Source organism: Paraburkholderia sp. SG-MS1 (genome assembly GCF_012275575.1).
In the GTDB taxonomy this organism is placed as follows: Bacteria; Pseudomonadota; Gammaproteobacteria; order Burkholderiales; family Burkholderiaceae; genus Paraburkholderia.
Map to the genome: position 1 here is coordinate 137,907 of NZ_NPIH01000274.1, position 57,671 is coordinate 195,577.

Below are 57,671 nucleotides of genomic sequence, written 5' to 3' on the forward strand. Positions count from 1 at the left end.
GTCGCATCTGAGTGCCGGAGTTCGCGCGTGAGATGTCAGGTTAGTCGAGCGCCCAGACCCCTATGCGTTCAACGCGCGAATTTGAGCGCGCCATCCGCCGGGCGCCTCAACCCAGCCGCCCATCCCCCGCGCGATCCATGCTATCTTTTTTAATTGCCTGTTCCCCGTCACACCCACCTCGAATTGTCTCCCCTGCCGCCCTCGGGTGGCCTTTGATCAGCCGTTTGTCAGTCAACTCACCATGTCCGACCTCTCCACTCCGCTCCCACGCGTGCCGCGCCGTTTCGATATCAATCCGAAACCGCTTGGCGCGGCACTCGTTCTTATCGCGCTCGGCGCGATCTATCTGGCGCAAACCGTCAGTGGCCGCCAGGCCGCGCTCTACATTGTCGGTGCCCTGCTGGGGATGTCGCTTTATCACGCTGCGTTCGGCTTCACGTCGGCCTGGCGGGTCTTCATCGCCGATGGCCGCGGCGCCGGGTTGCGCGCCCAGATGCTGATGCTCGCCCTCGGCGTGCTGCTGTTTTTCCCGGCGCTCGCCGCCGGCACGCTGTTCGGCCATGCGGTGGTCGGGCTCGTCGCCCCGGCCGGCACGTCCGTCGTGGTCGGCGCGTTCATGTTCGGCATCGGCATGCAGTTGGGCGGCGGCTGCGCGTCCGGCACGTTGTATACGGTGGGCGGCGGCAGCACCCGCATGCTCGTCACGCTGGCAGCGTTCATCGTCGGCTCGGTCGTCGCAACCGCGCATATGCCGTTCTGGACCGCGCTGCCGTCGCTCAAACCGCTTTCGATGGTGACGACGTTCGGCGCAGGCTGGGCCATCGTGCTGAACCTGATCGTTTTCGCGGCCATCGCGTCGCTCACCGTGCTGGTCGAGCGGCGCCGCCATGGCCGGTTGGTCAATGAAACGACCCACCAACCTCACGCGTCGCCGTGGCTGCATGGCCCGTGGCCGCTATTCGTCGGCGCGATCGCGCTGGTTCTGCTCAACTTCGCCACCCTTGCGCTGTCGGGTCGTCCGTGGGGCGTGACATCGGCGTTCGCGCTGTGGGGCGGAAAAATTTTCGCGGCATTCGGCATCGAGGTGGCCAACTGGCCGTATTGGGCCACTCACGCGAATGCGGGCTCGCTGGCCGCCCCGGTTACACATGACGTCACGTCGGTAATGGACTTCGGCATCGTCCTTGGCGCGATGACGGCTGCGGCGCTCGCCGGCCGTTACGCGCCGGTCTGGAAAGTACCGGCGCGCTCGCTGTTCGCGGCGGTGGTCGGCGGCCTGATGCTGGGCTACGGCGCCCGTCTGGCCTATGGTTGTAACATCGGCGCATATTTCAGCGGCATCGTGTCAGGCAGCCTGCACGGCTGGCTCTGGCTGGTCGCCGCGTTCGCGGGCAACGTCCTCGGCACACGGCTGCGGCCGGCGTTCGGTCTCGAAGTGGAAAGGGTTCGTCGAACCGGCTGCTAGACGTTACAAAGAACGTTACAAATACGGCTCCGCTTGTAACCGGGGCCGTACCATCAAGTTACATCTTCGATGTGTCCCCTAAACAGCACCAAAGCTAGGTATTTATTACGCGCCTTTTGGTCTCGCTTCTCCCCTGCGCTTTTATTCAAGCAGAATTGCCGGCGCTGCCCGGCTTTCGGCTCCCTCCTTGACTAATCTGTCTAAATCCTTGTTTGACAAAGATATTCCGCGTTTAGAGGGGAATCTCAGGTCGTCAAAAATCTGCGGCGCATCAACTGTTACAACAGCGCGAAAGAATTACCGAAAATTGGCGTATCTTTTTGAGATATTTTTTTGAGAAGGGATTGATTTCCTGTTTTACCCTTCATACAATTCGTCCCAAGCCGTTACGAAATGTAACGCTATGTATCAAAAAGTCGCCATCTGTATCAGGTGGTGACAGTAGCCGGAGGTCTGCGTTTCCGGCGAGGCATAAATGACATAACGGCCAAAAAAACAAGGCCGACATAGTAATTCGGGGCTTCGGAAACAGAGAAAATGGACCGTAGCAGCGAGACGCTGGATTCAATCCGCGAGATTAACTTGTCTTACATCATGCTTGCGCAACGCATGTTGCGCGAGGACAAACCAGTCGGGATGTTCCGCCTGGGGCTGTCGTCGGAACTGGCCGATTTGCTGGCGGGGCTCTCGCTCGCGCAGATCGTCAAGCTGGCTTCTTCCGATCAGCTTCTGTGCTTCTTCCGCTTCAACGACCACTCGATGTTGTCGGCGTTGACGCAAACGACAAAGCACGCAGCAGTTGCACCGACTCACGCGGCGATCCTGCTTGCAGGCCAGCCCGCCGAGCAGTTTGCATAATCGAGGTGACTGCGATGCTCAAGCGTAGCCTGACGGAAGACGCACAAGAAGTATTCCGCGCGATCGCGCTGATCGAACTCGGCGCCCGCATGCAAGTCCTCGAAAGCGAATTGACGCTCTCGCGCGACCGCATGATCCGCCTGTATCGCGAGGTCAAGGGCGTATCGCCGCCCAAGGGCATGCTGCCGTTCTCGGCGGACTGGTATATGACGTGGCTCGCGAACATTCACGCGTCGCTGTTTTACAACACATACCTGTTCCTGAAGAACGAAGCACGTTGCTCACATCTGGATGCGCTGACCAAAGGGTATCGGCTGTATCTGGAACATTGCCAGCACAGCGAGACCGAACCTGTGCTCGACCTGACGCGCGCATGGACGCTGGTGCGTTTCTTCGACGCCGAGATCCTGCAATTGACCAGGTGCTGCCGTTGCACGGGCAAGTTCGTCGCGCACAAGCACGATCTGCAGCACAACGTGGTGTGCGGCGCCTGCCAGCCGCCGTCGCGCGCCGGCAAGACGAAGAAAGCCGCAGCCGCTCGCCAGGAAGCGCTCGAAGCGGCACAGGTCGCGCAAGCCGCCTGACTCGAAGTGACTCGACGAGGGCTGGTCCGGCCCGACTCGAACCGAAGCCTTGAAAAAATCCGCACACTGTGCGGATTTTTTTCGCCATCCCCCATCAGGCCGCCCATCGACGCCTGTCACGCTGGTGAATCAACCAGCCAATCCCACCGTCTGCACGACAAGCCAAAGGTTCGCCGCACTGATCGCGCCGAACAGCAACCACGCGAGAAGCCGGGTCGGCAGCCGGTTGGCGAACTCGCCCATCAACGCGCGGTCGTTGGTCATGCGAATCAGCGGATAGAGCGCGAACGGCAATTGCAGGCTCAGCACGACCTGGCTTGCAACGAGCAATTGGCCGACCGCGCCGTTGCCCAGCATCTGCACGCCAATCAACGCAGGAATCAATGCCAGCGCACGGGTGATGAAGCGCCGCTGCCAGCACGGAATCTTCAGCTTCAGGAAGCCTTCCATGATGACCTGCCCCGCCACCGTGCCGGTGAACGTGGAGCTTTGCCCAGACGCGAGCAGCGTAATGGCGAACAGCACCGCCGCGAAACCGGTGCCGACGATCGGCGCGAGCAGCCGGTAAGCATCTTCGATCTGCGTCACCTGGGTGTGGCCGGTTGCATGAAACGCCGCGGCGGCAAGAATCAGGATCGCCATATTGATCAGCAACGCGAGCAGCAGCGACGCGATGGTGTCGATTCGCGACATGCTGATTGCCGAACGGATGCCGGCCGAATCGCGCTTCACCGCACGCGTCTGCACGATCGACGAATGCAGATAGAGGTTGTGCGGCATCACCGTCGCGCCGAGAATGCCGATCGCCAGATACATCGGCTCGCGCGAATTGAGCGCCTGCCACGACGGAATCAGCCCTTGCGCAACCGACGGCCAATGCGGCTGCACCAGCGCGAGTTCGATGATGTAGCCGACGCCGATCGTTGCGATCAGGCCGAGCATGATCGCTTCGAGATCGCGGAAGTTCTTGCCCTTCAGGCCGAGCACGATCAGCGTATCGAACGCGGTCAGCAGCACGCCGGTAGTCAGCGAGCAGTTGAAGAGCAAATGGAACGCGAGGGCGCCGCCGAGCACTTCGGCGAGATCGCAGGCCACGATCGACAGTTCCGCGAGCAGCCACTGCACCCGCACGACTCTGGGCGAATAACGCGCGGCGGACAATTGCGCGAGGTCGCGCCCGGTGGCGATGCCTAAACGCATGCTCAGACATTGCAGCGCCATCGCCGCGAGGCTCGACAGAAGCACGACGAACAGCAGACTGTAGCCATAACGCGAGCCGGCTTCGATCGCGGTGGCCCAGTTGCCCGGGTCCATATAGCCGATCGAAACCAGCAAACCGGGGCCTGCGAATTGCAGGATTTTCTTCCAGAAGGGCGCGCCTTGCGAGACGGCAACCGAGCCTTGCACCTCGGATGGGCAAAACGGCGCCGTAGCGGTGGTCGGTAGTTTGAACAGCAAGCCGGGGATCTCTTGAAGGGAATCAACCGCGGCGCCTTGTGAGAGGCCGCCGCGAACCGCCTCAAGTGTACAAAGAAACCTCTGGCAATGTCCCGCTCAGTGCATAGCGGCCAACGTCGCGCACGCGATAGTCGATCGGATCGTGCAATGTATGCACGCGGGCGTTGCGCCAGAAACGGTCGAGCGCAAGCGGCGCATGCGTCGCGCGCGCGCCACAGGCGTCAAACAGCTTTTCGCTGACGTCGAGCGCGGCGCGATGCGCGACGATCTTCGCCTCCGACGTGGCAAGCGCGACTTGCGCACGTGTTTCGGCGGACAACGACGGGCCTTGCCGCCAGGCCTCGTCGAGTGCGTCAGCGGCGCGCGCGGCCAGCGCCTCGGCGCTCACCGCCTGCAGGCGCATCTCGCCGAAGCGCTGGATCAGATAAGGATCGTCGGTGGCTTTGTCGACGCCGGAGTTGATCCACGGCCTGCCGTGCTGGGTGACGTACGCGCGGGCTTCGTCGAGCGCGCCCTGTGCGATGCCCACGAACAGATTGGTCAACACCTGCTGCGAAATCAGCGTGCGCAAACTCGCGTACGGCGTGTCGGCGCGCTCGAGCACTTCTTGCGGCTCGACTCGCACCTGCGCGAACGACACGCTGCCGCTGTCGGTCTGCCGCTGGCCGATCGGATTCCAGTCTTCGTGGACGGTGATGCCCTCACGCCCGGTCGGCACGACGGCGAACACCGGCTTGCCGGTGGCCGGATCGTGCGCGGAAACCGTCATCACCTGCGAGCCCCGCGTGCCGGAGCAGAAACCTTTCTGTCCGTCGAGTCGATAGCCGCCGTCGCCAGTGGCCGTTGCAACTAGCCGCGTGTCGAGAGGATTCACCGCATTGCCCCACCACCAGCGATGTTCGACGGTGCCGTTCAGATAGCGGGCGCGTTGTTCCGCGTTGCCCCATACGTTGACGCTCACCACCTGCAAGCAGGTAAAGCCCAGCAGATGCGCGAGCGCACTGTCGACCCGCGCGATCTGGCGGATCGTCTCGTAGATGTCGGGCCAGCGCGCGCCGCGGCCGCCGAATTCACACGGCACTGCGAGCGTCAGCAGACCCGCGTCGGCAATCCATTGTTTTTCCTGCGCGGCGTGACCGCCTTCGCGATCGCGCTGCGCCGCGCTCGCACGCAGCGCGTCGAGCAGACCGGCGAGATCGCGCACCACGGGCGCGGCGGATGCCTGACGCGTTTGCAACGCGTCGGCATGACGAGGTTCGTTCATGCAATGTCCACGTGAAAAAAGTTGGGTAAGCGGCAACAGTCGCGTCTCGCGCACTTCGAATTCGCCCCGCGGGCACAGGAGGGATCGCGCGGCGCCTGCTGCTCCAGCCAGCATCATAGGCGCAGACGCCGGCGCGCAATAGCCGGCATGAACGCGCCTATGCGCCCAATAAATTATGGAGTACGACCACTACGTTCGTTGCGCGAGCCGCCGCACGAAACGATCGCCGACGAACTGCACCGCTGTCACGATCACGATCAGCAACACGATCACCGTGACCATCACGGTCGTGTCGAAGCGCTGATAGCCGTAACGGATCGCGAGATCGCCGAGGCCACCCGCGCCGACCGCGCCCGCCATCGCCGAAGAGCCGATCATCGCCACGACGGTAATCGTGAAGCCGCCGAGAATGCCCGGCAATGCCTCGGGCAGCAGCACGTGCCAGACGATGTGCCGGCGTTGCGCGCCCATCGCCTGCGCGGCTTCGATCAACCCACGGTCCACATCACGCAGACTCACTTCTGCGACGCGGGCAAAGAACGGAATCGCCGCGATGCTGAGCGGCACGATCGCCGCCCAAACGCCGATCGTCGTGCCGATCAGCGCACGTGTGAGCGGCAACAGCGCCACCAGCAGAATGATGAACGGTGTGGAGCGGAACGCGTTGACGAGCGCACCAAGCACACTATTGACCGCGCGTTTTTCGCAGATGCCGCCGCGCGTCGTGCCGACCAGCACCAGCGCGAGCGGAATGCCTACCAGCGCGGCGATGAACGCGGACACGCCAACCATGACGATGGTGTCGCGAATCGCATCGGCGAGTTCGGAGAGCCAGAGATCAGACATAGCCGAGCACCTCGACATGGTTGGCGTGGCGGCGCGCCCGTTCGAGCAGCGCCGCGATCTGTGCTTGCGCGGGTTTCTCCGGGTCGGCCCGCACTTGCGCCGACACCACCAGACGCCCTTGCGCATGGCCCTGAATCCGGTCGATGCCGCCGTGCACGAAGTTCACTTGCCCGCCTTCGACACTCAATGCCGCTGCAAGTGCTCCAAGATCCGGCTCCTGTGTGTCGGCGCCGGTGAAGCGCACGTCCAGCAGAATCCGCGCATCCTCCCGCGCGAGATTGCGCACGGGCTTGACCCGCTCGGCCAGGTCCGCGGGCAAGTCGTGCACCAGTGTACGGAGTAATGCACGCGTCGCGTCATGCTGCGGATCGCCGAATATTCGCCATACCGGACCGTGTTCGACGACCTCTCCACGCTCGATCACCGCGACGGTATCGCACACTTCGCGAATCACTTCCATCTCATGCGTGATCAGAACGATAGTCAGATTCAGCCGCCGATTGATGTCGCGCAGCAACGCGAGAATGGCCTGAGTGGTTTCGGGGTCGAGTGCGGACGTGGCTTCGTCGCAGAGCAGGATCTCAGGATCGGTGACCAGCGCACGGGCAATGCCGACCCGCTGCTTCTGACCGCCGGACAGGCTCGTCGGATAAGCGTCACGTTTGGCGGACAAACCGACCAGTTCGAGGAGCGCATCGACCTTTTTGTCGATCACCGCTTTCGGCACGCCGGCGATTTTCAGCGGCAACGCGATGTTTCCCCGCACCGTCTTTGCGGAGAGCAGATTGAAGTGCTGAAACACCATGCCGATGCGCCGGCGCAAAGTCACCAGGCCGCGCTCGTCGAGTTCGCCGACGCTCACGCCGTTCACGCGCACCGCGCCGGAGCTCGGTTTTTCCAGACCGTTGACGAGCCGCAGCAGCGTCGACTTACCTGCGCCACTGCGGCCAATCATGCCGAACACCTCGCCGCGCGTCACATTCAACGAGACGTTCGCGAGCGCCGCGGTCGGTTCGCCGCGCGCGCCGGCGAACACTTTGCCCACGTCGTCGAATACCACGGCGGCCTGCGTCGCCGCCGCGTTCGGCTCCGGCGTCATTGCGAGGGACGGCGTGTTTTCAATGAATTGCGCCACGTCGAAAAGATTCGCCATTGCTTCGCTCCTCTCACGCTTCCACGGTGGCTGTCACAGAGGCTTGCGCGCGCCGCCTGTGCTGCGCACCGGCATGCACCGCGGGCAGCCGCGCACGGCCGCCGCCGAAGAGCTTCTCGCGCAGCGTCGGCGCGGGATCGTAATCCTCCTTGTACACGCCGCGATTCTGCAACTCCGGCACCACCAGATTCACGAAGTCTTCGAACGATTCGGGCATCACCGTGCGCGTCAGATTAAAACCATCGACGCCGGCTTCGTCGATCCATGACACCAGTTCGTCCGCGATCTGCTGGGGCGAGCCGACCACCGGCTTCGCGCGGCCTCCGAGCGTCATCTGTTCGAGCACCTTGCGCTTGGTCCACACGCCAGTCACGCTCTTTTTCGAAATCGCTTCAATAGCCGATTGCATCGACTCGGTCTTCACATAGGAGATCGGCTCGTCCAGTTCGTATTGCGAGAAGTCGATACCGGTCGAACTCGAGAAATGTGCGATGCCGCCTTCGGCACTCGCATAACGCCGGTACTCCGCAAATTTCTCCTGCGCCGCGCGTTCTGTTTCGCCGACTACAACGGTAATGCCCGCAAATATCTTGATGTCGTCTGGCGCGCGTCCGACACTCACCGCGCGCGAGCGGATGTCGTCGACAATCGAACGCGTCAACTGTTTGTTCTGTCCGCTGACGAACACGCATTCGGCGTGACGTGCCGCGAATTCCACGCCCCGGCTCGACGACCCTGCCTGGTACAGCACCGGCGTACGCTGCGGCGACGGCTCACTGAGGTGAATCGCGTCGATCGAATAGTACGGGCCGTCGTGCTTCACACGGTGTACCTTGTCCGGATGCGAGAAGATGCGCGCCGCGCGGTCGCGCACCACCGCATCGTCTTCCCAGCTCTGCTCCCAGAGCTTGTAGACCACGTCCATGTAGTCGTCGGCGCGGTCGTAACGGTCGTCGTGACTGATCTGCTGCGCGAGGCCCATGCCGCGCGCGGCGCTATCCAGATACCCGGTGACGATGTTCCAGCCCACACGCCCCCTGGTCAGATGATCGAGCGTCGACATGCGCCGCGCGAACAGATACGGCGGCTCGTACGTGAGATTCGACGTGACGCCGAAGCCAATATGTTTCGTCACGTGCGCCATCGCCGGCACGATCAGCGACGGATCGTTGATCGGAATCTGCACCGACTCGCGCAACGGCGTGTCGGGTCCGCCCTGATAAACGTCGTACACGCCGACGATATCCGCGAGAAAGATCCCGTCGAATTTGCCGCGCTCAAGCGTTTGCGCGAGGCTCGTCCAGTAGTCGAGGTCGGTGTAATGCGCCGACCGATCGCGCGGGTGCGTCCACAAACCATGATTGATATGCCCGACGGCATTCATATTGAACGCGTTCAGCAGAATCTTCTTCTTCGCCATCGTACGGCTCCTGTCGTTTTCAGCTACCACTGCGCGCAACGCTTACCACGCGACTGCATAGAGATTGCCGAACGCTTTATCGAGCGCGGCGCGCACGGCCGGCGAATGCTGGTAGATCGAGATGAACTTGCGGATGCGCGGATCATTCGCGCTTTCCGGACGCACGACCCACTGGATCGCGTAGTTCCTGTTTTCGAGGCCGTCGAACAGCAATGCGCTATTCGGATCGGTGGTGCCCGCGAGCTTGATGAAGCTCGGGTAGCCTTGCGCGAGATCGACGTCGTCGAGCGAACGCGCGAGTTGCGACGCTTCGAGCTGGACGATTTTCAGATGCTTCGGATTCTCGACGATATCGAGCGTCGTCGCGCGATAGTCGATACCCGGCTTCAGCTTGATGAGGCCGGCGCGTTGCAGCAGCAACAAACCGCGCCCACCGTTCACGGGATCGTTGGCGATCGCCACCGTCGCGCCGTCCTTCAATTCGTCGAACCGTTTGATCTTCTTCGAATACAGACCGATCTTCATGATCGTGCCTGGCGCGATCGCGACAAAGTTATAGCCACCCTGCTTTTTCGCGTTCTCGAGAAACGGAATGTGCTGGAAGTAGTTGACGTCGATGTCCTTGTTCGCGAGCGCCGCGTTCGGCGTGTTCCAGTCGGTGAACTCGATGAGCTTCACGTCGAGCCCCTGCTCCTTCGCCTCGCGCACGGCAATCTTGAGGGCCTCGATTTGGGGACTCGTGGAAGTGCCGATTTTGAGTGTGGGCGCATCGGCGGCAAACGCTAGCGAGGCCGGCAGCGTCAGCGCGCAAGCGAAAATGAATGCGCCGCTCAGCGCGAGAATCGATGTGTAGGAAACGCGGACAAAACGCCGTACGGCAGACAGGGGAATACGCATGATGAACTCACAAATTGAGGGGGCGTGGTGTTATCTCGGGGCGGGCCGATCCAACGGCTTGCGTAGAGGCCCGCTCCTGCAGCGCCGACAAACATCGGGCGGCGCAAAGCTGCAACGTACGGGTTTGACCGCCGCGTGGCGGCGTTCAACGCGCGGATCGATCAGCGCGGACAGCGGAGGGTCGGACAGGTCACCGCCTCTCTCCTGATGAGGTGCGAATCATCATAGAGGGCGGCAATCGGGTGGTCTACGAACGGATTTTCGAAAGGAAATCGATAAAAACGATTTGGATGAAAAAACGCCGGAGCGCGCTGTTGCGCGACCCGGCGTTTTCTACGCTGCGGTGCTGAAGAGTCAATCGGTTAGCGCTTCGCCACTTGCTCCGGCAAGGCCGAGACCGAGGCCGAAGGTGAAGCCACAGGCGACGCCGCATCAGAACCCGCAGCCGGCGCAACCGCCCCCACCGCTGTGTCCTGCGCGCTCACCTGCCCCCAACCACCGCCCAGCGCGCGAATCAGATTCACCGTCGCCACCGCCTGCGTGCCCGACAAATGGCTCGCCTGCAACTGCGAAATCAGCACCTGCCGCTCGCCGTCGATCACATCCAGATAACTGACCGCGCCCTCCGTGTACTGTGTGCGCGACAAATGCGCCGCCCGTTGCGAGGCCTGCACCGCGTCGTTCTGCTCACGCATCTGGTCGTCGAGCAGACGCAGATCGGCAAGGTTGTCCTCGACCTCACGGAACGCCACCAGTACCTGCTGACGATACTGCGCGACGTCCTCGTCATACTTCGAGCGCGCTTGCGCGAGATTCGCCTTGCGACGGCCACCGTCGAACAGCGGCAGCGTCAATGCGGTACCCGCCAGCGGACCGAGAATAAATGCGCGGCTCGACCACATGAACAGATCGCCGAGCGTAGCCGATTCAAAGCCCGCCGCGCCGGTGATATCGAGCTTCGGGAAGAACGCGGATTTCGCCAGGCCCACGCGCGCATTCGCCGCCTGCATCGCCCGTTCCGCCGCCGAAATGTCGGGCCGCCGTTCCAGCAACGCCGAAGGCAAGCCGGCCGGCACGCGCACCGTCACCGGTGCGAGCGGCGCTTCCGCGAACGAAAAGTCCGCTGGCGGCTTGCCGAGCAGAATCGCGAGGCTGTGCTCGGACGCCGCACGCTGACGCGCGACACCGACCGCATCGGCACGCGCGCTCGCGAGTTCGTTGCGGGAGCGCGAAACATCCAGCTCGCCGATATCGCCTTCCTTGAAACGGCGTTCGACCAGCTTCAGCGTGTCCTCACGCAACGCGACGGTACGGCGGTACAGCTCCTGATCCTTGTCGAGCTCGCGCAACTGGAAGTAGTTCTGCGCGACATCGGCCTGCAACGACAGTTGCACCGAACGGAACAGCGCTTCGCTTTGCTGCTCGTCCGCACGCGACGCATTCACGTTCGAGCCGACCCGTCCGAACAGATCCGCCTCGTACGATGCGCCCACCTGCGCGCGCCAGATCGTGCCCGTCGTGCCGCCCGCGCTATCCGGCTGGAATTGCGAGGCCGCCGACGCACGCTCACGCGTCGGACCAAAGCCCGCGTCGAGCTTCGGGAACCAGTCCGACTTCGCCGCCCGCGTCACCGCGCGCGCCTGCTGGACGCGCGCCGCCGCTGCCTTCAGATCCTGATTCGCGGCAGCCGCCTGCTCTTCGAGCGCATTTAATTGCGGGTCGCCGAAAATCGTCCACCATTCGCCGCGATGCGCGTCGTCGGCGGGCTGGGCCTGCTTCCATGTGCCGACGTCTGGCGCGGAAGCAGCGGAAGTCGCCGATGCCGCAGCGGGCGCTTCCTTGAACGCGACCGGCGTATCCACGTCGGGGCGCTTATACGTCGGCTCCACCGAACAGGCGGCGAGCAGCGCAACCAGCAAACCGCTGATCGCCGCCCGGCCCCAACCGCCCAACGTATCAAAGCGCGAGTGCGGTCCAGATTCAAAGCGTTTCATTATTGTTTTCTCCTCACGCGTCCGTCACCGGCGCGCCATAGTGCGGCGAGTCCTTCTGCGCGACGTGAATCGTCCCGCCTGCCAACGTCCGCAGCACCACATAGAACACAGGGGTCAGCATCAGACCGAACAGCGTGACGCCGAGCATGCCGAAGAACACTGCGATACCCATCGCGTGACGCATCTCCGAACCGGCCCCGCTCGACAGCACGAGCGGCACCACACCCATGATGAACGCGATCGACGTCATCAGAATCGGCCGCAGACGCAGGCGGCTCGCCTCGATCGCCGCCGACAACGGCGTGTGTCCGTCATGTTCGAGTTCGCGAGCAAACTCGACGATCAGAATCGCGTTCTTCGCCGACAACCCCACCAGCACCATCAAACCGATCTGCGTGAAGATGTTGTTGTCCCCGCCCGTGAGCCATACACCGGCCAGCGCCGACAGCACGCTCATCGGCACGATCAGGATCACCGCGAGCGGCAACGTCAAACTTTCATACAGCGCCGCGAGCACGAGGAACACGAGCAGCACGCTGATCGGGAACACCCACATCCCCGCATTGCCGGCAAGAATCTGCTGATACGTCAGGTCGGTCCATTCGAGCTTCACGCCGTGCGGCAACACTTCGGCCGCCACGCGCTCGGCCGCTGCTTGCGCCTGCCCCGACGAAAAGCCGGGCGCGGGTCCGCCGTTGATGTCGGCCGCGGTGTAGCCGTTGTAACGCACCACCATTTCCGGACCATAGGTCGGCGTCACCGTCACCAGCGACGACAACGGCACCATGTCGCCAGCTCCATTGCGCGTCTTCAACTGCAGGATGTCGTCGGCGCGTTGACGGAACGGCGCGTCCGCCTGCACCCGCACCTGATACACGCGGCCGAAGCGGTTGAAGTCGTTCACGTACAGCGAGCCCAGATAGATCTGCATCGTGTTGAACACGTCTGTGACCGGCACGCCGAGTTGCTTGGCCTTCACGCGATCGAGGTCGACGTTCAGTTGCGGCACGTTGATCTGATAGCTCGAGAAGGTCGGGCCGAGTTCAGGCGTTTGCGCCGCACGCTTCACGAACGCTTCCGCCGCCTTGTTCAACTCCGCGTAACCGAGCGCGCCGTGATCCTCCAGTTGCATCTTGAAGCCGCCAAGCGTGCCGAGACCGAGCACCGGCGGTGGCGGAAACACCGCAACGAACGAATCCTTGATCGCCGCGTACTGCTGGTTCAGCGCACCGGCAATCGCACCGGCGGAGAGTTTCTTGTCGCCACGCTCCTTGAACGGCTTGAGCGTCACGAACACGATGCCCGCGCTCGAACTATTGGTGAAACCATTCACCGACAAACCGGGGAACGCCACCGCGCTTTCCACGCCTGGCTGCTTCAGCGCGACCGCGCTCATATCGCGAATCACCTTCTCCGTACGATCGAGCGACGCACCGTTCGGCAACTGCGCGAAGGCGATCAGATACTCCTTGTCCTGCGCCGGCACGAAGCCGCCCGGCACGACACGCGAGATAAGAACCGTGGCGCCCAGCAGAATCGCATACACCGCGAGCATCGCACCCTTGCGGCGAAGCACGCCTTTCACGCCTCGGCCATACGCTTCCGAGCCACGGTGAAAGACCTTGTTGAAACGCTTGAAGAAGCCACCCAGCACGCGGTTCATCGCCCGCGTCAGGAAGTCTTCCTTCTCGCCATGGCTGCGCAAGAGCAGCGCGGACAAGGCCGGCGACAGGGTCAGCGAATTGAACGCCGAGATCACCGTCGAGATTGCGATGGTCATCGCGAACTGCTTGTAGAACTGGCCCGTGAGACCCGTCATGAACGCGAGCGGCACGAACACCGCGACGAGCGTCAACGCAATCGCGATGATCGGCCCGCTCACCTCGCGCATCGCCTTATATGTCGCATCACGCGCACTCAGCCCGTTCTCGATGTTTCGCTCGACGTTCTCCACCACCACGATCGCATCGTCCACCACGATCCCGATGGCGAGCACCATGCCGAACAATGACAACGCATTGATCGAGAAGCCGAAGGCGAGCAGCAGCGAGAACGTCCCGACGATCGACACCGGCACCGCGATCAACGGAATGATCGAGGCGCGCCATGTCTGCAGGAACACGATCACCACGATCACCACCAGCGCGATCGCTTCGAGCAACGTATGCACGACTGCCTCTATACTCGAGCGCACGAACTGCGTCGGGTCGTAGACGATCCGGTATTCGACGCCCGCAGGCATGTCTTCGGCGAGTTCTTTCATCGCGGCGCGAACCTGTTCGGAAATCGCGAGCGAGTTCGCACCCGGCGCCTGATTGATGGCGAGCGCCACCGCCGGCTTGTTGTCGAGCAGCGAACGCAGACCGTATTCCGACGCCGCGAGTTCGACACGCGCGATATCGCGCAGATACGTCACGCCGCCATCCGGCGCGGTCTTCACGATGATGTCGCCGAATTCGCCTTCGGTCTTCAAGCGGCCACGCGCATTCACCGACAACTGCAATTGCGTGCCGGGCACCGAAGGCGATGCGCCGATCACACCGGCCGCCACCTGAATGTTCTGCTCACGAATCGCGTTGACCACTTCGGTCGCCGTCAACCCACGTTGCGCGACTTTCTGCGGATCGAGCCACACGCGCATCGCGTAGTCGCCCGAACCCCACAACTGCACTTCGCCCACGCCCTGAATCCGCGCGAGCCGATCCTTGACGTTCAGCAGCGCGTAATTGCGCAGATACGTCATGTCGTAGCGATTGTTCGGCGAGATCAGGTGGACCACCATCGTCAGCGTCGGCGAACTCTTGATGGTCGTCACGCCAAGCCGTTGTACGTCTTCCGGCAGGCGCGGCAACGCCTGGTTGACGCGGTTCTGCACCAGTTGCGTCGCGAGGTCCGGATTGGTGCCGAGTTTGAAGGTCACCGTGAGCGTCAGATTGCCGTCGCTATTCGCCTGCGACTGCATGTACAGCATGTTCTCGACGCCGTTGATCTGCTCTTCGAGCGGCGACGCCACCGCCTCGGCGATCACCTTCGGATTCGCGCCCGGATACTGCGCGTGCACCACCACCGACGGCGGCACCACTTCCGGATACTCCGAAATGGGCAGCTTGAAGAGCGAAATGATGCCCCCGAGCAGGATCAGTACCGATAGCACCCCGGCAAAGATCGGGCGATCAATGAAGAATTTGGATATGTTCATGGGAAGCTCTTAACGTTGGAGCATGCGCCGCGCTAGCGTGCCGCGGCGCACGGGGCTCACGAATTCTTGTCCGCTTTGGCGCTCGCTTTGGGTTGCGTTTGCGCGAGCGGCGCGCTGTTCGGGTCCTGGTCGGTCGTCATCGGCACCATGTGCGCGCGCACGGAGTCGCCCGGACGTATGCGCTGAATACCGTTGACGACGATGCGGTCGGTCGGCTTCAGCCCGTCCTTGACGACGCGCAGGTTGCCCTGCATGCCGCCCACCGACACCTCGCGGTACACGACGTGATTGCCCTGATCGACCACCAGCACGAACTTCTTGTCCTGATCGGTGCCGACCGCGGCATCGTCGATCAGCAGTGCCGGATGCGGCTCGCTACCGCCCACTTTCACCCGTGCATACAGACCGGGAATCAATGCACCATCCTGGTTATCGAAACGCGCACGCACCCGGATCGTGCCCGACGACGTGTCGAGCCGGTTGTCAACCGATTCGATCGTGCCGCTGCGCGAGTAGCCGCTTTCATCCGCGAGTCCCAGTTCTACCGGCACCTTGCTGCCGTCTTTCGCGCGGCTCAGGTATTGCAGATAAGTTTGTTCGTCCGCGTCGAACGATGCGTAGATCGGCGACACCGACACCAGCGTGGTCAGCGGCGCCGAACCTGCACCGGCCGACACCACGTTGCCTACCGTGATTTCCGCGCGCGACACACGGCCCGCCACCGGCGCCACGATCTTCGTATAGCCGAGGTTGATGCGCGCGGTTTCGAGCGCGGCTTGCGCGGCCTTCAGGTTCGCGCTCGCCTCGCGCGCGGCGTTCTGCTTCTCGTCGTAGTCGCGCCTGGCGATCGCGTTGTCGGCGATCAGGCGTTGCGCGCGCTCCCAGTCGCTTTGCGTGTAGCCCGTGCGCGCCTGCGCGGCCGCGAGTTGCGCCTCGGCGCGATCCACTTCGGCGGCATACGGGCGCGGATCGATCACAAACAGCGTGTCGCCCTTCTTCACGAGCGCGCCATCCTTGAAGTTGACCGAGACGATCGTGCCCGGCACCTGCGAACGGACGTCCACTTTTTCGACCGCTTCGAGACGGCCCGAATAGCTCTGCCAGTCGGTGATCGTTTTTTGCACCACGGTGGCGACATCGACTTCCGGCACGATGGTCGGCGCGGCGGGCGAACTCGCATCGACGCGGATCGCGCCGAACGTGCCGAGCCCGGCGACGGCGATGACGACTAGCGCGGCAATCGCCACGCGGCGGCGAGAAAGAGGAAGGATAGTCATGTGAAGCTCCCGGTATCGTTGATTGAAATTCTGTTTATCGATGGGCGCGCGCATCGAAGCGCCACTGAAAAAAGCGCACCGCTTCCTGCAAGGCGGGCGGATGATCGGCCAGCGCGGCGTGCGATACGCTCGGATAGCGGACCACCTGGGTCAGCACACCCGCGTCGATCAGACTGCTTGCGTACTTCTCCGCTTCCACGTGCAGCACATCGTTCTGCGCGGTCGCGATCAGTGTGGCCGGCAGCCCCGCGAGCCGCGCCGATTCGAGCGGCGCCGCATACGGGTGCATACGCTGCGACGCTTGCGGCAAATAGGCGCGATAACACGCCGCGCACTCTTTTGCGGTGATGTCGGAACCCAAACGCTGTTCATCGCCCAGGCGCGTGAGGCTCGGATCGAGCATCGGCCCGAACAGCGCTTGCGCCGCAATCTGCACGTCGCCCCGATCACGCGCGATGAACGCGAGGCAGTTGGCCAACTGCCCACCCGCGTCGTGCCCCGCTACGCCGACCTTTCTGCTATTGCCGCCGAACGCCCGTGCCCGCGTCTGCACCCACAGCGCCGCGCGGTGCGCGTCTTCTGGCGCGGCCGGAAACGGAAACTGCGGCGCGAGCGAATAACCCACCGACACGACCAGCGCCGGTAAGTGTTCTGCGAAATAACGCGCGGCGAAATCGGCCTGCTCGATCGAGCCCTTCGTAAAGCCGCCGCCGTGGAAATAAAGCAGCACCGGCAATGCGGTTTTCTTCGCCTGCCGGTACAAACGCAGTGTGATGTCCTGTGCGTGCCCCTCGATCTGTACGTCGATGATGTCGAGTGCCGTGCTGTCTGCGGCTACCGGACCGTTGGCGGCGGGCGCAAAAGAGTACGGCGATTTAAATGCATCCATGTCAGGCTGCGCAATGCGCATAGAACTTTCAATGGTGCGAATTGTGGGTTCAGCAGAGTCGTAAATAAATGCCTATAATCCGGCAACACAATTCGGCGCCCCTGAACAATCGAATGCGATTGCTCTGCGGATTCGGTTTCCGCCCGGTGCGCCCGCCCCTTCTGGAGGTTTGCAATGGACCGGCTTCAGGCCATGCAAGTGTTCACGCGAGTCGTCGACACCAACAGCTTTACCCGCGCAGCGGAAACGCTCGACCTGCCGCGCGCATCCGTCACCACGATTATTCAGAACCTCGAAGCGTTCCTCGGCACGCGCCTGATGCATCGGACCACGCGGCGTCTGTCGCTCACGCCGGACGGCGCGGCGTACTACGAACGCTGCGTGCGTATCCTCGCGGACGTCGAAGAGACCGAAGCCAGTTTTCAGAGCGGCAATAAAAAGCCGCACGGCAAGCTGCGCATCGACATGCCGGGCTCGATCGGGCGCCTGCTGGTGATTCCCTCGCTATGTGAATTCCACACGCGCTATCCGGACATCGACTTGCAACTGGGCCTGTCGGACCGGCCGGTCGATCTGTTGCAGGAAGGCGTGGATTGCGTGGTGCGCGTGGGCGCGCTACAGGATTCCTCGTTAGTGGCGCGGCGCATCGGTCTGTTCGAGGGCGTGACCTGCGCGGCCCCCGACTACATCGCGCGTGCAGGCATGCCGTCTTCGCTCGAAGACCTGGAGAATCACAAAGCAGTCAATTACTTTTCGAGCCGCACGGGGCGCACGATCGATTGGGCCTTCATGGTTGAGGGCAAAGAAGTCGAAGTGAAGATGAAAAGCATCGTGTCGGTGAACGACGCCGACGCCTACGTGACGTGCGGACTCGAAGGTTTCGGCCTGATTCAGCCGGCGCTTTTTATGGTGCTGCCGCATCTGCGCTCGGGTCAGCTGGTGGAAGTGTTGCCGGAGCTGAAGCCTTTGCCGATGCCGATTTCCGCAGTCTATCCGCACAGTCGTCATCTGTCGCCTAAAGTCCGTGTTTTCGTAGACTGGATCGCGGAGCTGTTCGACCGTTGCCCATTGCTGAGCGGACGCGGCAGTCTCGACGCAACCTGCACGAAGCGCACTTTCGAAGAACGCGAGTCCGCGCCGATGCTCGATACGCCTGTGATTACCGAATGGGTCGCGTGATGCGCTGAAATCAAAGTACGGAATCTGGAACAATGAATTTCAACCGCGGCTCTAATGCCGCGGTTTTTTTATTCATCAAGGCTTTAATTCGATTGTTCCGAAATCGCGACAATTCATTTCGCGAAAGTGCGATTTATCCGCACTCGCCCAGCGTCTACATTTCACCCTGCCGCAGCACTCGTCGTGCTGCAAACGAATCAGGAGTGCATCATGAAACGCAATCTTCTCGCAGGTCTCGCTCTTTCTCTGCTTGCAAGCACATCCGTGTTCGCACAAAGCAACAGCGGTGGTGGCATCGGGCGCGCAGGCACTTATGAAACGCAACCTACGCCGAGCACGAGCGCGAAAACGCGCGCAGAAGTGAAAGCGGAACTGGTGGCCGCTTATCGTGACGGTTCGCTACCGGCGCTAAGTCGCACCAGTTATCCGAACAAAGGCTTGATCGGACAGACACAGGCTGCACGTATCGCACGGCAGGAAGGCGCGAGCGGCGACGTGACACGCGTCGCCAGGGGTCAGTAAGACAGACAAAGGCACCGCAATGATCCGGATTCCAAAAGAAGCCGTCATTGCGGCGTCATTCCTGCACTCTTCAAAAAGGAGCACATCATGACACCATCCGAACTGGACAACTGGGACACCGACACGCCAGTGTGGACGCCATATCGCGCGCCACGACATTGAGCGTGACTGGTCGTTTGAATTGTGCGGTAAGCGTTGTGCGTGTGCCCGCGGCAGTGCTCGGCGGGCACATTGCTATTCAGCTCTGTCGAAGTGATCCGCCGTTATCGTTTCGGCACGCCCTCGCGCCACTCGCCCCAATGCGTGACGATGTCCTGCACCAATGGATTGCCTGAGCGGAACAGGTTCTCGATGGCGATCGTGAAGCCGCCTTGCGCCGCATAGTTGAGCAGGTTGTCCGCGCTCGTCTGGCCATCGTAGGGGCGGTCGAAATCCGAACCCGCGCGCAATACCGCGACGCGATTCAGATCGACCTTATGCACCGAGGCCGCACGCTTGAGCGCTTCGTAGGTGGCATTGTCCTCCTGCTGCGTCGTGCAATAGACGCCTTTGCCATCGGTCAGGATCTTGGTCCAGTCACGCGCGCGCTGGCCGAGCTGCGTGCCGGACCACCAGGTGTCGCCAGCCAGCGTATCGCATTGAATGACCGACGGCGGGCGATTGGCCGGCGCATAGGAATATTTCGCGCGAGCGGCTTGAGCCTGCGCGTTATCGGATAACACGACGGTGTGCGACAACGCGAATGCCGTATCGGCGAGTTGGGTGTTCAACTGGAATACTTCGGTGCGATAGTCGAGTGGCGGCTTATCCGAAGGACTCGTCGTGTTGATTCCCAAATAGCCCGTGTTCCAGCCAGGCGGAATCTCGCGGCCGTCGATCTCCCACTGAATGCCGAAGTCGACCAGATACTTCGCCCACGCGGCCGAGCCCACCGTGCCCTGTTGCGGATCGATCCCGGCAATGCCGGCGACCATGAAGTACGTGCGGCGCAAATCGAAACGCGGCGAGAAGGTCAGCGCCATGATCGACGCCGCCGCGTTGGTGTGCCCCATGCCGGTAGTCATCACGCAGATATCCTGCTTGTTGCAATGAACCGCCGGGTAATCGGGTGACAATCCATCTACCGCGATGTCGCGCCATGGGCCGAGCCGATCGAGCCACACCTGGCCTTCGGGGCCGAACATCGAAATGATCATCACCTTGACGTGTTCGCCATGCGAGCCGCCATTGTCGTGAGAGAAACCGTCGTTGTCGTCCGCGCTAGCCGGTCCGGACGAAAAGGCGGCGCAAGCCGCAAGAGCAACCGCGCAGAACGCGCCGAGTGAGCGAGTCAGCATCATGTTCTTCCTTTTTTGCTTGTGATGCAGGTTGGGAGAGAGTGCTGCTTTCAAGCCGAAAGAAGTATAGGCGCGACGAAATTATTTGCCACTCCGTGATGAGCGGCATGCTGTACGGCAAATGTAAACAGCGGGCATGGCATGGTGCATGGGCTCGCGACGTTGTGCACGCCATTTCCCTATAATCGGAATCCGCAGTCCGCCGCCGAGGTCAATCCTCGGAGAGCGCACCGCCTTTGTGCAGTTCAAAACAGGAGCACCACGATGGACTATGTGAAACTCGGCCGCACCGGCCTCGATGTATCGCGTCTTTGTCTCGGTTGCATGAGCTATGGCGTGCCTTCGCGCGGCACTCATCCCTGGTCGCTCGACGACGAAGCCGCACGGCCCTTCATCAAGCAGGCGCTCGATCACGGCATCAATTTCTTCGACACGGCGAATGTCTATTCGGACGGCACCAGTGAGGAAATTGTCGGCCGCGCGCTGAAAGACTTCGCCAGGCGCGACGAGATCGTGCTCGCCACCAAGGTGAATAGCCGGATGCACAAAGGCCCGAATGGTGCGGGCCTGTCGCGCAAGGCGATCATGGCGGAAATCGATCACAGCCTGCGGCGTCTCGGGACGGAGTACGTCGACCTGTACCAGATCCATCGCTGGGACTACGACACGCCGATCGAAGAAACCATGGAAGCGCTGCACGACGTCGTGAAGGCTGGCAAGGCCCGCTATATCGGTGCGTCGTCGATGTACGCGTGGCAATTCGCCAAGGCGCTGCACGTCGCCGAACGCAATGGCTGGACCCGTTTCGTGACGATGCAGAATTACGTGAATCTGCTGTACCGCGAGGAAGAGCGAGAAATGCTGCCGCTGTGCGAAAGCGAAGGCATCGGCGTGATTCCGTGGAGCCCGCTCGCGCGCGGACGTCTGACGCGCGACTGGAACACCGGGAGCGCGCGCTCCGAGACCGATGAATTCGGCCGCACGCTGTACGCGCACACGGAAGATGCCGATCGGCGCATTGTCGAGCGGGTCAGCCAGATCGCGAAGGAACGCGGCGTGCCGCGCGCGCAAGTGGCACTAGCGTGGGTCTTGCAGAAGAAGCCGATTACTGCGCCGATTGTCGGCGCGACCAAGCTGCATCACCTGGACGATGCGGTCGCCGCGCTTTCGTTGAATCTCAGTGCGCAAGAGATTCAGCAGCTCGAAGAACTGTATGTCCCGCACGCGGTGACCGGTTTCAAATAAGCCGCGCTGCTGTCAGTTCAAGCATCCGAGCCGGCCGGAAACCACCATGGAATCCGCCGGTTTTGTTTCATGCAGAAGCCGCCCCGCTGCGCGCCACTTCCGGTTCGAAAAACACCCAGCGCACCTGCGGAAAGGTCGCCTGCAAATCCTCCTCGATCACGTTGATCGCATCGACCATCGCGCGCCCGCTCGCGTAATCGATCATTTCCGCCTGCACCGCCACCACCACGTGACGCCCCCATTGCAGCGTAATCATATTGACGATGCCGCGAATCTCGGCGCGCGCGCGCAGATGCGCTTCGATCGCGCCGCGCACTTCCGGGCTCGCCGATTCGCCGACGATCATCGACTTCACTTCGCGGGCCACCAGCCACGCGATCACCATCAGCAGCAAGCCGACGCCGATGGAGCCCAGCGCGTCCCAAACGGGATTGCCGGTGACCATCGTGAGCAGCACGGCAACGAACGCAATCGCGAGACCGGCGAGAGCGGCGATATCCTCGCCCGCGACAACCAGTAGTTCGGATTCGCGGGTCTCACGAAACCAGCGCCACATGCCCTTGTCCGGATGCTTCTTGCGGATCTCCTTGACCGCGCCCCACAGCGACAGCGCTTCGAGCACCACCGACACTCCAAGCACCGCCAACGCGACATACGCGAACTGCAACGGCTCGCGCGTGAACAGTCGATGCACGCCTTCATACACGGAAAACGCGCCGCCGACAAAGAACAGCAGCAACGCGACGAGCAGCGAATAGAAGTTGATTTCGCGTCCACGGCCCATCGGATGCAGCGGGCTCGCCGGTCTGCGCGCCTGGCGCAGACCGAACAGCAACAACAGTTGATTGCCGCAATCGGCGGTCGAGTGAATGGCTTCGGCGAACATCGAACCAGAGCCCGTGAACGACGCCGCGGCGAACTTGCAGATGGCGATGCCAAGGTTGGCGGCGAGCGCGTAGAAAATGGCTTTCGGCGATTCTTCTTTCATCGTCGGGATGGGGGCCGTGAGTTTGCAGAGTGCTTTCGGTTAGCAAGAATCCGTATTATGGACACGCCGGGCGGCATGCGTCCAACCCCGGCGTTGTTTGCACCACACTCCTCATACTCGACGGCGCCCCCGCCGCCTGCGCGCCGCGCGGCCTGCTAGGCCCGCTCCAGCGCCGCCATTTCACGCACGATCACCAGCAGCATCGACAAACTCGCCCCGCCCGTGGCGCGCAGATCGGTCAGCAGGCGCGTATAGCGTTCAAGTTGAGCGGCGCGCTTGTCACGCCATGCGTGCACCAGCGCATCCGGCGTCGACGCGTCGTCCGCGCCGGCCAGCGCGCTCGTGGTCAGCGCGCGTTTGAGCCGTGCCAATTCGGCCAGCGCGGTCGCGCGCGCCAGCATGTCCCAGTGCGAGGGCGCCGGCAAGGCAGCCGCGCGCTCGCTGATCCAACCGTAGTTCAGCAGCGTGCCGAGTTCGAAGTACACGCCCGCCACCAGTTCGAGACTGCGTCCGCAGGTCGACGCCACTTCGGCAATGTCGAGCAACGCCGCCGAGATTTCGCCACTCGCGATGCGCACCGCCAGTTCGCTGTCCACGCCCGCATCGACTAGCGCGCGCTGGCGCCCGGACAGCGCTTCGAGATCGGCGGGCGGCAACAGCGCCGGCCATTGCGGCGCGAGTCGCTGCGCCGCGTCGCGGCAACGTGCGAGCAGGCCGGCCACGTCGTCATTGCCGGGCGCACCGGATTGCAGATGCCGCAAAAACCACAGCGCCGAACGCTCGACGAGCCGCGCGACTTCGACGAACATGCGCGCCTGCACGTCGTCGGCGACGCGATTGTCGAGCGCGTCGATGCTGCGCCATACGTCGTCGAGATCGAACACGTCGCGCGCCATGATGCACGCGCGCACGATGTCACCCGGCCGCGCATCGGTCTCTTCCATCAGCCGATGCACGAACTCGCAGCCGACCCGGTTCACCAATGCGTTGGTCAGGTGCGTCGCGAGAATTTCGCGGCGCAACGGGTGACGCTGCATCGGCACGCTGAAACGCTGCCGCAGTGGTTTCGGGAAGTATTCGACGAGCATGTCGCTCACGAGCGGATCTTCCGGCATCGACGAGTCGAGCAACGCGTCGTACAGCCACATCTTGCTGTACGCGAGCAGCACCGCGCGCTCGGGGGTGGTGAGCCCCTGTTTGGCGGCGGCCCGTTCGGCGACTTCGTCATCGGTCGGCAGAAATTCGATCACACGATTCAGGCGCCCCGCGCGTTCGAGGTAACGCATCAGCCGCGCTTCGGCATCGAGCAGTTCGACACCGTAGCGTCCCGCGATCGACAATGCCTGGGTCTGATAGTAGTTGTCCTGCAAAACGAGCAGGCCGACTTCGTCGGTCATTTCGGCGAGCAGTGCATTGCGCTGTTTCCCGGTCATCTCGCCATCGGCCACCACGAGGCCCAGCAGAATCTTGATGTTGACCTCATGGTCCGAGCAGTCCACGCCAGCGGAATTGTCGATTGCATCGGTATTGAGGCGGCCGCCGCGCTGCGCGAATTCGATGCGCCCGAGTTGGGTCAGACCAAGATTGCCGCCTTCGGCCACCACCTTGCAGTGCAGATCGGCACCGTTCACGCGGATCGCGTCGTTCGCGCGGTCGCCTACCTGCAGATGCGTTTCGCGGCTCGCCTTCACATAGGTGCCGATGCCGCCGTTATAAAGCAGATCGACCGGCGCCTGCAAAATCGCGCGCATCAGTTCGGCGGGCGCAAGCGCCGGCGCGCTGATGCCGAGCACCGACTGCACCGCCGGCGACAGCGGGATCGTCTTGGCGCTGCGCGCAAACACGCCACCACCCGCGGAGATCAGCGATGGGTCGTAATCGGCCCAGCTCGAACGGTCGAGCATGAAGAGCCGCCCGCGTTCGGCGATGCTCGCCGCGGGGTCGGGATTCGGGTCGAGAAAGATATGCCGGTGATCGAACGCGGCCACCAGTTTGATATGCGGAGACAACAGCATGCCGTTGCCGAACACGTCGCCCGACATATCGCCGACGCCTACTACCGTAAAGTCCATTGTCTGCGTATCCACGCCCATTTCGCGGAAGTGTCTCTTGACCGACTCCCATGCGCCGCGCGCCGTGATCGCCATTTTCTTGTGGTCGTAGCCGACCGAGCCGCCCGACGCAAACGCGTCGTCGAGCCAGAAGCCGTACTCCTGCGAGATCGCGTTCGCGTAGTCGGAGAAGGTGGCCGTGCCCTTGTCGGCGGCGACGACCAGATAGGGATCGTCGGAATCGTGGCGCACCACGTCGGGTGGCGGCACCACGTCCGTGCCCGCGAGGTTGTCGGTCAGATCGAGCAGGCCGCGCAAAAAGGTCTGATAACACGCGACGCCCTCGCGCATCCACGCATCGCGCTCGCTCTGCGGCGGTGGATTCTTCACGACGAAGCCGCCCTTCGAGCCGACCGGCACGATCACCACGTTCTTCACCATCTGCGCCTTCATCAGGCCGAGCACTTCCGTGCGGAAATCCTCACGCCGATCCGACCAGCGCAAACCGCCGCGCGCCACGCGGCCGCCGCGCAGGTGCACCCCCTCCACTCGCGGCGAATACACCCAGATCTCGAACATCGGTTTCGGCTCGGGCAAACCGGGTACTTGGGCGGGATCGAATTTGAAGGACAGATAGGGTTTGGGGCGTCCATCGCCGTCGAAGCGATAGTAGTTCGTGCGCCTCGTCGCCCTAATGACGCCGAGAAACTGGCGCAGTATGCGGTCCTCGTCGAGATTGGGCACCTGGTCGAGCGCGCTGTCGATCGTGCGCAGCCAGCCGTCGACGCGCGCCTCGCGCGTGTCACCCAACACCGGATTGAAGCGCGCGATGAACAGTTCGACCAGCATCCGCGCAATGGCCGGATTGCCGGTCACCGCACGCTCGATATACGCGTCGCTGAACGTCGAGCCGACCTGGCGCAGGTACTTCGCATACGCGCGCAGAATCGTCACCTCGCGCGCATTCAACTGTGCGCGCAGCACGAGACGATTGAAGTCGTCACTTTCGATCGCGCCGGTCCACACGCGCTCGAACGCCTCTTCGAACAGGTCCTTCACACGTTCGATATCGAACTCCGCATCGTCGGCGAGTTCGAGGCCGAAGTCGTGAATCCACGCGGGTGTGGCGCCCACCGCCTCGATCAGATAAGGCCGTTCTTCATTGACCCGCACGCCCAGATGTTCGAGCATCGGCAAGCTGCGCGACAGCGCGATCGGCTGCCCCGCGCGATACACCTTGAAGCGGAATGCGCGAGGGCCTGCTTCGATCGGGCGATACAGGTTCATCGCGAGCCGCTCGGTGCCCTGCACGCGTTCGATCAGTTCGATATCGCGCACCGCCGTGCGCGCCGGGTAATCATCGCGGTAACCGGCGGGAAACGAGTCGGCATAGTGTTGCAGCAGACGGTTGCCCTGCTCTTCCCCGTACGCGTCGAGCAATGCATCCGCGAGATCGTCCTGCCAGCGGCGCGCGACCTGCACGAGTCGCGCCTCCAGTTCGCGCGTGTCGACATCGGGCATGCCGCCCGGTTTCGCATGCACGACGAAGTGAATCCGCGCGAGCGTCGACTCCGACAGCAGCGGCGTGAATTCGACGCTCTCGCCATTGAACGCGGCGGCCAGCAGATTCGCGATGCGTTGCCGCAGGTCTGTGTTGTACTTGTCGCGCGGTACGAACACGAGACAGGACACGAAGCGATCGAAGCGGTCGCGCCGCACGAACAGGCGCGTGCGCTGATGCTCCTGCAAACGCAGCACGCCGAGCGCGATCTCGTAGAGCTGGTCTTCGTCGGCCTGAAACAGTTCGTCGCGCGGATAGGTTTCGAGCACCGTCACCAGCGATTTCGCCAGATGACCTTTCGGCAGGAAACCGGCTCGTCTCACGATATTCGCGCATTTGCGCCGCACGATCGGGATCTCCGCAGCCGATACGAAATAAGCGGTGGACGTGTAAAGGCCAATGAAGCGCCGCTCGCCGGTCACCTTGCCGTCCGCGCCGGTCAGCTTGATGCCCACGTAGTCGAGATAGCCGGGCCGATGCACGGTGGCGCGCGAGTTGGCCTTGGTCAGAAAGATCGGCAACGAACTGGCGATGATCTCGGCCGCGGCCGGCGGCAACGCGGTGACTTCGGCGGCGCCGGCGGGCCGCATCGCGTCGCGCAGAATGCCGAGACCGGAGCCCGGCACTGCACGCAGTCCGTAGCCGTTGTCGATCTGCACCAGTTCGTAGTCGCGCTGGCCAAGGAAAGTGAAATGATCTGCGATCATCCATTCGAGAAACGCGCGCGCTTCGACACCTTCGGGTCCCGCCTCGCCTGCCTTCATGCCCTTGATCGTCACGCGCGCGAGTTCGACGATTTTCAGCCAGTCCTCGACCGCCGCGCGCACGTCGCGCAGCACGCCGGCGATCTCGTCGCGCAGCGCGTCGAGTTTCGCGGCATCGCCGCAACGGTCCACTTCGAAGTGAATGAACGAGGTGAGATGCGAGCGCGTATCAGTGGCTTCTTCCGCGCCCTGGCTGACTCGCGCGATGCCGCCATCCGGGCCGCGCCAGAGGCGAAATACCGGATGCACGACCGAGTGCAGCGCGAGCCCCTGCCGGTTGACCGCCATCGACACCGAATCGACGAGGAACGGCATGTCGTCGTTGACGATCTCGATCACGGTGTGATCCGAGTGCCAGCCATGCTGTTCGAGAATCGGGTTATAGACACGCAGCCGTTCGGCGCCTGGCACGAAGCGCTGCGCGGTTTGCCAGTGCGCGAGCGCGGCACCGTACAGATCGGCGATCGAGCGGCTTTGCAGATCGTCGGCGTCGACGAAATCGTAGTAGTGCCGCAGAAAGGGCTCGACGATATTGAAGGTCGGCTCAGGCAGCCGCCCACGCGCAAATTCGACGACATCGTTCAGCAGGTGCGTAACGGCTTCTTCGTTCTTTGCTTGCATGATCGACTCCCCCGGCTAGCGGCTATGGCGAGTAAGGCGTGATTCACATGCATCGTCCGAAGGGGAATTATGCGCCTGCCGCCCCGAATCCGGCGACGACCGCAGTCAGGTAATACCCGCTGCCGTCGCGGATGCTGCAGTTGCAAAGCCGGCCGCTTAAAGCGCGGGTTTCGGTACGGCCCGCGTGGGCGCGTGTTCGGGCGGTTGCGCCGCGTCGAGCCATGCGCGCACCTGTTCGGCTGTCCAGGCGGGATCGTCGTGCGGCAGGTCGTGACCCGCCCACGGATGCTCGCGCCGCGGCACACCCCATGCCGCCGCGAGTTTCGCTGAGCACGCCGGGTCCACCAGTCTGTCCGCCCGAGAAGAAAGGATCAGCACTGGAGCACGCGGTGCGGCAGGGCCAGCGGTAAAGCGCGCGGCGGCCCACAACTGCCGTAGCGCATTGCCGCGGCTCACCGGCGCGCTGCGGCGAATCGCGCTCCACGCGTCGAGATCCGCGTCCAGATCGTCGACGCGATTGCAGGTCAGTCGGTGAATGCCGCGCTCGACTGCCGGCGCGTCGCTCCAGTGCGAAGCGACGCGCAGCACGCCGGGCCATGCCGACGGCCGCAACCGCTCATGCACGCGGCTGAATGGCCGCATGCTGGTATTGATCAACACGAGCCGTTCGATCTCCTCAGGATGCCGCTGCGCCCAGTCCGTCGCCACCATCCCGCCGAGCGACATCGCAAGCACGCGATACGGAGCGGGCACGCCGGCTTGCCAAGCAGCATGGCGCACGAAGCCGACCATCCGCGCGACCGAGGGCGGCGAGCGCAGGTGCGCGAATGCGCCGTTGCCGGGCAGATCGATCGGCAGCCGGCCACCGCCGACCGCATCACGCAGCGCGTCGGGCAAGCGGCCCCAGTGGCGCGTTTCGCGCGTCAGACCGCGCAGCAGAATCCACGCGCTCATACGGCGTCCGGCTTATACCAGTGGTCGATTGCGCTTTGCAGCAGTTGCTCGCGGCGATTGCCTTGCGGCAACCAGCGCTGCGACGAAAACGCCGCGCGCGCCAGAAAGTCGAGCAGGTTCGCATGACGACGCAACACGCGCGCGGTGCGATGCGCCTTGACCGGATTGAACATGCCCTGACGCGAAAACAGCTGGCGCGGGTTTTTCTTGATCCAGAGCCATGACCCGAGTTCGAGGGTCATCGGCAGGAAGATGTTGCGCGCGGGCGCGCGATCGTACGCGAAGTCCCACAGATCGCCATGCAGCAGGTACTGATGACTCTGGGGTTCGAATGCATAGCCGTGATGCGGATGCGCACGCTCGAACATCGTTTTCAACACGTACATCTCCGGTAAATGCGGCATCGACTTGCGGGTTCGCGCGTACGGAAACCAGATGCTGTCGCTCCAGCCGTAACCCGAGTGGCAATCGAGCGCGAAGCTCAAAGGCCGCGCTGCCAGTTGCATTTCGACGACATGCAGCAGCGCGGCGGCTTCCGGCTCCATCGGCTCGCCGTCGCGGCCGCGATACCACGGCAGCCATGGGCCGAGCCGTTGCCCCCCAGCGAGCGGCGGCACGCGGGCGTCAGCGTTCTGCGGCGCGTTGCGCATCAGGTCGACGCCGTTTGGATTGGCGCGGGTGGCGGACCACATGCCGCCGGGGTTGACGATCGGCATGAAGATCAGACGGATCGACTGCAACTGGCGTACAAGCAACTCGTCCCATTCGAGCCGCGCAAGCAGTGCGCGCATGTAGTCGAGTACGAGTTGCGAGCCGATCCGCTCGAGTCCGTGAATGCCGCCGAAAAAGCCGATGGCGGGCGCCAGCGGATCGGTCGAACCGATGCTCGCGGTGTGAACGGCGAATCGCCGGCCACGCACCGTGGTCTCGCAGACCGTGCCGATTTCGAAGCTCGCGCTGCCGTGCTCGAGGATCGACTTGAGGTCGTCGTATTCCGCGAAACTGTCGGGAAGGAGGCTATACATGGCGCGATCGACAGCTTGCGCAGAGAACGCCTGCGCCTCGTGCGGCATGGCTTTCAGCCCGGTCATGCCTGTCCAGCCCGGTTCCTGGCATCGATATCTCCCTGTGCTCGCTGGCGTGCGCGGCGCGAGAGGCATCGTATCAAATCTGGAGCATCGAAGACGCCGGCAGGCCGGCCGGACCACGACCCGAATTGCCTCCCCGATCACAGCTTCGACAAGTACTTGCCTGATAGCGCGATTACGCTCGCGAGTGAATGGGGCGATATAACGCCCGATAGCTTCGCTTCGTGTGATCTTGTTTTCGTCTGTACAGCGCAGCAATAGGTTGCGACGCTTTGGCGAGGCTTTGGGTGCCGCCACCGAATCGCTTAACGACTCACCGCATCCCGGTTCGTCGATTCGGTTCAGGCGATCCGAATTCACATCCCGAAGCCGGCGACATGCCGACCTACGCTAACCCAACAACAACAAGGCATCCGCGAGCGAGAGTACCGTCGTGCGCGAATCGAACGCCGTAGCAAAAAGATGCTCGTGCACGACCTGATCCGGGTCGTAGCAACAATCCTTGACCGTGAACAGACGGAAGTCCGCATCGCTCGCGTACGCAACCGACGAAAGCACGACACCGGTCGACGCAATGCCCACCATGAGCAGCGTATCAATACCTTGCGCGGAAAGCCGAACCTGCAAATCGGTGCCAAAAAACACGCTCGCACGATGCGCAATGATGACCGGTTCGGTGGCCTGCGGGCCGAGTTCCGGCGAGATCTGGTCGTCGACGAATAGACCCAGTTGCTTGATCCCCTGCCCATTCCTGTTCAACGGACTGACTTCCGGATAGCCCGGACTAAAGTGGATCCTGGCGAAATAGACGCTGACACTTTTAGCCCGCGCAGCATCACATAGCTTGCGCGTATTGGCTAGCAGCGTGGGCGCGACCGAGGGAAATAACCCGAGGATATCGGTCTGATAATGCATGACCACGAGAGCGGTTCTGGCTGGAACGATCGCTGGAATCTGCATGTTCACGCTATGCGTGGCGACATAAGGGCACGCGGCAATGAAAGACGTTCGACTCTACCACGGCCACCATTCAGCATTGCACGACATCCAATGAAACCGACAGCACGCGAAGAACGGCCTGCAGAATGATGGGCTCCCCTGCGGAAAGCCGACATCTTGTCGGTCAGGGAGCCCTTCCCGAATGTTGAGGAATTTCCGGTTGGTTGCCGTCCAGCCGATTACGTTCAGTTGTGAATTGAACGAATTCGGCCTTGAACCGTGAAGGCTCATCAAGCGTCCCGGCATAGATGGTCACGATTTCTGGTGCGTGATGCGGTGTTCCAAATAACAGGCTGCCACAGTGAGCGCAAAAATTTCGCGTTGTCGGCATCCCGCTGCCGCCGACCATCGTATAAGACTTAATCTCGCCTTTGAATGAGAAATCTGCGGCTCTCACTACAACGACAGGCAACCCCGCCGAGCCCGAAGCGCGCTGACAATCCCGGCAGTGACAGATGAGCTGTGCAAGTGAGGCGCCCCGAGCCTGGTATTGCACCGCGCCGCAAAGGCAGCATCCCGTCCAGGGGTTTGACATGGATCTTCTCCGGTTGAAGTGATCTTGCGTTTGTTTGGCGGGAAGATGGGATGCCATTTCTTTACATCGCGCCGATACGCGCTCCCGTGAGACGGAAAGCTACGTGATCTTGACAGAATCGACCAGCCTCGGGCATGCCAGCCCGCTGACATGCGGTGCGACAGGTCACACTCAAGGACGAAGCTAATGATTGATGCCGAGCGCAAGCACAGTGGGCAAGGGTGCCCCAGCGGTCTGGCGAAGCGGCGCGGGCAGCGCGGTGCCAAACATCGTCAACCCTGCCCGCCTCGCCGCAACCGCCGCCGCACTCCAATGCCAGCCGCCGGCACACGCCCGCCTCACTTAACCTCACGCCATAAATCGCCGCGTTTTTCCACACAAAGCCCCTTCGCTTTAGTCGTCCACTCCTGCATTCCGGCGTTCTGCTGGAATAATCACGGGCTTGCGGCCGGCCTCCCGGCCTTTCTTCCCCCTTCCCTGGTAGTCGATGGAACCCTTTGTCGTCCTGCTGGTGCTGTTCTCCGCGCTGCTTCACGCCACCTGGAACGCGTTTCTGCATCTCTCCGAAGACCGCATCTCGCTGCTCGGCATGATGGCGATACCGTACGTGGTCATCAGCGCGATCGGCGTGATCGTGCTGCCGATGCCCGCACCGGCCGCGTGGCCCTACATCTGCGCGTCGGTAGTGCTGGAGTGCGGCTATCTGCTCGCGCTGATCCGCGCGTACCGAAGCGGCGACTTCGGCCAGATCTATCCGATTGCGCGCGGCCTGTCGCCGATGCTCGTGTTCGTCGGCGCGCTGGTGTTCGCCCACGAGGCGCTCAAGCCGCTGGCCGCGATCGGGGTGGCGCTGGTGTCGCTCGGCATCGTCTCGCTGGCGTTTCGCCGCGGCATGCGCTTTTCCGGCGAGAGCGTGCCGTTCGCGCTGCTGACCGGACTCTTCATCTCCACGTATTCGGTGGTCGACGGCATCGGTGCGCGCGTGGCGGGCAACGGCCTGAGTTACATCATGTGGGTCTATCTGCTTTGGAACATCCCGCAGTTTCTGCTCGCCTGGCATTGGCGAGGCGGCGCCAAAGGACTGTTCATCGGCCGGACGGTGGTGCTCAAGGGCATCACGGCGGGCGTGCTCGCGCTGGCCGCGTATTGCCTGATCATCGAGGCTTACCGCTATCTGCCGATCGCAATGGTCTCGGCGCTGCGCGAGTTGAGTTCGATCTTCGCGGTGCTGATCGGCTGGCTCTTCATGCGCGAGAAGCTGACCGCGCGGCGCATCGTGGCATGCGCACTGGTGACGCTCGGCGCTGTGTTGATCCGGATATGACGGGTGCCGGCGCGGCGGTGCGTGGCGCGAGGCGTGGCGCGAGGCGTGGCGATGAGACTGCGTTGAAGGCGCATGAATGACTTGACGAAGGCGCTTTACGTGACGCGTTAAAGGAGACGTGCGAAGTTGTGCCCCTCTCGGCCCACCCGCGCCCTCACGCAAACTGCGGCAGTGCTGCGTCGATCGCCCCGGCAAGCGTGTCGAAGGCCGGCGCGATCTCTTCATCCGGCACGCACGCGTAGCCGATCAGCAACCCCGAAGGCGCCAGCGACGGCTGCGCGTAATACCCCGACAACGGCCGAACGATGATATTGCGCGCCAACGCAGCGGCCGCCACTCGGCGATCATCGCTGCCATCGGGCAACTGCATCACCAGATGCAGACCGGCGTCGCCTCCCACCGCCGGCAACGCATCGCCATAACGTCGCGACGCGGCGTCGAGCAACGTCTGCCGGCGCTGTCCGTACAGCGTGCGCATCTTGCGGATATGCGACGTGAAATGCCCCTCGGCGATGAACTCCGCGAGCATCGCCTGTTGCAGCAACTGGCCCTCGCGATACAACTCCGCGCTCGCCGTAGCGAAGCTCTCCGCCAGCGCTTCCGGCACGACCAGATAGCCGATGCGCAACCCCGGAAACAGCGTCTTGCCGAAGCTGCCCACATAGATCACCTGACCCGACGTATCCAGCCCTTGCAGCGATGCAAGCGGCCGGCTGCCATAACGGAACTCGCTGTCGTAATCGTCCTCGATGATCCAGCATTGATGCTGCCGCGCATATTCGAGCAACATGCGGCGCCGCGCGAGGCTCATCACCATGCCGAGCGGATACTGATGCGACGGCGTGACGAGCATCAGCTTGGGCGGCTGCGCGAGATCGTCGGCGCAAGGCGCGATGCCTTCGACGTCGACGGCGATCGGCCGCGACTCCAGGCCGGACACGTGCAGCACGCTGCGCACGCCCCAGTAACACGGGTCTTCGGTCCAGATCACGTCGCCCGGATCGGATAGCAGACGCACGGCGAGATCGACCGATTGATGAATCCCGGTCGTGATGATGATCTGCTCAGGCGTGCAACGCACCGAGCGCGCGGTGCGCAGATAGTCGGCCAGCGCGTGACGCAGCGCGGGCAGCCCGCCGCCCGGCGCGTAAGTGAGCAGGTCCGGGCGTAGCCTGCGCCAATACTTGTTGTGCAGACGGCTCCACGCGCGCGCCGGAAACTTCGTGACATCCGGCACGCCCGGCATGAAGGCGCCCCACTGACGCTTCGACACGCCCGCGCCCGCGATCAGCCGCGCGCCCCGCGTGGACAACGCGCGCGTCGCGGGCTGCGGCAATGGCGACGCAGCCGCCGCTTGCGTCGAAGCCGTCCCGCGCGCCTGCGCCGGATCGGCTTCGGGCGCGCCGACGATCTCGTCCGGCGCGCTGTCGGCGACGAACGTGCCGCGCCCGGTCGCCGAATTCACATAGCCTTCGAGCACCAGTTGCTCGTACACCTGCGTCACCGTATTGCGCCCGATGCCCAGTTCCTGCGCGAGCAGCCGCGAGGACGGCACCTTGCTGCCCGCCGGCAATTCGCGCGACAGGATCGCCTGCTGCAACAGCCGGTGCAACTGGCGATAGATCGGCTGTCCGTTGCCCCGGTCCAGCCGCTGCGCCAGCCAGTCCGACAACACGCTCGTGCGCATGATTGGCTCCTACATTTTTATTGAAATGGCTCTGAAGTTAAGGGCCAAATCTCATTATAGTCGCTGCATGTGCCGCGCCGTGGGCGCGGCGTCCGCGAACAAGCCGGGAGCGAAGGAGATGACCGTGAAGAATGCCGAACTGAAGAGCCGAAAGGATGCCGCCACGCCGCGCGGTGTCGGCGTGATGTGCGATTTCTACGCCGAGCGCGCCGAGAACGCCGAACTGTGGGACATCGAGGGCCGCCGCTTCATCGACTTCGCCGCAGGCATCGCGGTGTGCAACACCGGCCATCGTCATCCGAAGATCGTCGCCGCGATTCGCGACCAGCTCGATCATTTCACGCACACCGCGTATCAGATCGTGCCGTACGCGTCGTATGTCGAGCTGGCCGAGAAAATCAATCAGCGCGCGCCGGGCGACTATCCGAAGAAAACCGCCTTCTTCACGACCGGCGCCGAAGCCGTCGAAAACGCGATCAAGATCGCCCGCGCCGCCACCGGACGTCCGGGTGTGATCGCCTTCACCGGCGCGTTCCATGGTCGCACGCTAATGGGCATGGCCTTGACCGGCAAGGTCGCGCCGTACAAGAGCGGCTTCGGGCCGTTCCCATCGGACGTGTATCACGCGCCGTTCCCGAATCCGCTGCACGGTGTGAGCACCGCCGACTCGCTGAAGGCCATCGAATTCCTGTTCAAGGCCGACATCGATCCGAAGCGCGTGGCCGCGATCATCTTCGAACCGGTGCAAGGCGAAGGCGGTTTCTATCCCGCGCCGGTCGAGTTCGTGCGCGCGTTGCGCAAGCTGTGCAACGAGCACGGCATCCTGCTGATCGCCGATGAAGTGCAGACCGGTTTCGCCCGCACCGGCAAGCTGTTCGCCATGCATCACTACGACGTGGTGCCCGACCTGATGACGATGGCCAAGAGCCTCGCGGGCGGCATGCCGCTGTCGGGCGTGGTCGGCCGCGCCGACGTGATGGACGCGGCCGCGCCGGGCGGCCTCGGCGGCACCTACGCGGGCAATCCGCTCGCGCTGGCGGCGGCGCACGCGGTGCTCGACATCATCGACGAAGAGCGGCTGTGCGAGCGCGCCACGGTGCTCGGCGAACGCGTCAAGGCCAAGCTGAACGCGCTGCAACGCGACGTGCCGCAGATCGCCGACGTGCGCGGGCCGGGCGCGATGGTGGCGGTCGAGTTCTGCAAGCCGGGCGGCGCCGAGCCGGACGCGGACTTCACGAAGCGCGTGCAGGCGCGCGCGCTCGAACGCGGGTTGCTGCTGCTGGTGTGCGGCGTCTACTCGAACGTGGTGCGCTTCCTGTTCCCGCTGACGATTCAGGACACCGTGTTCGACGAAGCCATGGCGATTCTCGAAGACGTGTTGAAGGAAAGCGTGGCGGTGGCGGTTTAACGGCGACCTTAAGGCCTGTTTTAGGCCTGTTTTCAAGGCCTTCTTTCCCGCCCGGCACATGACAGCCTGACTCGACGTCCTCACAGCGAAAGCAAACGACAGATGAGCACACTGCCCCTGAAAGACCCGACCCTTCTGCAAACGCGCGCCTACATCGCGGGCGAATGGCAAGGCGCCGACAACGGCGCGACGTTCGACGTCGACAACCCCGCAACGGGCGAAACAATCGCGAAGGTGCCGCAGATGAGCACGGCGGAAACCCGCCGCGCGATTGACGCCGCCAATGCCGCGTGGCCCGCGTGGCGCGCCCTCACCGCCAAACAACGCGCGGCGATCCTGCGCAAATGGCACGACCTGATGCTGGAGAACGCCGACGATCTCGCGCTGATCCTGACCACTGAGCAAGGCAAACCGCTCGCCGAAGCCAAGGGCGAAATCCAGTACGCCGCGTCGTTTCTCGAATGGTTCGCGGAAGAAGGCAAGCGTGTGAACGGCGACACCATTCCCACGCCAGCGAGCGACAAACGCATCGTGGTGACGAAGGAACCGGTCGGCGTCTGCGCGGCGATCACGCCATGGAACTTCCCCGCTGCGATGATCACCCGCAAGGTCGGACCGGCATTGGCGGCAGGCTGTCCGATCATCGTCAAACCGGCCGAGGCGACGCCGCTCTCCGCGCTCGCGCTCGCCGTGCTGGCCGGGCGCGCGGGCGTGCCGCGCGGCGTGTTCAACGTCGTGACCGGCGAGCCGAAAGCGATCGGCGCCGAACTGACCGGCAACCCGGTCGTGCGCAAACTGTCGTTCACCGGCTCGACGCCGGTCGGCCGTCTGCTGATGGCGCAGTGCGCGCCGACGGTCAAGAAGGTCTCGCTCGAACTGGGCGGCAACGCGCCGTTCATCGTGTTCGACGACGCCGATCTGGACGCCGCGGTAGCCGGCGCGATCGCGTCGAAGTATCGCAACAGCGGCCAGACCTGCGTCTGCACCAACCGCTTCTATGTGCACGACAAGGTCTACGACGCGTTCGCCGAAAAACTGCGCGTCGCCGTCGAACACTTGAAGGTCGGCCGTGGCACCGAAGACGGCGTCACGCAAGGTCCGCTGATCAACGAAGCGGCTGTGCGCAAGGTCGAATCGCATATCGAAGACGCGCTCGCGCAAGGCGCGCGCGTCATCACTGGCGGCCGGCGTCATGCGCTCGGTCACGGCTTCTTCGAGCCGACCGTGCTCGCCGATGTCACACCGGCCATGAAGGTGGCGCGCGACGAAACCTTCGGGCCGCTCGCGCCGCTGTTCCGCTTTTCATCGGACGACGAAGTAATTCGCCTCGCAAACGACACCGAGTTCGGCCTCGCGTCGTATTTCTACAGCCGCGACATCGGCCGCGTGTGGCGCGTCGCCGAAGCGCTCGAATACGGCATGGTGGGCATCAACACCGGCCTCATCTCGAACGAAGTCGCGCCGTTCGGCGGCGTCAAGCAATCGGGTCTCGGCCGCGAGGGCTCGCACTACGGTATCGACGACTACGTGGTCATCAAGTACCTGTGCGTGGGCGGCATCTGAACGCGGGTTAGAGCCGGGCCCCGGCGGCGCTCGCTTGATCCGCCGTCGGCAGCTCGAAGCGGAACGTCGTGCCCGGTCCATCCCGATCGAGCAACCGTATCTGACTGTGATGCAATTGCAGCATGCGCTGCACGATCAGCAAGCCGAGCCCGCCGCCACGATGCGCGCCGCTCGCACCGAACGGACGCTCGAACAGACCCTCGCGCTGCGCCGCCGGAATGCCCGGTCCGGTATCGCTGACGCTCACCTCCACCTTGCCGTCCTTATAAGCCAGATCGACGTCGATCGCGCCTTCGGCGGGGGTGTGGCGAATCGCGTTGTCGAGCAGGTTCGTCAACACGCGCTCGATCATCCCCAGATCGGCGCATACGTTCGGCAGGCGCGGCGCAATGCCGGCCCGCAACCGGATATGCCGCGCCTCGGCGGGCAACTCGAATTTCTGGAACACGTCCTGCACCAGATCGACCAGCGAAAACGGTTCGAGCGCCAGCTGCACGTTGCCGTGTTCGAGCCGCGCCAGTTCGAATAGCGTTTGCGCGAGCCGCCCCACCTTGACGCTCTGCGCGAGCGCGATCGCCAGATAGCGGGAGCGCTCTGGTTCGCCGAGCGAGTCGGCCTTCAGCGACAGCGTCTCCAGATAGCCGTGCAGCGACGTCAGCGGCGTGCGCAAATCGTGCGAGATATTCGCGATCAGTTCGCGCCGCTGCTGGTCCTGCCGCGTCAGCGCACGCCACTGGTCGCCGATGCGCCGCGCCATCTGTGCGAAGGTCGTTTCGAGCACGGCAATTTCGTCGCGCTGTCCGGCCGGCGCCGAGCGCGGCACGCTCGGCTGCACGTCCGGCGCGCCGTCCGCGTCGAAGCGGCGCATCGCATCCGTGAGACGGCGCAGCGGCCGCGTGATCAGGCCGAACGCCGTCAAACCCGCGAGCAACCCCAACGCCGCGACCAGCGCCATCGACCACAACGTGGTGCGCAACACCGAACTGGCCGCGACACGCGCGGCGAGCGCATCGTGCTCTTCACCGAGCAGGACCACGTAGATGTAGCCGGACGGCGGCTGCCCGTTCGTTTGCAGCGGCGCGGCGCTGAACACCTTCTTGCCGTCGACGCTGCGCGGGTCGTCGCCGAGGATCGGCAATGCGTCGCCCGCGATGAAGCGCCGGATCGGCGCGAGGTCCACCCGCTCGCGCTTGAGGTGCCCCGCGGGCGCGTCGTCGCCTTCGATGCGCCCCTGGTTGTCGAGCAGATAAACCTCGACGCTCGGATTGACCATCATCAACTGGCCGAACAACTGGCGCACCGCGTCGGGTCGCAGGCCGCTCGCGTCCATCAGCGTGGTGCGGTGCGCGATATGGTCGGCGAGGTTCTTCGACAGGCTCTGCACCACCTCCTTTTCGTGCAGATCGCTCGAACGGATCTGCAGCCACGCCGACGCGCCGCAACACGCGAGCAACAGCACGGAGAAAACGAGCGAGAGCCGCTGGGTCAGCGTCAGATTCACGGCGCGTCCTTGTGCGTGGCGGCCTGCGCCGGCGCATCGCCGCCCGCCGCGCTCAGCTTGTAGCCGCGTCCCCAGACGGTGAGGATGCGCTCGGGCTGCGCCGGATCGGTCTCGATCTTCGCGCGCAACCGGTTGATATGGGTGTTCACCGTGTGCTCGTAACCCTCGTGCTGATAGCCCCACACGGCGTTGAGCAGATCCATCCGCGAGAACACCTTGCCGGGATGCTGCGCGAAGAAATACAGCAGGTCGAATTCACGCGGCGTCAGTTCGATCGGCTTGCCGTCGACGGCAGCATCGCGCGTCAGCGGATCGATCCTCAGGCCGGCGATCTGCAGGCTGCCCGCGTCGATGCGCGAATCCTTCGCGAGCGCTTCGACGCGCCGCAGCAGCGCCTTCACGCGCGCCACCAGTTCGAGCACGGAGAACGGCTTGGCGAGGTAGTCGTCGGCGCCGAGTTCGAGGCCGAGAATGCGGTGCACTTCGCTCGAACGCGCGCTGGTGATGATGATCGGCGTGTAACGCGTCATCGCCCGCGCGCGCCGGCAGATTTCCAGACCGTCGACGCCGGGCAGCATCAGATCGAGAATCAGCGCGTCCCAGCCGCCTTGCTCCAGCAGGCGCAGCCCTTCGTTGCCGTCGGCGCTGTGCACCACTTCATAACGTTCATCGCGCAGATGAAGGCTCAGTACGTTGGCGATGTCGACGTCGTCTTCGACGATCAGGATGCGCTTCGGTTGGTCCATGGACGGCTTCGGGTGCTTGCAGGAACATGAAGGAACGCGCCGTAGCAGGATTCGGCGCGTGCGCGGAAAACCGCTTCAGCCGGCGCGGGCCGTGCCGTCATTGTGCAAAATTTTCGGGCGGCAAGTTATCACATTTAATTTAACTTTTCGTGAGGACTTCGACATCGGCGCCGCCCTACGATGAGGCCACTTTCAGGAAACGCGCGCAACCTCGCGCGACCACCCACCGAGGGGCTCATCATGCAAAGCAGAAGGCGCTTCTTCTTTTCAGGCGCGGCGGCGCTCGCCGCGCTGGCCGCCGCGAGCCGCTGGCGGCCGCTCGCCGCCGCGCCGGCGGAAAACGCCGCGCCGGGTGAAAGCTTCGACATTACCCGCACGGACGCGCAATGGCGCGAATCGCTGACGCCGGCCCAGTATGCCGTACTCCGCCACGAAGGCACCGAGCGGCCGTATAGCAGCCCGCTGAACGACGAACATCGCGCGGGCGTGTTCGCTTGCGCGGGTTGCCGGCTCGACCTGTTCGCGTCGCGCACGAAGTTCGACAGCCATACCGGCTGGCCGAGTTTCTGGGCGCCGCTCGATCACGCGGTGGCGACCCGCGAGGACCGCTCGTTCGGCGTGTCGCGCACGGAGGTGCATTGCCGGCGCTGCGGCGGCCATCTCGGCCACGTGTTCGACGACGGCCCGCGCCCGACCGGCCTGCGCTACTGCATGAACGGCGTCGCCATGACCTTTACGCCGGCTGCCACCTGAGCCGGCACGCCTGCTGAACGACCACTTTCAAGTCCGGAATCGCCATGCTACTCATCGTTCTCGCCTACCTCGGCGGCGCTCTCACGATCCTCAGTCCGTGCATCCTGCCGGTGCTGCCGTTCGTTTTCGCGCGCGCCGATCAGCCCTTCGTGCGCAGCGGCCTGCCCTTGCTAGCCGGCATGGCGCTCACCTTCGCGCTCGTCGCGACGCTCGCCGCGGTCGGCGGCGGCTGGGTCACGCAAGCCAACCAGTATGGCCGCTGGCTCGCCATCGCGTTGCTCGCCGTGTTCGGCCTGACGTTGCTGCTGCCGCGTTTCGCCGATCATCTGATGCGCCCGTTCGTGAGCGCGGGCAACCGTCTGTCGACTTTCGCACAGGCCGACGGCCAGCAGGTTCGCGCGGGTTCGTCGTTTCTGCTCGGCATCGCGACGGGCTTGCTGTGGGCACCGTGCGCCGGGCCAATCCTCGGATTGGTGCTGACCGGCGCGGCGCTGCGTGGCGCAAGCGTCGGCACGACGTTGTTGCTCGCGGCCTATGCGGCGGGGGCCGCGACTTCGCTCGCGGTGGCGCTGCTGATCGGCGGCCGGGTGTTCACGGCGATGAAGCGTTCGCTGGGCGCGGGCGAATGGATTCGCCGTGGGATCGGTGCGGCGATGCTGCTGGGCGTCGTGGCAATCTCGCTCGGCCTCGACACCGGCGTGCTGGCGCGGGTGTCGACGCTCGCCACCGGCGGTCTCGAGCAAAAACTCGTGGACCGGCTCTCGCCCGGCGCGATGCGGGCAAAGCCGGTCGTCGTGGACGCTGGCCCCGGCACCCACGCTGACGGTGACGCTGGCGGCGCGATGATGCGCAGCGCCATTCCGACTGCCGCCGACGCCAACCCGAGCGCCACCACCGTGGACGCCTCCGCTTCGATGATACGCACGACGCATGCCGCGTCGGGCGACGCGGCGCCGTTGCCCGTCGAAGGCGCGCTGCCGCCGCTGGACGGCGCGGTTCAGTGGCTGAACTCGCCGCCGCTCACCACCCAGGCCCTGCGCGGCAAGGTCGTGCTGGTCGATTTCTGGACTTACTCGTGCATCAACTGCCTGCGTTCGCTGCCGTACGTCAAAGCGTGGGCGCAGAAGTACAAGGATCAGGGGCTCGTCGTCATCGGCGTGCATGCGCCGGAGTTCGCCTTCGAACGCAACATCGACAATGTGAAGAAGGCCACGCACGAACTCGGCGTGGACTACGCTGTAGCCATCGACAACAATTACGCGATCTGGCGCGCGTTCAACAACCAGTACTGGCCGGCGCACTATTTCGTCGATGCGCAAGGGCAGATCCGCTACCACCATTTCGGCGAAGGCGACTACGCGGAGTCGGAAAAGGTGATCCAGCAACTGCTCGCCGAAGCGGGGCATGCGAATGCGGAGAAGGTCGCGCTCGGCATCGCGGGCACGAGCGCACAAGGCGTGCAGGCAGCGGCGGATAACGCCGATCTGCAGTCGCCGGAAACGTACATCGGCTATCAGCGCGGGGAGAACTTCGCGTCGCCCGGCGGCGCGGCGCAGGACAAGGTGCGCACGTACACGGCGCCTTCGCAGCCCGCCGTCAACGAATGGGGACTGGCCGGCGCATGGAAGGTCGGCGCCGAGCAGGCGGATCTCGCGGCGGCCCACGGGCGCATCGTCTACCGCTTTCATGCGCGCGACCTGCATCTGGTGCTCGGCCCTGGCACGGACGGCAAGCCGGTGCGCTTTCGCGTGAGCGTCGATGGCGCGGCCCCCGGTGCGGCCCATGGCGCCGACAGCGCCGCCGACGGCAGCGGCACGGTCACCGCACAACGCCTTTACCAGCTCGTGCGCCAGCCGGGCGATGTCGCGGACCGCACGTTCTCGATCGAGTTTCTCGATCCCGGCGTGCAGGCATACGCATTCACGTTCGGCTGATCCGGGCCGCGCGTCATCAATCAACGACCATCCATGACTCTCGAGGAACCGGCATCATGAACACGACATCTGCCATCAAGGCTTCGTTGCACAAACGCTCGACCTTCGCCCGGGTCGCGGGTTGCGTCGCGATTGCGGCGAGTGTGCTGGCCGCGCAGCGCATCGCCCACTCCGCCGAAGCGGCGACGAAGATTCCCCCGCCCGTGCGGGACGAACAGGCCGGCGCCACGCATAGCGAAACCGCGGTGTTCGCGGGCGGCTGCTTCTGGGGCGTGCAAGGCGTATTCGAGCACGTGCGGGGCGTAAAGCAGGTCGCAGCCGGCTATGCGGGCGGCGCGGCCGGCACCGCGCACTATGAAACCGTCAGCGACGGCGACACCGGACACGCGGAGTCGGTACAGATCACGTATGACCCGGCACAAATCACCTATGGACGCCTGCTGCAGATTTTCTTCTCGGTCGCGCACGATCCCACCGAGCTGAACTACCAGGGCCCCGATCACGGCACGCAATATCGTTCGGCGATTTTTCCCGCCAATGCGCACCAGCGCAGCGTCGCGACCTCATATATCGCGCAGCTCGACAAGGCGCATGTGTTTTCCGGGCCGATCGTCACGCGGGTCGAGGACTACAAGGGCTTTTATCCGGCGGAGAACTATCACCAGAATTTCCTCGCGCTGCATCCCGACTACCCGTATATCGCCATCAACGATCTGCCGAAGGTGAGCGGATTGAAGCGGATGTTTCCGGAGTTGTATCGCAACGACCCGGTGCTGCTGAAAACCAGCGGGCTGTAGACAATATCCGGCGAGAATCGCTGGAGCATTGCGGCCACTCTACTGCCCGGTATTGCCCGGTAGTGTCCGTATGCTCCAGCGATCAAGGAGTCACGCTCCGTGCTCAGAAACGATGCCGGATACCCGCCTGCACCAGCGTTTGCGAATGGCTGCTCGACGCCGTCGTGGTGTAAATCTGCGCAAACGCGCCAGGGCCGCTTGCGCGCTGGTAGATGCCCGTCAGGAACAGATCGGTGCGCTTTGAGAGCAGATAGTCGGTGGCGAGCGTCACCTGGTTGTAGTGCGGTGAACGGCCGCCCGAATAATCACCGGCCGTGTACACGTACGACACGCCGACAAGCCATGCTGGCGTGAAGCGCTTATAGACCCCCAGTTCGCCGTTTTGCAGCCGGAGCCCCGACGAATCCGAGTAGTTGAACAGCACGTTCGTATAACTCGCAAGCACGTTGAGGAAACCGAAGTCGTAGCTTGCTCCCACGCCCATGATGCGCTGCTGATCCGTGCCCGCGCCGGTCGGGCTGATCACGAACGGCGAACTGAACCCCCACCCCGTGCTGTCGACCGCACCGCTCGTCAGATTCGACGGCGTCGCGTTGCTGCGCCGGTTGAACTGCGTGATAGCCGCACCGAGCTTCAACGGCCCGCTCGCGTAGTTCACACTGCCGCTGAAGCCGTTGTTGTTCGAGAACTGCGTCGAGTTCGACAGGGCAAAGCTGCCGGCGAAGCTCAGTCCCGCGAACGTCGGCGACACGTACCGAACCGAGTTGTTGAACCGGTTGGTGAAGAACATGTTGTCGTTGTCGCCGACATGCGCACCGAAACCCGCGAAGAGATTTGCGGACTCGGCCCACCACAAACTGGCCGTCATCTCTTCGTACTGACGGCCCGCCGTGACCGTGCCATAGCGCGGATTGCTCAGGCCGACGAACGCCTGCCGCCCGAACATGCCGCCGAGCATCGCGCCGTTGGTGATCGAAAAGCCGTTTTCCAGCGTGAAAATGGCATGCGTGCCGCCGCCGAGATCTTCGTCGCCGCGCAGGCCCCAGCGCGGCGGCATCATTCCGCCGTTGGCGAGCGCGAACAGGTGCGAGCCCTTCACGTTGCTCACGTATTCGATGCCGGTCGAAATGATCCCGTACAGCGTGACGCTGCTCTGGGCCTGCGCGCAGCCAATGCCCGCTACGCCCAGCGCGGCGCACAGCCCCGCGCGCCCTGCAGTTTTGCGAGCCAACCTCCAAACCTTCATGATGTCTCCTTCATTAGTATGGCTAATTTTTATTGATCGCCCCACGTATTCAATCCGGCACAGCGCTTCTATTTTTCTGCCGCCGGACGGGCGCGCGAACGCTCCCGCGCCCTGCCCTCCATTCAGTTCGGCCCGAGCGCCTGCGCCGAACCATGCCCCCGCTCTTCGACACTTTCCGGACGGCCCCAGCCGAGAATCGGCACGAGTTGCAGCACGACGGCGATCACCACGAGACCGACGCGAATCGTCCAGCCGCCTTCGTAGAAGCTCGCGAAGATCGCCGGCGGGCCGAGCAGCACACCGAGATAGGTCGCCTGCGCAACCAGGCCGCTGGTCGCGCCCATGCTCGCCACGCTCGGCGACGAAGACGGCACCAGCGTCCAGATGTAGCCGTTGACCGTGCCGATACCCAGCGAAAACACGCAGACCGCAACGATTGCCGCAACGAGTCCGACCATCGGCAGATATAGCGCGACGCCGCCGCACAACATCACGAAGCCGCCGACGATCGCGAGCCGGCCGCCGCGCACACCCGCTTTCAGCAAATGCCCGACGCTCAGGCAGCCGCACGCGACGAACACCTCGGCCAGCGTGCCGATGCCCGCCGCCGCCGGGATCGGAATCGTGTAACGCCGCGACAGGTAGACCGTCAGGGCCGCCATGATACCGGTCTGAATGAACGCGGACGCCCCCGAGGCCAGCGCCACGCGATACGGCCGCGGGCTTTTCACCACGAGCCAGATATCGGCGAGCCGGCGGCTTTGCAGGTTGGCCTGTTTGGCCGGCAGCAGGACGACGGCGCAGGCAAGCAAGGCCATCAGGATCGCGTGGCCGCCGAACGCCCAGCGCCACATCTCGCCATGCTGCGCGAGCGGCGCGACGATGCTCAGCGTCAGACCGATGCCGACTGCCGTATGCGAGGTCCACAGACCGAGCGCGATGCTGCGCCGTGAGCCGCTCGTCGTGCGCATGATGAGCGTCACCGCGCCGACCGTCAGCGACAGATAGCCCACGCCCTGCAACAGGCGGCCGATGAACAGTGTCGTCACATCATGCGCGCCGACCACCACCAGATTGCCGACCAGCGCGAACAGCGAGCCGCCGAAAATCACCCGCTTATCGCCGATGCGATCGACGAGCCAGCCGCCGAACAATGCGGCAATCGCGGTAATCAGCGACGGAATCGAGATGACCCAGCCGGCGCTCGCATGAGTCAGGTCGAAATGCTTCGCGATGTCGCCGATCACGGGCACGGATTGCGTCACGAGAGAAGTCGCGACGGTTCCGTAGATGTAAAGCAGAATGATGCAAGGCCAGCTGCCTGGGGAAAGCATGAATGTCTCCTGAGAAATACGCCTGATTTTTTGTGGCTGTTATTCTTCCGTCAAACTGTGCTTACCGCATTAGCGTTATCCCCACTCGAGCAGCCGGCACAGATTGCCGCCCATGATCAGCTCGCGATCGGTCGCGCAGAGCCACGGCAAAGTCTCGGTGAAGTGCGTCACGCATTGGCGGTACGGATGATGCAGCCGCGACAGTTCGCTCGCCCACACGATCCGTTCGGCGCCAAACGCGTCGAACACGCGGCGCAGCGTGCTGTCCAGCGAACGGAACGGGTACGGGTCGAGCGCGTAGTCGCCGACGCCGGCCGCCTTCACGTGGACGTTCGGGTGCTCCGCGAGCGCCAGCAACGCCGGAAGATGATCGAACGCGCCAGGGCCGGATGCGCCGCGCGGCACGCCGAGATGATCGACGATGATCCGCATCTGCGGATGACGCCGCGCCAGATCATTCACGACATGCAGCGAGTTCGGTACGAGCAGCGCGACCACGAGGCCGGTTTCTTCCGCGATCGGCCAGAGGCCGTCCAGCTCGCCACTGTGCAGCGGCGCGAGCCGTTCCTTGGTGTTGAACAGAAACCGGATGCCGCGCATGTTCGGTTGTTCGCGCCACGCGCGCAGCAGCCGGTCGGGATTGTCGAGACGGCTGTCGAGCAGACCCATCACTGCGAAACGTTGCGGTTCGGCTTGCGCCAGCGCGAGCGAATAGGCGTTGCCGTCGGGGTCCCACAGCGGCGGCACGAGCAGCGCGCGGTCGACGCCGGCCTGCGCCATTTCCGCTTTGAGGACGTCGCCGGTAATCGGTGTGCGTCGATGGTGCCCGGTCGATACACCGTTGGACCAGGCATGGACTTGTGCGTCTACGATCGGCATGGAAGTCGGTTTGTCGGTTTGTCGTGGATAGTGGATAGGTTCGGCGCGGCAGCGGGTATCTGGGCCGTCGTCGTCATTGGCCGCGAAACAGCCGGCCCGCGCCGCGGATTTCGCCGCGCCAGCCCGCCGCGTTCAGCACCGACCACAGCACCGCCTGATTGCTCGTGACGACCGGCAGGTCCAGCGCGCGCTCCAGTTCGTCGGCGGCTTCGAAAGCGCGCACGTTCGCACAGGACAGCAGCACCGCGCGCGTGTCGCCGTGCACCTGCTGGCGCACGACTCGTGCGATTTCCGCGGGCTCCATCTGGGCGGCCGCTTTCGCGTCGGTGAAACCTAGCGACACCGTGCGCAAGACGTTGAAACCCGAGTCGAGCAATGACTGCCGTTCGACTCGCGAGAATTCGTCGCTGAACGGGCAGACGTGCAGAATGGCGTCGGCCTTCAATGCGTGGAGCGCCTCCTTGATGGCAACCATCGTGTTGGTCGAAGGCACGCCGAGCGCCTCCGACATGCGCTGCGCGAGCCGCGCGTCGCAGTCCTTGCCGTTGGCGACGCTCGCGCCGGTGCAGTTGAACGCGAGCGCGTCGGGCGACAGGTCCTTCAGATAGCCGGCCTCGTCGATCGCTTCGAGGTAGGCGCGCGTAAGACTGTCCATCGTCACGCGCCCGGCTTCCTTGCGCAGGCGAATGCGGTGCACGTGATACGACACATCGTCCGGGCAGAAGCTGCGGAAGTCGTCCTCGGCGATGGTGTTCAACGACGGGACAATCATCCCTACACGCAATGTCTTCATCAATTCCTCTCGTCTGCGTTCTGCTCTTTTCTGTTCCACGAGGGCGGCGATCCGCTTTCGCTCACCACCCCGCCAGGTGAAACCAAGTCTATGGGCTTGCGCTTTGCAAGCCCAATCGAAAAACTGCCGGGGTCATCCGTTTTTGCTGTATTCGGGAGTCGGAGTCGTTGCACGCGAATCATCACTGCTGTGGTCCATCGCTTCGAGCGTTTTGCCGCGTGCCTCGATACCGATCGTCAGATACGTGAGGCCGCACACGAACAGACAGAAGGCGAGGAACTGGAACGCGGGAACGATCACGCTAACGGTGGCGGAAGGCATCACGACATTGCTGGAGCCTGCCGTCATCGCGAGACCGAGCGGCCCGAGAATCTTGCCGATCGACCCGGTGAGCCCCGCGTATCCGGAGCCGGTGCCACGCAACCGCGACGGCCAGATTTCCGTCGAATACGCGGCGCAAACCGAAAAACTGCCGTCGGCGAAGATGAATGCGATCAGCAACGGCACCCAGAAGAGCGACGGCGTCAGCAGATCGCCATGCCCGATGTAACCCGCCGCCAGCAGGGCGGCGGCCGCCGCGATCGCAAAGCAGCCCCCCGTCTTGCGCCGGCCGATCCGGTCCGCGAGACCGGCGGCGCCAAGCCGCGCGAGCATGCCGAGCAGGCTGAAGCCGATCATCGTCTTCGCCGCGGCCGCGGGTGAGAATTGCTGGATCTGCGCAAGCAGCGTCGGCGCCCACAGTACGATGCCGTAGTAGCCGCCAATCAACCCGATGTTGACCAATGTCGCCGTGATCACGCTGCGTGGACAGCGCAGCAACTCGAACCATCCGCGCGACGCGGCCGGCTGCGGAACGTCGATCTGGTCGTCGAACGACGAACTGCCGAGTGCCCATGCAATCGAGCGGCGCGCATCCTTCTCGCGCCCTTGCAGGCTGAGCCAGCGCGGCGATTCCGGTATATACGCCGCGCCGATCAGCGCGATCACAGCGGGCGCCGCGCCCAACGCGAAGGTCCAGCGCCAGCCGATGGCCGGAATCACGTATGCACCGCTGAACGCGCCGAGCAGCAGGCCGCCGGTCGTGATCGCCGAGACGATGCCGGTCAGCATGCCGCGCCGCCGCGGCGGCGTGAACTCGTGAACAAGCGCGATCTGGATGAAGTAGCCCGCCGTACAGAAGCCGATCACGACGCGCAACGCCGCCATATAGATCCAGCCGTGCTCGGGCGTGAACGCGAGGCCCACACTGGCCGCCGCAAGCAGCAGCAACGAAATGACGAACACGGGCTTGCGACCGAAGCGATCCGCCATGCTGCCCCACACGATCCCACCGACGATCGCGCCCGCCCCCGACGAGAGCAGCACGGCACCCATGATCCCGTACGTCAGCCCCCACGGCTTGATCAGATAGGCCATGATGAAACCGATCAGATACGCGTCCCAGAACTCCAGCATGCTGCCGACACCGACCAGACCCAGCAGCAGCCGTTGATTGCCGGACAGACGGGTCTGTTCCTGAAACGGGCTGCGCCCGCTATTGATTTGAAGCATGATTGTCTCCGTCTCCATCTTTCATTGCTTTTAATTCGCATGGCTAATCGTTTGATATGGAGCCGATCCGCCAGCACCCTTAGGGTCGTGCGATTCAGGAGCGCGGTTTGCGGCCGGGCGGCTGCAACGGCACCTTCGGTGCCCGCAATTCGGACGCCTGCTCCGCGCCCGGCTCGCCGGCGATGGCCGTCGCGTTCCTCTTCAGATGATGCAAGAACGCCGCCTGCACGTCGTTCGGCCGCCAGTCCCGTTTCGTCGTGATGCCGACGATCGGTCCGTCCCACGGCACGTCCACCGGCAGCGGCGCAATGAAGCCGAAGCGCCGTTCGCTGAGCACTTCGGTCCAGCTGAGCACCGTCAGCATCTCCGCGTCGTACAACGTGATGCGGATGGTCGACAGCGAGTAGGTCTCGATGCTCGCCGCCGGCGGCGTAGTCTCGGCAAAGATATGCTCATAGGCTTCGCGGCGCGGCGAGCCCTTGGGCGGCAACACCCATTGATAGCGCGTCAACGCGTCGACGGTGATCACGTTCTGCCGCGTCAACGGATGCTCACGGCTCGCCACTACGCAATAACGCTCGCGATACAGCGGCTCCTCGACGAAGTCGAACGCCTTGCCCGGCTGTTTCAGCAGTCCGAGCATGAAGTCGATCTCGCCGCGCAGCAGCTTGTTGAGCAGCGTCTCGTACGTGCCGCTCAGCACCACGACGCGGGCATCGGGAAACTGCGCGGTGAGCGAGCGGATCGCATTGACGATCAGAATGGTCGGATCGAGCAACAGCACGCCCACCGTGACCGTGCGCTCCTTCGGAAATTCATAGGTATTGACGGTTTCGACCAGTGCCACGATCTGGCTCGACACGAATTTCAGCCGTCGTGCGAATTCGGTGCCGGTCTCCGTCGTGTTGATGCCCGCCGCCGTATGCCGGTACAACTGGCCGCCCAGATTCTGTTCGAGCGTGCGCGCCGCGCGCTGCAACGAGGCTTCGGTAATGCCCAGCATCCGCGCGGCCGCGCGAAACGAACCGCACTCCTCAATCGCGATCAGGCAACGCATCTGCGTACGCGTGATGCTGCTCGCCAACGCCAGCGGCGACACCTTGCGCGTGCTGCCGACCAGTTGCGCAGCTTCCACGGCGAACTGCAGGATCTTCTTCGTGCGCACCAGCGCGGCGACGCCGACCGGCGTCAGATACGTGCCGGTCGCCGATCGCTCGAACAGCGCGACCCCGAGGATGCCTTCGAGCGTCGCGATGCACGAGGTGGTTGCGGGCTGCGAACGCAGCAGTTCCTGCGACGCCTGCGTGACGTTTTCATGGCGCGCGACAGCCTCGAAGACCCGCAGTTGCCAGACGCTGGGCAGGTCTTTCTCCGACACCGTCGTCTCGATTCGTCGCATCGCAATGCCTGAATGAAAGTTCGTCACGTGGTCCCGTCGCGGGCCGGTTGGCCCAAGCAGGTGCTACTCCTGAGCGACCTCGTTGCGCAAGGTCCCGATCCGGTCGATCGAAATCTCGCACACGTCCCCCACTTTCATGAACACCGGCGGTGTACGCGAGAAGCCGACGCCGCTCGGCGTGCCCGTCGCGAGGATGTCGCCAGGGTACAGCGGCGCGATGGTCGACACATATTCGATGAAACGCGGAATCTTGTGAAGCATCGCGCTGACGGACTCGTCCTGCATGACTTGCCCGTTCAGCGTGGTCTTGATCCGCAACTGTTCGACGTCTTCGATCTCGCGGCGCGGCACGATCCACGGACCGATCGATCCGCTGCGGTAAAAGTTTTTACCCGGCGTGATCTGCCGCGTGTGGAATTGCCAGTCGCGCACACTGCCTTCGTTCATGATTGTAAAGCCGGCAATATGTTCGAAGGCTTCTTCCGCCTTGATCCGGTAACCCGGCTTGCCGATCACGACGACCAGTTCGCCTTCGAAGTCGAACTGCTCGCTCACGCCCGGATGCAGCAGCGTCTGACCGTGGCCTACCAGCGAATCGGCCGCGCGCGCGAACAACGCCGGCGACTTCGGCAGTTCCTGCACCCGTCCGGCGCTCTGCACTTCGTTGTGATGTTCGGCGTAATTCAACGCGAGGCACCAGATGTGAACCGGCGCAGCGATCGGCGGCAGAAAGCGGATGCGCTCGAGCGAATAATCGGCGGGCTCGGAGGCGGCGGCGGCCACGTGCGGCGGGAAGCCTGCCGCGACCAACGCCTTCAGGTCCGCGTATTCGCCGCCGAAGCGCTTGCCGAGATCCACCACGCCAGTGCCGGCGACAATCCCGTAAGTGGTGCGCCCGTCGATTTCAAAGCTGGAATATTTCACTTTCGTTTTCTCCGTTAGACCAGGCCGGCGTATGAACCGCCGTCCAGTTGCAAGTTCTGTCCCGAGAGGTAGCCCGCCTGCGCGCTGCACAGGAACGCGCACGCATCGCCGAATTCCATCGGGTCCCCGAGGCGCTTTGCGGCGATCGTCGCCGCGATCCGCTGCCTCGCTTCGGCAAGGGTGATGCCGTCCTTCTTCACCATCCGCTGCGCCATGTATTGCTGACGATCGGTGTCGAACCGTTCAGGCAGCATGTTGTTGATCGTCACGTTGTCGACCACGCTGTCGCGCTGCACCGATTTGCTGAGCGCGGTAAGCGCCGCGCGCACTGCGGCGGACAGGCCCATCATTGCGCTCGGCGACTTGACCATCGCGGACGTGATGTTGACGATGCGCCCGAAGCGCCGCTCGCGCATGCCCGGCACGTACGCCTTGATCAGAAAGATCGGTGCGAGCATGTTCGCTTCGACCGCGCCGAGCCAGTCTTCGCGGCTCCAGTCGCCGATCTTGCCGGGCTCCGGCCCGGCGTTGTTGTTGATCAGAATGTCCGGTGCGGGACAGGCTTGCACGAGGCTCGCACGTCCCTCCTCCGTGTTCAGGTCGGCGACGACGATGCGCGGACGCTGTCCCGCGATCGACTCGATCTGCGCGGCTGCGCTCTCCAGCGTGTCGCGATTGCGGCCGTTGATCGTAACCTCGCATCCCTCGCGTGCCAGCGCCGTCGCGCACGCGAGTCCCAAACCGCGCGACGATGCGCAGACCAGTGCTTTCTTTCCGGCGATTCCCAGATCCATGACGTGTCCTCGATGACTGTTCAGCTCGCTCGCGCCGCAACCCGATCTTTGAGTCGCGGATAGAGGTTCAAAGCATTGCCGGCAAACACCTGCTGCCGGTCGCAATCGCACAGGTGCGGTGTGGCGGCGAGATAGCGGCCGGTGTCGTCGTAGTGATGGCCGGTCTCCGGATCGATGCCCTTGACCGCGCCGATCATCTCCGAGCCGAAGATGATGTTGCGGTGAGGAATGACCTTCGTGAGCAGATCGATGCCGGCCTGGTGGTACACGCAGGTATCGAAGAACACGTTTTTCAGCAGGCCTTGATCGAGCCGCTCGAAGCCCATGTCCTGCGCAAGACCCCGGTAGCGTCCCCAGTGATACGGCACCGCGCCGCCACCGTGCGGGATGATGAAGCGCAGCGTGGGGAAGTCCTTGAAGAGTTGCGGCGAGAGCAGCAGTTGCATGAATGCCGTCGTGTCGCCGTTCAGGTAGTGCGCGCCGACGTGGTGGAAACACGGGTTGCACGAACTGCTCACGTGGATCATCGCGGGCACGTCCAGCTCCACCATCTTCTCGTAGAGCGGATAGTAAATGCGATCGGTCAGCGGCCTGTCGGTCCAGTAGCCGCCAGCCGGGTCCGGGTTCAGATTGCAGCCGACGAAACCCAGCTCCACGACACAGCGTTCGAGTTCTTTCGCCGACGCGTCGAGTCCCTGCCCTGGCGATTGCGGCAACTGGCAGACGCCTGCGAAGTTCTCCGGATACAGCGAGCAGACCCGATGGATCAGATCGTTACAAATCCTCGACCACTCGATACTGTTCTCCAGCGTGCCGAGGTGGTGCCCCATCTGACCGGCGATCGGCGAGAACAGCGTGAGATCGAGACCGCGAGCGCGTTGCTCTCTCAGCTGGCCGGTTTCCAATGCGGCGCGCAGTTCGTCGTCGGAAATATTGAGCGGTGCGCCGTAAAAGCCGCCGCCGTTTTCCAGTTGCCGGCGCCGCCACTCGTGCAGTGTTTTCGGCACTGTCGTGAAGTGCCCGTGACAATCAATAATCATCGTGATTTACCGTTGTGTTCGTTGCGCCATGTCGCGCGTCAGAAGTCAGAAGCCCGTTCCCGCCGGCCATTCGACGATCGGCGTGGCCTGTTTGACGAAACGCTCGGGCGGCTTTTCGCCGGTGTCGTAACTCATGCCCTCGCCAATCTGAATCCGGTTGAAACGGCTCGACGCGTTGAGCTTCTCGTACGAAATCCAGTGCTCGTGCATCTGTTCGTACGGGCTCATCCAGTAGTTGAAGATCTGACTGCCGAGCGCGTGGCGGCCAATGCCGCGCACATGGTCGTGCGAGCGGTGCGCCATATGGTCGAAGCCGAAGAAGATGTCGTCGACGCCTTCCACCTGGTACGACACGTGATGCATGCCCGCGCGTTGACCGCGCAGCAGGAAGATCACGTGATGGTCGACCAGCGCGTCACCCTGATCGATACGATTGAACTGGCCGATCACGTTATCCGCCTGGCCGACGAACAGTTCGTCGGTCGGCAGCAGGCCGAGCGTGCGCTGATACCAGCCGATGACCTCCGCCAGATTCGGCGTCGCGTAGGCGGTGTGGGCGATGCGCACGACCCGCGCCGGGCCGAGCGAGCGGCTTTCGCCGTCCGGCCCGCGCACCAGCACGCGCGGCGGTAATGCGCTGGCGCGCTGCTGCCGCGTCACCAGTTCGAGCCAGAAACCGTTCGGGTCGCGCAAGCGCACGCGCTGTCCGCCCCCGGGCACGTCGGGCGATTCGATGCCTTGCGCGCCCGGCAGTTTCGCGAGCGCGGCGAGGTCGGCGGTCTCGCTCAATTCATAACCGAAGCTGATCGCGCCCGGCGCACCCAGCTCGGTGATGTGAAGAAACGGCGACTCGCCGACGCCTCGCATGTAGAGGCGTTGTGCGTCGCGATGCGCGAGCACCATGCCGAAGTCTTCGAGAAACGCCTGCATGCGGCCGAGATCCGGCGCACTCAGTCTGACGTATGACATTCCTGTAATCGGTGAGGCCACCGCTGTCTCCTTTGTATGCTTTCTTTTTCGACGCTCAGCTCAGGATATTCACCACGTTCCCGTACAGCTCGTCGACCGTATAGCGTTTCGTGATCAGCTTCTGTTCGAACGCGTACCGGATGACCGTGTCCAGCGCCGGGCGCAACGCATCGAAACCGACCGGCTGCAAATCCGGTCCATCCGCAGCGGGCAGCTCGCCACTCGCGGCGCGGCTCTCCAACAGCATATGGAACACTTCGCGCACGAGGTCAATCCGGGACTCCGCGACCTCCTGACGAATCGTCACCACGTGATTGATCGGCACCACGTTCGTGCGGCGATGCCACGCGGCGGCCGCCTCCTTCGGCTCGGGGATCAGCGTGCGGATGCCCGGATCGCCCGAGAGCGCGCCGCCGGCGATGATCGCGTCGACCTGGCCGGTCCGCAACAGGTCTTCGAGGCTGAGAGTCGAATCGATCCGCGTGACGAAATCCGGGTCCGTGTACTCGGCAACGTGCGCGCCTTCCTGACTCTGCCAGCGCACCTTGTCGAGCTCGACTCCGTATTCGTCGGACAGAATTCCGCGTACCCATGTCGGGGTGGTCTGCGCATACGAGCGCATCGCGACGGTCTTTCCGGCAAGGTCCTGCGGCTGCAGATCGTCGTCGGCGCGGCACAGGATGCTCTTGTGATGAAACATGCCGTTCATGACGAACGGCAACATCACGTAAGGTTTGCCGGCTTCGTACGCTTGCAGGAACGTGACGATCGCGAGTTCCGCCACGTCGAACTTCAGGCCGCGCACCACGTCCTTGAACGCTTTTTGTGCGGTATCGACGTCAGCGAAATCGAGGCGCAAGCGCGGCGACGAGATACTGCCGTCCTTCAGCAGCGCGGTCTTCTTATACGAGCCCATCATCGCGGTGAGCGTGGTCATATCGGTCCCTTTCATGTGCGGCTCGCCGTTGCCAGCGTGTCGTGCCGACTGTCGATGCGTGTGTCGCGGTGCGTGACCCGCGGATCGTGGAACACCGTCTCCAAAGGCGGCTCATGCGGAATCAGCCGCTGCCGGTACGCATAGCGCACGAGCGCCGCGAGCGATGGCGCGTTTTCGTCGAATCCGTAGGGCAGCGGATCACCGACCCACTGCGCCAGTTCGCGATAACGAATGTCTTCGGCGCCGGTCGCTTCGCCGCTGCGAATGCGCTCGAGGTAGTTCTGCTTCGCCTGCGTGAACGCGACGAACAGCGCCATCGCGAGACCGGGATGCCGTTGGAGCACGTCGTTGCGCACGACGATCATGCCGTGCAGCGGATAAATGCCGGTGCGGCGAAACCAGTCGCGCTCACGCGCATCCGCGTCGTCGACGATCTCGACGAGTTCGCCGTCCAGCTCGCTGCCCGCTCCGGCGAGTCCGCCAAACGCGGCTTCCAGTTCACCCCGTTGCATCAGGGCTGCAATCGACTGTCCTTCGGCAAGCCGCTGCACGTTCGGCGGCGTCGGGAAGCTCTGCACGTTCTCTTCCTCTTCGGTGATCCACGTCACCTTGTCGGGATCGAGGTCGTATTCGTCGGCGAAAATGCCGCGTGTCCACACCGCGGCCGTGACCGAATAGGTGCGCACGCCCGCGCGCCGGCCTTCGAGATCCTTTGGCCCGCGAATCGTCGACGCACGCAGCCGCTGCATACCCGCGTGGCGGAAACGGCGTGTCATCGGCAACGCTAACGCGGTGATCGGCGCGCCCGCCGCGACGGCCATCAGGTACGACGTCGGCGCCATTTCGCAGATGTCGTAAGGCTGGTGGCGCGCCATGTCGCGGTACGCATCCGGCATCCGTTTGCGCTCGATAAACTCGAGCTCGAAACCTTCGACGCTCACCGCGCCGTTGCGCAAATCGCGCACCTGTCCGTGCTGGCCCAATACGATGGACAGTTTTTCTGTCATGACTCCTCCCAGGTTGCGCTCTATTGGTCCAGACGTCCGGCCAGCTGCAAGCCTTTGTCCAGCGCCGAGAAATCGCGCTTCGGATAGGTCATCAGGAAGCGATAGCCCTGCTCGATGACCTGGCTCACGTTCTGCCCGGTCACATGCGGATGACCGACCGGAATGTCGTGGGCCTGACCGACTTCGAGCACGTGATCCATCATGCGCAACAGTTCGGGGTTGTCGTACTGGCGCGGACACCCGAGTTCCTGTGTCAGATCGCCTTCGCCGATCAGCAGCACGCCGATACCCGGCACCTGCTTCACGATGGTTTCGAGGTTGTCGATTGCGCGCGTGTCCTCGATCATCAGCACGACCAGCACCTCGCCATCCGGCGCGAGCGGCCACACGTCCGCCTTGCGGTAGTACTCCTGTTGCGAGACGCCCCAGTACCGCGCGGCGGGCATCGGCGCGTCGCCGCGCAAACCGGCGGGCTCGTATAGCGGCGCGCTTTTCAGGCGCGGATAACGGCATGCGGCGACCGCGTTATACGCCTCTTGCGGCGTGCTGATGCGCGGCCACACGATGCCGTACGCGCCAAGATCGAGCGCCTGCTTCGCGAACCACTGGTTCATTTCGCTGCCGCTCGGCGGAATGCGCACGAGCGGCGTCATCTGGCAGGCAACCGACTGCGCCTTCGCAATACGTTCGCGCAGCAGCAGGAACTGCATCGATTCGCGCAGCGAGCGGATGTCCCAAGGCGTGTGTTCGAGTTCGAACACCACCCCGTCATTCGACGATTGCGCGAAGGCCACCGCCGATTCCACTTCCGCCTGGATGAACGACGTGAATGCGATCCGGCGTCCGGTTTGCAGCGCGCGAATGACGCCGTTGAGTCTTTCTGTCATGGTTCGATCGTCCTTCGTTCGCTTAGAGCATCGCCGCACAGAACGCATCGCCTGCGCCAGACGGGAGAGGTTTTTCGGTCCAGCTCCGGCAGCCGTCGGTCGTGAAGAACACCTGGCCGCCGCGCGTCACGGTGATCACGCCGTTCGGGTCGGTCGGATGCATGCCGAAGCCGAGCATCGTGCTGGCCGGTTCCACCTGTGCGTCGGCGCGATACCAGCTCTTGCCGAGATCGTCGCTGCCGTACAGCGCCCCCGCGTTGCTGCGCGACGAAATACTGAAGCACGCGTACATCTTCTTCGGGTCGTCGCATACGAAGCGGCAATCGCGCGTGTAGGAGAACGGCGCGAACTTGCCTACTTCGAGATCGCGGAAGGTCTTGCCCTTGTCGCGGCTTTCGAAAATGCCGAGCCGGCAGATATAGAACAGCGCGTCCGGATCGGCCGGCGTCGTGCAAACGGAATGGGCGTCGAAGATGCCTTCCGCGTCGTCGTCGGTTTCGATCCTGCTCTTCAGATGCGTCAGCTTCGACAGCGCCAGCAGCCCTTCCGGTTCACCGCGCCACGTGGCGCCGCCGTCCTCGCTGACGAGAAAGCCGTTGATCTCGGCCACCGCGTACATCACATCCGGATTCAGCGGATGAAACGCGATGCGCATGACGCGCGAATCGCCGAACGAAATCTTGAAGCGCTCGGGATGATCGGCTTTGCACTTGCGCCAGGTGTCGCCGCCGTCGTCGCTGCGGTAGATGCTGACAGGGCCGCCGGCCGCGAACAGCGTGTCGGGACGCGTCGGGTGAATCACGACGGTCCAGAACTGGATCGTCTCGTCCGTCACGTTCAGGCGGGTCCACGAATCGCCCCCGTCTTTCGAGCGGTACACGCCCTTGCGCGTAGCGGCGAACAGCAGGTCCGGCCGCTCGGGGTGCGGGGTAATCGCCTGCACGGACGCATCGTCGGGGAAGTCGCTCAGCTTTTCCCACTCGCCACCCGGCTTGAGCCGGTACATCGATCCAATGGCATTCGGACGATTGGCGGCGGTGCCGACCAGCA

46 protein-coding genes (1 of these 46 only partly in view) are annotated in these 57,671 nt (G+C 63.7%); 12 read left to right on the plus strand and 34 right to left on the minus strand.

Going from position 1 to position 57,671, the window contains the following annotated elements:
* The first annotated feature begins 241 nt into the window (after window positions 1-241).
* The 3 genes from CIC12_RS28230 (at window position 242) to flhC (ending at window position 2,907) form a co-directional block, all read left to right on the plus strand.
* Window positions 242-1,465: a YeeE/YedE family protein gene (locus tag CIC12_RS28230; RefSeq protein ID WP_168669099.1), complete on the plus strand. Its 1,224-nt coding sequence runs from the start codon at window positions 242-244 to the stop codon at window positions 1,463-1,465.
* Window positions 1,466-2,002: 537 nt separating this feature from the next.
* Window positions 2,003-2,323, plus strand: a complete 321-nt coding sequence (gene flhD / locus CIC12_RS28235) for a flagellar transcriptional regulator FlhD (RefSeq protein WP_042324711.1) — start codon at window positions 2,003-2,005, stop codon at window positions 2,321-2,323.
* Between the two features lie 14 nt (window positions 2,324-2,337).
* Entirely contained in the window at window positions 2,338-2,907 is a 570-nt protein-coding gene (flhC, locus tag CIC12_RS28240; RefSeq protein ID WP_168669101.1) for a flagellar transcriptional regulator FlhC, read from the plus strand.
* A 129-nt stretch (window positions 2,908-3,036) separates the two neighbouring features.
* Here the strand turns inward: flhC and CIC12_RS28245 are convergent, their stop codons facing one another.
* The 10 genes from CIC12_RS28245 to CIC12_RS28290 form a co-directional block, all read right to left on the minus strand.
* Window positions 3,037-4,365: an Nramp family divalent metal transporter gene (locus CIC12_RS28245; RefSeq protein WP_168669103.1), complete on the minus strand. Its 1,329-nt coding sequence runs from the start codon at window positions 4,363-4,365 to the stop codon at window positions 3,037-3,039.
* A 61-nt stretch (window positions 4,366-4,426) separates the two neighbouring features.
* The gene (locus tag CIC12_RS28250) at window positions 4,427-5,629 is read right to left on the minus strand and encodes an acyl-CoA dehydrogenase family protein (RefSeq protein ID WP_168669105.1); all 1,203 of its coding nucleotides are present in this window, start codon (window positions 5,627-5,629) and stop codon (window positions 4,427-4,429) included.
* A 189-nt stretch (window positions 5,630-5,818) separates the two neighbouring features.
* Window positions 5,819-6,475 (minus strand): methionine ABC transporter permease, encoded by a 657-nt coding sequence (locus tag CIC12_RS28255; RefSeq protein ID WP_168669107.1) that lies wholly within the window; start codon window positions 6,473-6,475, stop codon window positions 5,819-5,821.
* A complete protein-coding gene (locus CIC12_RS28260) occupies window positions 6,468-7,628 on the minus strand; it encodes a methionine ABC transporter ATP-binding protein (protein ID WP_168669109.1) in 1,161 nt (386 codons plus the stop codon). The genes CIC12_RS28255 and CIC12_RS28260 overlap by 8 nt, the downstream gene beginning before the upstream one ends.
* Before the next feature lie 13 nt (window positions 7,629-7,641).
* Window positions 7,642-9,048 (minus strand): LLM class flavin-dependent oxidoreductase, encoded by a 1,407-nt coding sequence (locus tag CIC12_RS28265; RefSeq protein ID WP_168669111.1) that lies wholly within the window; start codon window positions 9,046-9,048, stop codon window positions 7,642-7,644.
* Window positions 9,049-9,090: 42 nt separating this feature from the next.
* Entirely contained in the window at window positions 9,091-9,945 is an 855-nt protein-coding gene (locus CIC12_RS28270; RefSeq protein WP_168669113.1) for a MetQ/NlpA family ABC transporter substrate-binding protein, read from the minus strand.
* 362 nt (window positions 9,946-10,307) lie between these two features.
* Window positions 10,308-11,939, minus strand: coding sequence for an efflux transporter outer membrane subunit (locus tag CIC12_RS28275; protein ID WP_168669115.1), 1,632 nt, complete (start codon window positions 11,937-11,939; stop codon window positions 10,308-10,310).
* Between the two features lie 13 nt (window positions 11,940-11,952).
* A complete protein-coding gene (locus CIC12_RS28280) occupies window positions 11,953-15,138 on the minus strand; it encodes an efflux RND transporter permease subunit (protein WP_168669117.1) in 3,186 nt (1,061 codons plus the stop codon).
* A 56-nt stretch (window positions 15,139-15,194) separates the two neighbouring features.
* Window positions 15,195-16,415 carry an efflux RND transporter periplasmic adaptor subunit gene (locus tag CIC12_RS28285; protein ID WP_168669119.1) on the minus strand — a complete coding sequence of 407 codons (1,221 nt, stop codon included), beginning with the start codon at window positions 16,413-16,415 and terminating at the stop codon, window positions 15,195-15,197.
* A 34-nt stretch (window positions 16,416-16,449) separates the two neighbouring features.
* A complete protein-coding gene (locus CIC12_RS28290) occupies window positions 16,450-17,304 on the minus strand; it encodes an alpha/beta hydrolase (protein ID WP_168669121.1) in 855 nt (284 codons plus the stop codon).
* 174 nt (window positions 17,305-17,478) lie between these two features.
* On the opposite strand from CIC12_RS28290, the gene CIC12_RS28295 reads away from it, so the two are divergent.
* Window positions 17,479-18,483: a LysR family transcriptional regulator gene (locus tag CIC12_RS28295; RefSeq protein WP_121323379.1), complete on the plus strand. Its 1,005-nt coding sequence runs from the start codon at window positions 17,479-17,481 to the stop codon at window positions 18,481-18,483.
* A 210-nt stretch (window positions 18,484-18,693) separates the two neighbouring features.
* Window positions 18,694-19,005 carry a DUF4148 domain-containing protein gene (locus CIC12_RS28300; RefSeq protein WP_168669123.1) on the plus strand — a complete coding sequence of 104 codons (312 nt, stop codon included), beginning with the start codon at window positions 18,694-18,696 and terminating at the stop codon, window positions 19,003-19,005.
* Between the two features lie 263 nt (window positions 19,006-19,268).
* Here CIC12_RS28300 and CIC12_RS28305 read toward each other — a convergent pair whose 3' ends face one another.
* A complete protein-coding gene (locus CIC12_RS28305) occupies window positions 19,269-20,342 on the minus strand; it encodes a purine-nucleoside phosphorylase (RefSeq protein WP_168669240.1) in 1,074 nt (357 codons plus the stop codon).
* 264 nt (window positions 20,343-20,606) lie between these two features.
* On the opposite strand from CIC12_RS28305, the gene CIC12_RS28310 reads away from it, so the two are divergent.
* Window positions 20,607-21,587: an aldo/keto reductase gene (locus CIC12_RS28310; RefSeq protein ID WP_168669125.1), complete on the plus strand. Its 981-nt coding sequence runs from the start codon at window positions 20,607-20,609 to the stop codon at window positions 21,585-21,587.
* Between the two features lie 67 nt (window positions 21,588-21,654).
* On the opposite strand, the gene CIC12_RS28315 is transcribed toward CIC12_RS28310, so the two are convergent.
* From CIC12_RS28315 to CIC12_RS28340, 6 genes are all read right to left on the minus strand, one after another.
* Window positions 21,655-22,575 (minus strand): cation diffusion facilitator family transporter, encoded by a 921-nt coding sequence (locus tag CIC12_RS28315; protein WP_168669127.1) that lies wholly within the window; start codon window positions 22,573-22,575, stop codon window positions 21,655-21,657.
* A gap of 155 nt (window positions 22,576-22,730) precedes the next feature.
* The gene (locus tag CIC12_RS28320) at window positions 22,731-27,572 is read right to left on the minus strand and encodes an NAD-glutamate dehydrogenase (RefSeq protein WP_168669129.1); all 4,842 of its coding nucleotides are present in this window, start codon (window positions 27,570-27,572) and stop codon (window positions 22,731-22,733) included.
* 156 nt (window positions 27,573-27,728) lie between these two features.
* Window positions 27,729-28,526 carry an alpha/beta fold hydrolase gene (locus CIC12_RS28325; protein ID WP_168669131.1) on the minus strand — a complete coding sequence of 266 codons (798 nt, stop codon included), beginning with the start codon at window positions 28,524-28,526 and terminating at the stop codon, window positions 27,729-27,731.
* Entirely contained in the window at window positions 28,523-29,551 is a 1,029-nt protein-coding gene (locus CIC12_RS28330; RefSeq protein ID WP_168669242.1) for a M14 family zinc carboxypeptidase, read from the minus strand. The genes CIC12_RS28325 and CIC12_RS28330 overlap by 4 nt, the downstream gene beginning before the upstream one ends.
* Before the next feature lie 453 nt (window positions 29,552-30,004).
* Window positions 30,005-30,574: an isochorismatase family cysteine hydrolase gene (locus CIC12_RS28335; protein ID WP_168669243.1), complete on the minus strand. Its 570-nt coding sequence runs from the start codon at window positions 30,572-30,574 to the stop codon at window positions 30,005-30,007.
* A 163-nt stretch (window positions 30,575-30,737) separates the two neighbouring features.
* Window positions 30,738-31,148 carry a GFA family protein gene (locus tag CIC12_RS28340; RefSeq protein ID WP_168669133.1) on the minus strand — a complete coding sequence of 137 codons (411 nt, stop codon included), beginning with the start codon at window positions 31,146-31,148 and terminating at the stop codon, window positions 30,738-30,740.
* A gap of 487 nt (window positions 31,149-31,635) precedes the next feature.
* Here CIC12_RS28340 and CIC12_RS28345 point away from each other — a divergent pair, with 487 nt between their 5' ends.
* Window positions 31,636-32,472 carry an EamA family transporter gene (locus tag CIC12_RS28345; RefSeq protein WP_168669134.1) on the plus strand — a complete coding sequence of 279 codons (837 nt, stop codon included), beginning with the start codon at window positions 31,636-31,638 and terminating at the stop codon, window positions 32,470-32,472.
* 154 nt (window positions 32,473-32,626) lie between these two features.
* Here CIC12_RS28345 and pdxR read toward each other — a convergent pair whose 3' ends face one another.
* The gene (gene pdxR, locus CIC12_RS28350; RefSeq protein ID WP_168669136.1) at window positions 32,627-34,159 is read right to left on the minus strand and encodes a MocR-like pyridoxine biosynthesis transcription factor PdxR; all 1,533 of its coding nucleotides are present in this window, start codon (window positions 34,157-34,159) and stop codon (window positions 32,627-32,629) included.
* Window positions 34,160-34,277: 118 nt separating this feature from the next.
* Here pdxR and CIC12_RS28355 point away from each other — a divergent pair, with 118 nt between their 5' ends.
* Window positions 34,278-35,567 carry a 4-aminobutyrate--2-oxoglutarate transaminase gene (locus CIC12_RS28355; protein ID WP_168669138.1) on the plus strand — a complete coding sequence of 430 codons (1,290 nt, stop codon included), beginning with the start codon at window positions 34,278-34,280 and terminating at the stop codon, window positions 35,565-35,567.
* A gap of 102 nt (window positions 35,568-35,669) precedes the next feature.
* Window positions 35,670-37,130, plus strand: coding sequence for an NADP-dependent succinate-semialdehyde dehydrogenase (gene gabD, locus CIC12_RS28360; protein WP_168669140.1), 1,461 nt, complete (start codon window positions 35,670-35,672; stop codon window positions 37,128-37,130).
* Between the two features lie 7 nt (window positions 37,131-37,137).
* On the opposite strand, the gene CIC12_RS28365 is transcribed toward gabD, so the two are convergent.
* Window positions 37,138-38,631: an ATP-binding protein gene (locus CIC12_RS28365; protein ID WP_168669142.1), complete on the minus strand. Its 1,494-nt coding sequence runs from the start codon at window positions 38,629-38,631 to the stop codon at window positions 37,138-37,140.
* Complete coding sequence (locus tag CIC12_RS28370; protein WP_168669144.1) at window positions 38,628-39,377, minus strand: response regulator transcription factor; 750 nt, start codon at window positions 39,375-39,377, stop codon at window positions 38,628-38,630. The genes CIC12_RS28365 and CIC12_RS28370 overlap by 4 nt, the downstream gene beginning before the upstream one ends.
* A 240-nt stretch (window positions 39,378-39,617) precedes the next feature.
* On the opposite strand from CIC12_RS28370, the gene msrB reads away from it, so the two are divergent.
* From msrB to msrA, 3 genes are read left to right on the plus strand one after another with little or no spacing between them, the layout of a single operon-like run.
* Window positions 39,618-40,130 (plus strand): peptide-methionine (R)-S-oxide reductase MsrB, encoded by a 513-nt coding sequence (gene msrB / locus CIC12_RS28375; protein ID WP_168669146.1) that lies wholly within the window; start codon window positions 39,618-39,620, stop codon window positions 40,128-40,130.
* A gap of 44 nt (window positions 40,131-40,174) precedes the next feature.
* Window positions 40,175-42,064 (plus strand): cytochrome c biogenesis protein DipZ, encoded by a 1,890-nt coding sequence (locus CIC12_RS28380; protein ID WP_168669148.1) that lies wholly within the window; start codon window positions 40,175-40,177, stop codon window positions 42,062-42,064.
* A 56-nt stretch (window positions 42,065-42,120) separates the two neighbouring features.
* Window positions 42,121-42,861, plus strand: a complete 741-nt coding sequence (gene msrA / locus CIC12_RS28385) for a peptide-methionine (S)-S-oxide reductase MsrA (RefSeq protein WP_168669150.1) — start codon at window positions 42,121-42,123, stop codon at window positions 42,859-42,861.
* A gap of 103 nt (window positions 42,862-42,964) precedes the next feature.
* Here the strand turns inward: msrA and CIC12_RS28390 are convergent, their stop codons facing one another.
* The 14 genes from CIC12_RS28390 to CIC12_RS28455 form a co-directional block, all read right to left on the minus strand.
* Window positions 42,965-44,107: a porin gene (locus CIC12_RS28390; protein WP_168669152.1), complete on the minus strand. Its 1,143-nt coding sequence runs from the start codon at window positions 44,105-44,107 to the stop codon at window positions 42,965-42,967.
* 122 nt (window positions 44,108-44,229) lie between these two features.
* On the minus strand, window positions 44,230-45,441 hold the full coding sequence (locus CIC12_RS28395; RefSeq protein WP_168669154.1) for an MFS transporter: 1,212 nt from the start codon (window positions 45,439-45,441) through the stop codon (window positions 44,230-44,232).
* A 75-nt stretch (window positions 45,442-45,516) separates the two neighbouring features.
* Complete coding sequence (locus CIC12_RS28400) at window positions 45,517-46,320, minus strand: amidohydrolase family protein (protein WP_168669156.1); 804 nt, start codon at window positions 46,318-46,320, stop codon at window positions 45,517-45,519.
* Window positions 46,321-46,393: 73 nt separating this feature from the next.
* On the minus strand, window positions 46,394-47,113 hold the full coding sequence (locus tag CIC12_RS28405) for a maleate cis-trans isomerase family protein (RefSeq protein WP_168669158.1): 720 nt from the start codon (window positions 47,111-47,113) through the stop codon (window positions 46,394-46,396).
* A gap of 132 nt (window positions 47,114-47,245) precedes the next feature.
* Window positions 47,246-48,664, minus strand: a complete 1,419-nt coding sequence (locus CIC12_RS28410) for an MFS transporter (protein ID WP_168669159.1) — start codon at window positions 48,662-48,664, stop codon at window positions 47,246-47,248.
* A 94-nt stretch (window positions 48,665-48,758) separates the two neighbouring features.
* The gene (locus tag CIC12_RS28415; protein WP_168669160.1) at window positions 48,759-50,063 is read right to left on the minus strand and encodes a LysR family transcriptional regulator; all 1,305 of its coding nucleotides are present in this window, start codon (window positions 50,061-50,063) and stop codon (window positions 48,759-48,761) included.
* Between the two features lie 63 nt (window positions 50,064-50,126).
* Entirely contained in the window at window positions 50,127-50,987 is an 861-nt protein-coding gene (locus CIC12_RS28420) for a fumarylacetoacetate hydrolase family protein (RefSeq protein ID WP_168669163.1), read from the minus strand.
* Between the two features lie 14 nt (window positions 50,988-51,001).
* Complete coding sequence (locus CIC12_RS28425) at window positions 51,002-51,781, minus strand: SDR family oxidoreductase (protein ID WP_168669164.1); 780 nt, start codon at window positions 51,779-51,781, stop codon at window positions 51,002-51,004.
* A gap of 20 nt (window positions 51,782-51,801) precedes the next feature.
* The gene (locus tag CIC12_RS28430; protein WP_168669166.1) at window positions 51,802-52,821 is read right to left on the minus strand and encodes an amidohydrolase family protein; all 1,020 of its coding nucleotides are present in this window, start codon (window positions 52,819-52,821) and stop codon (window positions 51,802-51,804) included.
* Between the two features lie 45 nt (window positions 52,822-52,866).
* The gene (locus tag CIC12_RS28435; protein WP_168669168.1) at window positions 52,867-53,790 is read right to left on the minus strand and encodes a VOC family protein; all 924 of its coding nucleotides are present in this window, start codon (window positions 53,788-53,790) and stop codon (window positions 52,867-52,869) included.
* Window positions 53,791-53,845: 55 nt separating this feature from the next.
* Entirely contained in the window at window positions 53,846-54,742 is an 897-nt protein-coding gene (locus tag CIC12_RS28440; RefSeq protein WP_168669170.1) for a phosphate/phosphite/phosphonate ABC transporter substrate-binding protein, read from the minus strand.
* Window positions 54,739-55,734: an ABC transporter substrate-binding protein gene (locus CIC12_RS28445; protein ID WP_168669172.1), complete on the minus strand. Its 996-nt coding sequence runs from the start codon at window positions 55,732-55,734 to the stop codon at window positions 54,739-54,741. The genes CIC12_RS28440 and CIC12_RS28445 overlap by 4 nt, the downstream gene beginning before the upstream one ends.
* Before the next feature lie 20 nt (window positions 55,735-55,754).
* Entirely contained in the window at window positions 55,755-56,621 is an 867-nt protein-coding gene (locus CIC12_RS28450) for an HpcH/HpaI aldolase family protein (protein ID WP_168669174.1), read from the minus strand.
* Window positions 56,622-56,643: 22 nt separating this feature from the next.
* On the minus strand, window positions 56,644-57,671 hold the 3' portion of the coding sequence (locus tag CIC12_RS28455; protein ID WP_168669176.1) for a WD40/YVTN/BNR-like repeat-containing protein. It continues 13 nt past the right edge of the window; the window shows 1,028 of its 1,041 coding nt (coding positions 14-1,041); its start codon lies off the right edge, out of view; the stop codon is at window positions 56,644-56,646.

What these genes read in the sequence shown, in the direction of transcription:
- CIC12_RS28230 (WP_168669099.1), top strand. Translation starts at nt 242, where the DNA reads ATGTCCGACCTCTCCACTCCGCTCCCACGCGTGCCGCGCCGTTTCGAT.
- flhD (WP_042324711.1), top strand. Translation starts at nt 2,003, where the DNA reads ATGGACCGTAGCAGCGAGACGCTGGATTCAATCCGCGAGATTAACTTG.
- flhC (WP_168669101.1), top strand. Translation starts at nt 2,338, where the DNA reads ATGCTCAAGCGTAGCCTGACGGAAGACGCACAAGAAGTATTCCGCGCG.
- CIC12_RS28250 (WP_168669105.1), bottom strand. Translation starts at nt 5,629, where the DNA reads ATGAACGAACCTCGTCATGCCGACGCGTTGCAAACGCGTCAGGCATCC.
- CIC12_RS28255 (WP_168669107.1), bottom strand. Translation starts at nt 6,475, where the DNA reads ATGTCTGATCTCTGGCTCTCCGAACTCGCCGATGCGATTCGCGACACC.
- CIC12_RS28260 (WP_168669109.1), bottom strand. Translation starts at nt 7,628, where the DNA reads ATGGCGAATCTTTTCGACGTGGCGCAATTCATTGAAAACACGCCGTCC.
- CIC12_RS28265 (WP_168669111.1), bottom strand. Translation starts at nt 9,048, where the DNA reads ATGGCGAAGAAGAAGATTCTGCTGAACGCGTTCAATATGAATGCCGTC.
- CIC12_RS28270 (WP_168669113.1), bottom strand. Translation starts at nt 9,945, where the DNA reads ATGCGTATTCCCCTGTCTGCCGTACGGCGTTTTGTCCGCGTTTCCTAC.
- CIC12_RS28275 (WP_168669115.1), bottom strand. Translation starts at nt 11,939, where the DNA reads ATGAAACGCTTTGAATCTGGACCGCACTCGCGCTTTGATACGTTGGGC.
- CIC12_RS28280 (WP_168669117.1), bottom strand. Translation starts at nt 15,138, where the DNA reads ATGAACATATCCAAATTCTTCATTGATCGCCCGATCTTTGCCGGGGTG.
- CIC12_RS28285 (WP_168669119.1), bottom strand. Translation starts at nt 16,415, where the DNA reads ATGACTATCCTTCCTCTTTCTCGCCGCCGCGTGGCGATTGCCGCGCTA.
- CIC12_RS28290 (WP_168669121.1), bottom strand. Translation starts at nt 17,304, where the DNA reads ATGGATGCATTTAAATCGCCGTACTCTTTTGCGCCCGCCGCCAACGGT.
- CIC12_RS28295 (WP_121323379.1), top strand. Translation starts at nt 17,479, where the DNA reads ATGGACCGGCTTCAGGCCATGCAAGTGTTCACGCGAGTCGTCGACACC.
- CIC12_RS28300 (WP_168669123.1), top strand. Translation starts at nt 18,694, where the DNA reads ATGAAACGCAATCTTCTCGCAGGTCTCGCTCTTTCTCTGCTTGCAAGC.
- CIC12_RS28305 (WP_168669240.1), bottom strand. Translation starts at nt 20,342, where the DNA reads ATGCTGACTCGCTCACTCGGCGCGTTCTGCGCGGTTGCTCTTGCGGCT.
- CIC12_RS28310 (WP_168669125.1), top strand. Translation starts at nt 20,607, where the DNA reads ATGGACTATGTGAAACTCGGCCGCACCGGCCTCGATGTATCGCGTCTT.
- CIC12_RS28315 (WP_168669127.1), bottom strand. Translation starts at nt 22,575, where the DNA reads ATGAAAGAAGAATCGCCGAAAGCCATTTTCTACGCGCTCGCCGCCAAC.
- CIC12_RS28320 (WP_168669129.1), bottom strand. Translation starts at nt 27,572, where the DNA reads ATGCAAGCAAAGAACGAAGAAGCCGTTACGCACCTGCTGAACGATGTC.
- CIC12_RS28325 (WP_168669131.1), bottom strand. Translation starts at nt 28,526, where the DNA reads ATGAGCGCGTGGATTCTGCTGCGCGGTCTGACGCGCGAAACGCGCCAC.
- CIC12_RS28330 (WP_168669242.1), bottom strand. Translation starts at nt 29,551, where the DNA reads ATGTATAGCCTCCTTCCCGACAGTTTCGCGGAATACGACGACCTCAAG.
- CIC12_RS28335 (WP_168669243.1), bottom strand. Translation starts at nt 30,574, where the DNA reads ATGCAGATTCCAGCGATCGTTCCAGCCAGAACCGCTCTCGTGGTCATG.
- CIC12_RS28340 (WP_168669133.1), bottom strand. Translation starts at nt 31,148, where the DNA reads ATGTCAAACCCCTGGACGGGATGCTGCCTTTGCGGCGCGGTGCAATAC.
- CIC12_RS28345 (WP_168669134.1), top strand. Translation starts at nt 31,636, where the DNA reads ATGGAACCCTTTGTCGTCCTGCTGGTGCTGTTCTCCGCGCTGCTTCAC.
- pdxR (WP_168669136.1), bottom strand. Translation starts at nt 34,159, where the DNA reads ATGCGCACGAGCGTGTTGTCGGACTGGCTGGCGCAGCGGCTGGACCGG.
- CIC12_RS28355 (WP_168669138.1), top strand. Translation starts at nt 34,278, where the DNA reads ATGACCGTGAAGAATGCCGAACTGAAGAGCCGAAAGGATGCCGCCACG.
- gabD (WP_168669140.1), top strand. Translation starts at nt 35,670, where the DNA reads ATGAGCACACTGCCCCTGAAAGACCCGACCCTTCTGCAAACGCGCGCC.
- CIC12_RS28370 (WP_168669144.1), bottom strand. Translation starts at nt 39,377, where the DNA reads ATGGACCAACCGAAGCGCATCCTGATCGTCGAAGACGACGTCGACATC.
- msrB (WP_168669146.1), top strand. Translation starts at nt 39,618, where the DNA reads ATGCAAAGCAGAAGGCGCTTCTTCTTTTCAGGCGCGGCGGCGCTCGCC.
- CIC12_RS28380 (WP_168669148.1), top strand. Translation starts at nt 40,175, where the DNA reads ATGCTACTCATCGTTCTCGCCTACCTCGGCGGCGCTCTCACGATCCTC.
- msrA (WP_168669150.1), top strand. Translation starts at nt 42,121, where the DNA reads ATGAACACGACATCTGCCATCAAGGCTTCGTTGCACAAACGCTCGACC.
- CIC12_RS28390 (WP_168669152.1), bottom strand. Translation starts at nt 44,107, where the DNA reads ATGAAGGTTTGGAGGTTGGCTCGCAAAACTGCAGGGCGCGCGGGGCTG.
- CIC12_RS28395 (WP_168669154.1), bottom strand. Translation starts at nt 45,441, where the DNA reads ATGCTTTCCCCAGGCAGCTGGCCTTGCATCATTCTGCTTTACATCTAC.
- CIC12_RS28400 (WP_168669156.1), bottom strand. Translation starts at nt 46,320, where the DNA reads ATGCCGATCGTAGACGCACAAGTCCATGCCTGGTCCAACGGTGTATCG.
- CIC12_RS28405 (WP_168669158.1), bottom strand. Translation starts at nt 47,113, where the DNA reads ATGAAGACATTGCGTGTAGGGATGATTGTCCCGTCGTTGAACACCATC.
- CIC12_RS28410 (WP_168669159.1), bottom strand. Translation starts at nt 48,664, where the DNA reads ATGCTTCAAATCAATAGCGGGCGCAGCCCGTTTCAGGAACAGACCCGT.
- CIC12_RS28415 (WP_168669160.1), bottom strand. Translation starts at nt 50,063, where the DNA reads ATGCGACGAATCGAGACGACGGTGTCGGAGAAAGACCTGCCCAGCGTC.
- CIC12_RS28425 (WP_168669164.1), bottom strand. Translation starts at nt 51,781, where the DNA reads ATGGATCTGGGAATCGCCGGAAAGAAAGCACTGGTCTGCGCATCGTCG.
- CIC12_RS28430 (WP_168669166.1), bottom strand. Translation starts at nt 52,821, where the DNA reads ATGATTATTGATTGTCACGGGCACTTCACGACAGTGCCGAAAACACTG.
- CIC12_RS28435 (WP_168669168.1), bottom strand. Translation starts at nt 53,790, where the DNA reads ATGTCATACGTCAGACTGAGTGCGCCGGATCTCGGCCGCATGCAGGCG.
- CIC12_RS28440 (WP_168669170.1), bottom strand. Translation starts at nt 54,742, where the DNA reads ATGAAAGGGACCGATATGACCACGCTCACCGCGATGATGGGCTCGTAT.
- CIC12_RS28445 (WP_168669172.1), bottom strand. Translation starts at nt 55,734, where the DNA reads ATGACAGAAAAACTGTCCATCGTATTGGGCCAGCACGGACAGGTGCGC.
- CIC12_RS28450 (WP_168669174.1), bottom strand. Translation starts at nt 56,621, where the DNA reads ATGACAGAAAGACTCAACGGCGTCATTCGCGCGCTGCAAACCGGACGC.